53 protein-coding genes (2 of these 53 running past the window's edge) are annotated in these 57,671 nt (G+C 44.4%); 42 read left to right on the top strand and 11 right to left on the bottom strand.

The genetic code is table 11. The features are described 5' to 3' along the window. The 3 genes in view from J0654_RS07745 to J0654_RS07735 are tightly spaced (at most 42 nt apart) and all read left to right on the top strand, a layout consistent with a single transcriptional unit that may run on beyond the window. A protein-coding gene (locus J0654_RS07745) for an efflux RND transporter periplasmic adaptor subunit (RefSeq protein WP_207027373.1) crosses the window boundary here: on the top strand, positions 1 to 59 show its final stretch. It extends 1,141 nt beyond the left edge of the window; 59 of the gene's 1,200 nt are visible here — the last part of the coding sequence; its start codon lies off the left edge, out of view; its stop codon occupies positions 57 to 59. A gap of 15 nt (positions 60 to 74) precedes the next feature. Next, complete coding sequence (locus tag J0654_RS07740) at positions 75 to 491, top strand: Fur family transcriptional regulator (RefSeq protein ID WP_108246765.1); 417 nt, start codon at positions 75 to 77, stop codon at positions 489 to 491. A 42-nt stretch (positions 492 to 533) separates the two neighbouring features. Continuing rightward, the gene (locus J0654_RS07735) at positions 534 to 2,501 is read left to right on the top strand and encodes a heavy metal translocating P-type ATPase (protein WP_207027372.1); all 1,968 of its coding nucleotides are present in this window, start codon (positions 534 to 536) and stop codon (positions 2,499 to 2,501) included. A gap of 444 nt (positions 2,502 to 2,945) precedes the next feature. Here J0654_RS07735 and J0654_RS07730 read toward each other — a convergent pair whose 3' ends face one another. Then, positions 2,946 to 3,146: a hypothetical protein gene (locus J0654_RS07730; RefSeq protein WP_207027370.1), complete on the bottom strand. Its 201-nt coding sequence runs from the start codon at positions 3,144 to 3,146 to the stop codon at positions 2,946 to 2,948. Positions 3,147 to 3,383: 237 nt separating this feature from the next. Between J0654_RS07730 and J0654_RS07725 the strand changes: the two genes are divergently transcribed. From J0654_RS07725 to J0654_RS07690, 8 genes are all read left to right on the top strand, one after another. After that, positions 3,384 to 3,737 (top strand): single-stranded DNA-binding protein, encoded by a 354-nt coding sequence (locus J0654_RS07725; RefSeq protein ID WP_207027368.1) that lies wholly within the window; start codon positions 3,384 to 3,386, stop codon positions 3,735 to 3,737. A 63-nt stretch (positions 3,738 to 3,800) separates the two neighbouring features. Beyond that, entirely contained in the window at positions 3,801 to 4,250 is a 450-nt protein-coding gene (locus J0654_RS07720) for a JAB domain-containing protein (protein ID WP_067036194.1), read from the top strand. Positions 4,251 to 4,400: 150 nt separating this feature from the next. Continuing rightward, positions 4,401 to 4,598 carry a hypothetical protein gene (locus tag J0654_RS07715; RefSeq protein ID WP_207027366.1) on the top strand — a complete coding sequence of 66 codons (198 nt, stop codon included), beginning with the start codon at positions 4,401 to 4,403 and terminating at the stop codon, positions 4,596 to 4,598. A 306-nt stretch (positions 4,599 to 4,904) separates the two neighbouring features. Then, positions 4,905 to 5,084, top strand: a complete 180-nt coding sequence (locus J0654_RS07710; protein WP_067036202.1) for a hypothetical protein — start codon at positions 4,905 to 4,907, stop codon at positions 5,082 to 5,084. A 471-nt stretch (positions 5,085 to 5,555) separates the two neighbouring features. Next, on the top strand, positions 5,556 to 6,143 hold the full coding sequence (locus J0654_RS07705; RefSeq protein ID WP_108246684.1) for a BfmA/BtgA family mobilization protein: 588 nt from the start codon (positions 5,556 to 5,558) through the stop codon (positions 6,141 to 6,143). A 2-nt stretch (positions 6,144 to 6,145) separates the two neighbouring features. Then, positions 6,146 to 7,165: a MobB family relaxase gene (gene mobB, locus J0654_RS07700; protein WP_207027364.1), complete on the top strand. Its 1,020-nt coding sequence runs from the start codon at positions 6,146 to 6,148 to the stop codon at positions 7,163 to 7,165. 10 nt (positions 7,166 to 7,175) lie between these two features. After that, positions 7,176 to 8,759 carry a type IV secretory system conjugative DNA transfer family protein gene (locus J0654_RS07695; protein WP_207027362.1) on the top strand — a complete coding sequence of 528 codons (1,584 nt, stop codon included), beginning with the start codon at positions 7,176 to 7,178 and terminating at the stop codon, positions 8,757 to 8,759. A gap of 140 nt (positions 8,760 to 8,899) precedes the next feature. Next, on the top strand, positions 8,900 to 10,795 hold the full coding sequence (locus tag J0654_RS07690) for a hypothetical protein (protein ID WP_207027360.1): 1,896 nt from the start codon (positions 8,900 to 8,902) through the stop codon (positions 10,793 to 10,795). Between the two features lie 60 nt (positions 10,796 to 10,855). On the opposite strand, the gene J0654_RS07685 is transcribed toward J0654_RS07690, so the two are convergent. The 6 genes from J0654_RS07685 to J0654_RS07660 all read right to left on the bottom strand — a co-directional run bounded on the left by J0654_RS07685 (position 10,856) and on the right by J0654_RS07660 (position 20,841). Further along, entirely contained in the window at positions 10,856 to 12,574 is a 1,719-nt protein-coding gene (locus tag J0654_RS07685; protein ID WP_207027358.1) for a UvrD-helicase domain-containing protein, read from the bottom strand. A gap of 3 nt (positions 12,575 to 12,577) precedes the next feature. Next, a complete protein-coding gene (locus J0654_RS07680) occupies positions 12,578 to 14,383 on the bottom strand; it encodes an ATP-dependent nuclease (RefSeq protein WP_207027356.1) in 1,806 nt (601 codons plus the stop codon). A 159-nt stretch (positions 14,384 to 14,542) separates the two neighbouring features. Next, on the bottom strand, positions 14,543 to 18,784 hold the full coding sequence (locus J0654_RS07675; protein WP_207027354.1) for an NACHT domain-containing protein: 4,242 nt from the start codon (positions 18,782 to 18,784) through the stop codon (positions 14,543 to 14,545). 22 nt (positions 18,785 to 18,806) lie between these two features. Next, positions 18,807 to 19,415: a hypothetical protein gene (locus tag J0654_RS07670; RefSeq protein WP_207027352.1), complete on the bottom strand. Its 609-nt coding sequence runs from the start codon at positions 19,413 to 19,415 to the stop codon at positions 18,807 to 18,809. Between the two features lie 281 nt (positions 19,416 to 19,696). Beyond that, a complete protein-coding gene (locus J0654_RS07665; RefSeq protein WP_207027351.1) occupies positions 19,697 to 20,185 on the bottom strand; it encodes a hypothetical protein in 489 nt (162 codons plus the stop codon). A 224-nt stretch (positions 20,186 to 20,409) separates the two neighbouring features. Continuing rightward, positions 20,410 to 20,841, bottom strand: a complete 432-nt coding sequence (locus J0654_RS07660; RefSeq protein WP_051947125.1) for a helix-turn-helix domain-containing protein — start codon at positions 20,839 to 20,841, stop codon at positions 20,410 to 20,412. A 735-nt stretch (positions 20,842 to 21,576) separates the two neighbouring features. Here J0654_RS07660 and J0654_RS07655 point away from each other — a divergent pair. From J0654_RS07655 to J0654_RS07645, 3 genes are read left to right on the top strand one after another with little or no spacing between them, the layout of a single operon-like run. Next, complete coding sequence (locus tag J0654_RS07655; RefSeq protein ID WP_207027349.1) at positions 21,577 to 24,609, top strand: SusC/RagA family TonB-linked outer membrane protein; 3,033 nt, start codon at positions 21,577 to 21,579, stop codon at positions 24,607 to 24,609. A gap of 15 nt (positions 24,610 to 24,624) precedes the next feature. After that, positions 24,625 to 26,058, top strand: a complete 1,434-nt coding sequence (locus J0654_RS07650; RefSeq protein WP_207027347.1) for a RagB/SusD family nutrient uptake outer membrane protein — start codon at positions 24,625 to 24,627, stop codon at positions 26,056 to 26,058. 36 nt (positions 26,059 to 26,094) lie between these two features. Then, the gene (locus J0654_RS07645) at positions 26,095 to 28,410 is read left to right on the top strand and encodes a zinc-dependent metalloprotease (protein ID WP_207027345.1); all 2,316 of its coding nucleotides are present in this window, start codon (positions 26,095 to 26,097) and stop codon (positions 28,408 to 28,410) included. A gap of 112 nt (positions 28,411 to 28,522) precedes the next feature. Here the strand turns inward: J0654_RS07645 and J0654_RS07640 are convergent, their stop codons facing one another. The 4 genes from J0654_RS07640 to J0654_RS07625 form a co-directional block, all read right to left on the bottom strand. Then, on the bottom strand, positions 28,523 to 28,768 hold the full coding sequence (locus J0654_RS07640; RefSeq protein WP_207027343.1) for a DUF6520 family protein: 246 nt from the start codon (positions 28,766 to 28,768) through the stop codon (positions 28,523 to 28,525). A gap of 60 nt (positions 28,769 to 28,828) precedes the next feature. After that, complete coding sequence (locus J0654_RS07635; RefSeq protein ID WP_207027342.1) at positions 28,829 to 29,278, bottom strand: MauE/DoxX family redox-associated membrane protein; 450 nt, start codon at positions 29,276 to 29,278, stop codon at positions 28,829 to 28,831. Positions 29,279 to 29,374: 96 nt separating this feature from the next. Beyond that, positions 29,375 to 30,301: a helix-turn-helix domain-containing protein gene (locus tag J0654_RS07630; protein ID WP_207027340.1), complete on the bottom strand. Its 927-nt coding sequence runs from the start codon at positions 30,299 to 30,301 to the stop codon at positions 29,375 to 29,377. A 57-nt stretch (positions 30,302 to 30,358) separates the two neighbouring features. Then, complete coding sequence (locus J0654_RS07625) at positions 30,359 to 30,733, bottom strand: DUF7793 family protein (RefSeq protein ID WP_207027339.1); 375 nt, start codon at positions 30,731 to 30,733, stop codon at positions 30,359 to 30,361. Positions 30,734 to 30,931: 198 nt separating this feature from the next. Between J0654_RS07625 and J0654_RS07620 the strand changes: the two genes are divergently transcribed. The 28 genes from J0654_RS07620 to J0654_RS07490 all read left to right on the top strand — a co-directional run. Continuing rightward, a complete protein-coding gene (locus J0654_RS07620; protein ID WP_207027337.1) occupies positions 30,932 to 33,337 on the top strand; it encodes an aminotransferase class I/II-fold pyridoxal phosphate-dependent enzyme in 2,406 nt (801 codons plus the stop codon). A 12-nt stretch (positions 33,338 to 33,349) separates the two neighbouring features. Continuing rightward, positions 33,350 to 34,189 carry an RteC domain-containing protein gene (locus J0654_RS07615; RefSeq protein WP_119618892.1) on the top strand — a complete coding sequence of 280 codons (840 nt, stop codon included), beginning with the start codon at positions 33,350 to 33,352 and terminating at the stop codon, positions 34,187 to 34,189. Between the two features lie 284 nt (positions 34,190 to 34,473). Then, positions 34,474 to 34,752: a helix-turn-helix domain-containing protein gene (locus J0654_RS07610; protein ID WP_036379020.1), complete on the top strand. Its 279-nt coding sequence runs from the start codon at positions 34,474 to 34,476 to the stop codon at positions 34,750 to 34,752. Beyond that, on the top strand, positions 34,703 to 35,293 hold the full coding sequence (locus J0654_RS07605; protein WP_237685905.1) for a hypothetical protein: 591 nt from the start codon (positions 34,703 to 34,705) through the stop codon (positions 35,291 to 35,293). Before J0654_RS07610 ends, J0654_RS07605 begins: the two co-directional genes overlap by 50 nt. Then, positions 35,290 to 35,952 carry an ATPase gene (locus J0654_RS07600; protein ID WP_207027335.1) on the top strand — a complete coding sequence of 221 codons (663 nt, stop codon included), beginning with the start codon at positions 35,290 to 35,292 and terminating at the stop codon, positions 35,950 to 35,952. The genes J0654_RS07605 and J0654_RS07600 overlap by 4 nt, the downstream gene beginning before the upstream one ends. A 292-nt stretch (positions 35,953 to 36,244) precedes the next feature. After that, complete coding sequence (locus J0654_RS07595; protein ID WP_207027315.1) at positions 36,245 to 36,532, top strand: hypothetical protein; 288 nt, start codon at positions 36,245 to 36,247, stop codon at positions 36,530 to 36,532. After that, positions 36,532 to 36,810, top strand: a complete 279-nt coding sequence (locus tag J0654_RS07590; RefSeq protein WP_207027313.1) for a hypothetical protein — start codon at positions 36,532 to 36,534, stop codon at positions 36,808 to 36,810. Before J0654_RS07595 ends, J0654_RS07590 begins: the two co-directional genes overlap by 1 nt. Next, positions 36,803 to 39,208, top strand: a complete 2,406-nt coding sequence (locus J0654_RS07585) for a TraG family conjugative transposon ATPase (RefSeq protein ID WP_207027311.1) — start codon at positions 36,803 to 36,805, stop codon at positions 39,206 to 39,208. The genes J0654_RS07590 and J0654_RS07585 overlap by 8 nt, the downstream gene beginning before the upstream one ends. A 1-nt stretch (position 39,209) precedes the next feature. Further along, the gene (locus J0654_RS07580) at positions 39,210 to 39,815 is read left to right on the top strand and encodes a conjugal transfer protein (protein ID WP_207027309.1); all 606 of its coding nucleotides are present in this window, start codon (positions 39,210 to 39,212) and stop codon (positions 39,813 to 39,815) included. Beyond that, the gene (locus J0654_RS07575; RefSeq protein WP_207027307.1) at positions 39,815 to 40,654 is read left to right on the top strand and encodes a hypothetical protein; all 840 of its coding nucleotides are present in this window, start codon (positions 39,815 to 39,817) and stop codon (positions 40,652 to 40,654) included. Before J0654_RS07580 ends, J0654_RS07575 begins: the two co-directional genes overlap by 1 nt. A 10-nt stretch (positions 40,655 to 40,664) precedes the next feature. Beyond that, positions 40,665 to 41,291, top strand: a complete 627-nt coding sequence (locus J0654_RS07570) for a conjugal transfer protein TraK (protein WP_207027305.1) — start codon at positions 40,665 to 40,667, stop codon at positions 41,289 to 41,291. Further along, positions 41,272 to 42,189, top strand: a complete 918-nt coding sequence (traM, locus tag J0654_RS07565; RefSeq protein WP_207027303.1) for a conjugative transposon protein TraM — start codon at positions 41,272 to 41,274, stop codon at positions 42,187 to 42,189. The genes J0654_RS07570 and traM overlap by 20 nt, the downstream gene beginning before the upstream one ends. Next, positions 42,186 to 42,974, top strand: a complete 789-nt coding sequence (locus tag J0654_RS07560; protein ID WP_207027301.1) for a DUF4138 domain-containing protein — start codon at positions 42,186 to 42,188, stop codon at positions 42,972 to 42,974. Before traM ends, J0654_RS07560 begins: the two co-directional genes overlap by 4 nt. A gap of 60 nt (positions 42,975 to 43,034) precedes the next feature. Continuing rightward, positions 43,035 to 43,163, top strand: a complete 129-nt coding sequence (locus tag J0654_RS18360; RefSeq protein ID WP_262897157.1) for a hypothetical protein — start codon at positions 43,035 to 43,037, stop codon at positions 43,161 to 43,163. Between the two features lie 40 nt (positions 43,164 to 43,203). Further along, the gene (locus J0654_RS07555) at positions 43,204 to 43,434 is read left to right on the top strand and encodes a hypothetical protein (protein ID WP_207027299.1); all 231 of its coding nucleotides are present in this window, start codon (positions 43,204 to 43,206) and stop codon (positions 43,432 to 43,434) included. Positions 43,435 to 43,443: 9 nt separating this feature from the next. Beyond that, positions 43,444 to 44,118, top strand: a complete 675-nt coding sequence (locus J0654_RS07550; protein ID WP_207027297.1) for a response regulator transcription factor — start codon at positions 43,444 to 43,446, stop codon at positions 44,116 to 44,118. A 3-nt stretch (positions 44,119 to 44,121) separates the two neighbouring features. After that, positions 44,122 to 45,387: a sensor histidine kinase gene (locus tag J0654_RS07545; RefSeq protein WP_207027295.1), complete on the top strand. Its 1,266-nt coding sequence runs from the start codon at positions 44,122 to 44,124 to the stop codon at positions 45,385 to 45,387. 76 nt (positions 45,388 to 45,463) lie between these two features. Further along, positions 45,464 to 47,881: a TonB-dependent receptor gene (locus tag J0654_RS07540; RefSeq protein WP_207027294.1), complete on the top strand. Its 2,418-nt coding sequence runs from the start codon at positions 45,464 to 45,466 to the stop codon at positions 47,879 to 47,881. Positions 47,882 to 47,978: 97 nt separating this feature from the next. After that, positions 47,979 to 48,452: a PepSY-like domain-containing protein gene (locus tag J0654_RS07535; protein ID WP_207027292.1), complete on the top strand. Its 474-nt coding sequence runs from the start codon at positions 47,979 to 47,981 to the stop codon at positions 48,450 to 48,452. Between the two features lie 155 nt (positions 48,453 to 48,607). Beyond that, the gene (locus J0654_RS07530; protein ID WP_207027284.1) at positions 48,608 to 49,126 is read left to right on the top strand and encodes a hypothetical protein; all 519 of its coding nucleotides are present in this window, start codon (positions 48,608 to 48,610) and stop codon (positions 49,124 to 49,126) included. A 73-nt stretch (positions 49,127 to 49,199) separates the two neighbouring features. Beyond that, entirely contained in the window at positions 49,200 to 51,176 is a 1,977-nt protein-coding gene (locus J0654_RS07525; protein WP_207027282.1) for an LTA synthase family protein, read from the top strand. Next, positions 51,176 to 52,078, top strand: coding sequence for a diacylglycerol/lipid kinase family protein (locus J0654_RS07520; RefSeq protein WP_207027280.1), 903 nt, complete (start codon positions 51,176 to 51,178; stop codon positions 52,076 to 52,078). Before J0654_RS07525 ends, J0654_RS07520 begins: the two co-directional genes overlap by 1 nt. 113 nt (positions 52,079 to 52,191) lie before the next feature. Next, positions 52,192 to 52,767 (top strand): phosphatase PAP2 family protein, encoded by a 576-nt coding sequence (locus J0654_RS07515; protein ID WP_207027278.1) that lies wholly within the window; start codon positions 52,192 to 52,194, stop codon positions 52,765 to 52,767. Between the two features lie 47 nt (positions 52,768 to 52,814). After that, the gene (locus J0654_RS07510; protein ID WP_207027276.1) at positions 52,815 to 53,450 is read left to right on the top strand and encodes an HD domain-containing protein; all 636 of its coding nucleotides are present in this window, start codon (positions 52,815 to 52,817) and stop codon (positions 53,448 to 53,450) included. A 12-nt stretch (positions 53,451 to 53,462) separates the two neighbouring features. Next, complete coding sequence (locus J0654_RS07505; protein ID WP_207027273.1) at positions 53,463 to 54,035, top strand: phosphatase PAP2 family protein; 573 nt, start codon at positions 53,463 to 53,465, stop codon at positions 54,033 to 54,035. Positions 54,036 to 54,131: 96 nt separating this feature from the next. Beyond that, positions 54,132 to 55,409 carry a TolC family protein gene (locus tag J0654_RS07500; protein WP_207027271.1) on the top strand — a complete coding sequence of 426 codons (1,278 nt, stop codon included), beginning with the start codon at positions 54,132 to 54,134 and terminating at the stop codon, positions 55,407 to 55,409. Between the two features lies 1 nt (position 55,410). Then, positions 55,411 to 56,328, top strand: a complete 918-nt coding sequence (locus J0654_RS07495; RefSeq protein WP_207027269.1) for an efflux RND transporter periplasmic adaptor subunit — start codon at positions 55,411 to 55,413, stop codon at positions 56,326 to 56,328. After that, positions 56,328 to 57,671, top strand: partial view of an efflux RND transporter permease subunit gene (locus tag J0654_RS07490; protein ID WP_207027267.1) — the 5' portion only. Its footprint extends 1,656 nt past the window's final position; the window shows 1,344 of its 3,000 coding nt (coding positions 1-1,344); it begins with the start codon at positions 56,328 to 56,330; its stop codon lies beyond the right edge, outside the window. The genes J0654_RS07495 and J0654_RS07490 overlap by 1 nt, the downstream gene beginning before the upstream one ends.

Here is a 57,671-nt window from a genome sequence, read left to right as displayed (position 1 = left end):
ACAATGCCTACTATTTAATGGCCCAAATGAAAAAAGGGGATGCGGGACATAGCCATTGATAAAATTACAATATGATGACAGACATTGAAAAAACATTGGAAAATAAAGGTGTACGCCCAACGGCGATGCGTATTTTGATCTATAAATATTTGGCTGAAAAGGAAGTGGCCATTGCCCTGACCGATATGGAGAACGCTTTCTCAAAAGCGGACAGAACCACATTGTACCGGACCCTGAAGACCTTTGAGGAAAAACGCATTGTGCACCAAATAGATGATGGCACCAATATTTCAAAGTATGCCCTGTGCGAACCAGGTTGCAATTGTGAAATGGAACAAGATCTGCACCTGCACTTTCATTGCGATAACTGTGATGAAACGGTCTGTCTCACTGAGCATAAGATTCCCCATATCAATCTACCTGATGGGTATGTGGCAGAAAATGCCAATTTGGTCATTAAGGGAATCTGCGACAAGTGCAGCGGGCAATAATTGCACTTCCGTTGCATGAAACAAATAACGACCTTACCGTCTATGAAAAAGAAAAAAGTAAAACTACGTGATCTAGGTTCAAAGGAACGCCAGGGCGAATACGGACACGAAAGTGGCCATAACCATGACGGTCCTGAAGGTGTATCTAAATTCAAGACCTATTTACCAGCCATTTTCAGTTTTGTAATGCTCATCATCGGCATAGCAGTGGACTATTTTGATGCTTTCCCGTTTTTCAAGGGCTGGATAAGGATCGCATGGTACACCCTTGCCTATTTGCCTGTTGGTTTCCCTGTCATCAGAGAAGGTTGGAACAGTATAAAGCATGGTGATTTCTTTACTGAATTTTTCCTGATGTCCATTGCCACTCTAGGGGCCTTTGCCATAGGCGAATACCCAGAGGGCGTGGCCGTAATGTTGTTTTACGCCGTGGGCGAACTGTTCCAAAATGCAGCAGTCAATCGGGCAAAGGGAAATATTAAGGCCCTTTTGGATGCGCGACCGGACGAAGCTTTGGTGCTTCGTAACGGGAATTTCGTTACCGTAAATCCCCAAACCGTCGAGATTGGCGAAAGGATACAAGTACGTGTGGGTGAGAAAATCCCCTTGGACGGCATTCTCTTATCCGAAAGAGCTTCCCTCAATACGGCGGCAATTACTGGCGAAAGTAAGCCCGATACGATAAATAGAGACGAAAAAGTCTATGCCGGAAGTATTAATCTCGAGGGTGTTATCGATGTAGAAACCTCCAAAGAATTCAAGGACAGTTCCATCACTCGAATCTTGGATATGGTACAAAACGCTACAGCCAGAAAATCAAAGACAGAACTGTTCATTAGAAGATTTGCAAGAATTTATACGCCCATTGTGGTTTTCCTTGCCATTGGATTAACGTTCTTGCCCTACTTTTTTCTAAATGACTATGTATTTAGGGATTGGCTCTATCGCGCATTAATATTCCTAGTGGTTTCCTGTCCCTGTGCCTTGGTCATTTCCATTCCGCTCGGCTATTTTGGTGGTCTGGGAGCGGCATCCCGAAATGGGATTCTTTTCAAAGGTGCATCTTTTTTGGAAGCAATCACCAAAGTGAACACGGTAGTGATGGACAAAACGGGAACCGTTACCAAAGGGGTTTTTAAAATCAAGGAGATCAAGACTGCCCAATTTGAGGAAGCCAAGTTTATGAAATACTTGATGGCCATGGAGGAACAATCTACCCATCCCATAGCAAAAGCAATTTTGGAATACAAAGCCGAAGGCACGGATATAAAGGCAACCGATGTATCGGAAGTTGCAGGAAAGGGATTAAGGGGAACGGTCAATGAGAAAACAGTGCTGGTGGGCAATAAAGCCCTAATGGCCTCAAACAACATTGATGTACCTTCAGAAACCGATGATATTGTGGATTCTATTGTAATGTTGGCCATTGATGAAAAATTTGCAGGCTATGTTACCATTGCAGATGAACTCAAGGAAGATGCCCATCTAGCCATCCAACAAATCAGGGATGCCGGGATTTCGAAAATCATAATGCTTTCGGGTGACAAAGATTCCATAACGCAACAAGTCTCGAAAAAGTTGAACTTTGATTGGGCAAAGGGCGGCCTATTACCAGAAGATAAGCTCGGCGAAGTCGAAGAACTCAAAAAACAATCAGACACCAAAGTGGCCTTTATGGGCGATGGTATTAATGATGCGCCCGTTCTGGCCATCAGCGATGTGGGCATTGCCATGGGAGGCTTGGGTAGTGATGTGGCCATTGAAACAGCAGATGTCATCATTCAGACCGACCAACCGAGCAAGATGGCACGGGCCATTAAAATAGGACGCTCCACCCGAAAGATAGTTTGGCAAAATATTGGGCTCGCCTTTGGCGTGAAGGCATTTGTGCTCATCCTTGGAGCGGGAGGCGTAGCCACGATGTGGGAAGCAGTTTTTGCTGATGTGGGGGTTGCCTTATTGGCAATATTGAATGCTGTTCGACTTCAGCGGATGAAGTGGAACACTTAGTTTCAAAGAGGAACCATTTTTGGGCTAACTTATATTTCAGCCGTTGTTGGCAGCCCCATGGTTGGCCAAGACCTTCAATAAAATTGTACATGAGAGGCTTCGCAGGTTGTGTCACCCAAACAACTGTCCGTGTATTGGAGGGGACTTCAGGAAGGTTAGGGGTCTGGATCTATGAGAAACGGAGACAGGACTTATGAGACAATATGGAAGCTTCCGGGCATAAAGAATCTTATCCGAACAATCACGAAATGCTTATCACTGTAGATGAAAAATAATCCGGTCGTAGGGTAACTCCAATACTTTTGTTCCCTTATTGTCGTAATGTTTGATGAAACTTCATTTGGTCAAAACGGAAGTCGTCCAAACGGATTTTTTGTGCGCCCTTCCTTTGCAAACCCTTCTTGGGGCTTTGCGGGAAGAGACGCAAATCCGTCCGTCCGCCCATCAAATTTTAAGGGGGCCGTAATAAAAGAAGCCCTGGTTGTTTTTCGGGGCATCGAAAAACAGGGCAGTGCCCAAGGACTTCCAATCAGGACACCATCGCCTGCACTCGCTTAACTTCCCGTACGCTCCCTTGCCAATGGGTCGGATGGAATTCCTAGGGCCCTCATCGAACCTGTCAAGGCCAAGGCAGGTTTTGTCCATAAATAGGGTTTCCACTTCCTTGAAAATCCTTGGATTTTACTACGTCGCGGAGCCTCCCGATTTCTGTCCAAAAGCCTTGACAGAACCCCCTTCTTTTATTGTGCTACGCACGTAAGAAGCAAACAAACGCCCCTTAAAATTTGGGAAACAATGACCAAAAAAAGAGGGGGGAAATTTTTAACCCTGTTTGCTGATTTATCCGTACTGGAAGACGGCAGGCCTTTAAAACTTTTTATCATGAGTACATTGAGAAACAAAGTGCAACTTATTGGAAACGTGGGGCAAGACCCTACCATCACAGACCTTGACAAAGGCAAACGTGTGGCACGGTTCACCATGGCCACCAACGAACATTACAAGAACTCCGAAGGGGAACGGGTGACCAATACCGAATGGCACACCATCATCGCATGGGGGAAATTGGCCGACATCATCGAAGGCTTCGTGACTAAAGGAAAAGAAGTTGCCATCGAAGGGAAATTGACCTCCCGATCCTATGAGGACAAAGAGGGTACTAAAAAGTATGTGACCGAAGTGGTGGCCAGTGAGATCCTGCTCTTGGGTGGTGGTGATAAGAATAGCACCGAGTAAAATGGATAGGGGGTGTCCAGTCTTTGGGCATCCCTTTCTTTTTTCATCCTAAACACATTTGAAATGGAACACCGTGTCAATGAAATACAGATCAGTTATCGGGAAAAGCTCAGTACCCTGAAATCCCTGTCCGTGACGAACTCCAATGAGGTGGCGAATCTATTGTTCAAAAATTGGGACAACAAGACCATAGGACTGCACGAAACCTTTAAGATCGTGCTGCTCAACCAGTCCAACAAGGTAAAGGGTATCTATCCACTATCCCATGGGGGCATCACAGGTACCTTGGTAGATCTGCGCATCCTTTTTGCCATTACCCTAAAGACCCTTTCCGTGGGGATCATCCTCGCCCATAACCATCCTTCTGGACAACTCAAGGCCAGTTATCAGGACAAACAATTGACCCAAAAGATCAAAGAGGCGGCACAGCTTTTTGACGTTAAGATTTTGGATCATCTTATCCTAGCGCCCGATGGTAGGTATTACAGTTTTGCCGATAATGGAATTCTTTAATCCAATGGTCATGGAAGCGAATACAGCGAATACAGAAATGACGGAATTTGAAAAATGGTTGGAAGAACAATATGACCCAAGGTATTACCCCGATGGGTTCGATCCAAGCCTATATGATCTGTGAGCAATGAACTATCAAAGTTTTGAATAATGGTCTATTTGAACTTTACCAACCTTGATAGCGAGACCCAGGAACGTTTGCTTTCCGATTCCAAAGAAGATGTGGAAAGCCGTTCCGGGACCGAATTGCTCCAATTTGCAGAAACGCATGATAAGGACTATGATACCCTCTTGGAAGAAGAGGCAATGCGAAATCTCTACAGTTATGATTTCGTATTCAATATGTGAATGCCAAAACACACCATCGAAGCCCATCCATCACGATGGGCTTTTTTTATGGGTTCATGGTTGGTTTTTAGGTGGGTCGAACACCCAAAAACCAATTTGGGAAATTCTTGTTTGAAAAGTGCTGGGCAACCCAAAAGTACACCTATCCCTTATTTGACCGCAAGTTCGCCCTTCAAAAATGTTCCCATCAAAAGACTACGGCATAAACCGTTCGTACCTCACTCCTTATTCCGTTTCCTTTTGAGCTGAAATTTTTCGGAAGTGCGGGAATGCCCTCAAATAATTGATAATCTAAAATCATGTATTATGAAAGCAATTGTAAAAAAGTCATTGGAGATTCCAGCGAAGAAACATCCAAAGAAAAGCGTTGTCAAAAAGACAGCCGATGCCACTGTGGACAAAACCTACTCCCTGGTGGTCAATCTCTGGATATTCAGGTATGAGTATTACAGGGAACAGACCAATACTGTCCCATCGGAAGACTGACAGGAACAAGACCCTTGAAAAAGGGTCTTTTTTTTGGCGTTCCCGAGGAACTCCGGACGTTGTGGAAACCCAAAAATGGACGTTTCATATTTGCTGCGGGCAAATGATGCCATTTGCCCGCAAAACGCATTTTTGTGCCTGAAGGAATGTGGGTATATTTAAGATGCTACTTCCTAGCAAAGTTTGCACGGCATCCAAACTTGATCTGACTTTCCAAAAGTCCGTGCTCCATAGGGTAAAATATGATAAGGGACGGCTGTCTTTTTAAGATGGTTTGTGCGATGCTTTTTGGCCCCCTGGCGCAAAAAGGAGAAGCAAGAGGATAGCGTGCTGGCGCAGCGCTACCAATCATGGTTGCTTCGCAAGGCCCTGTTTATAGGGGTTTTGGGTATTTTATAAAATTTTGAGCTTTTGGTTTTTGTTGAAAAAATGGGCCGGGGCCAGTAAAACCAAGGAATTTTTGTTGAAAAAATGGATAAAGGATACGAAAAAGAGACGTTTGCGGGACTGAGGATCAAAATCTCGGTGGCCCTGAAATTTCGGAGCTTTTCCAAACGGCAAGGAAAGTCCCATTCCATGACCTTGTTGGCCATGGTGGAGTTCTTTGACCATAATGGCATATCGCCCGATGAACGGATGCACGAGACCATTGCAAGTCTTAAATATTTGATCAAACGGCGATTCAATGCCATGGTGGCCATTATGCGCAGTATCGAAAAAGAGCAGACCCTGCCCACGGTCAGTATGATACAGGCCCTTTTCCAGCAGGAACTGGAGTCTGAAGAAGGCGAGGAATGGGAAGGGGACTTTGAGTTTTTTGAAAAACAACTCACCGAGATCAATTCCCCTACCAACCCAGAACTCTTGGACAAGGAGACCACGGTCCCCAAGATCGTGCATGAACGACTGAAGGAACAGTTGGAAGAAGTGAAAGCTGATTTTAACCATGTGCTGGACCATGTGTCCCTGACCAAGAACCGCTTTGGAAAGGACCACCTCAAAGTGGACCTCAAACCCGGGGCCATTGAACAGTACCGCACCAAACTCAAAAATCTATAATCATGTACATCGCCATCACAAGACAACATTTGGGAGATAACTATCGCGGCAGTGCCAGTGATTTTATCAAGTATCTCGAAAAGGAGAACGAAGGTAAGGCCTTGGAAGAGCAAGAACTTTTTTTCAACCAAACGGAAAATGACATCGATGCCCAAAGGGTCATTGCCGAGATCGATGCCAATACGGCCAAACTTTCGAAACGGGATCCCAAGTTCTATTCCATCATGGTCAGTCCATCCCAAGCGGAGCTCAAGCATATCGGGAACAACCCCGAAAAGCTGAAAGAGTACACCCGGGAGATCATGAAGACCTATGCAGCTTACTTTTACCGGGACAAGGAGGTTTTAGTGAAGGATGTGTTGTATTTCGCGAAACTGGAAAGGGAACGTACCTATTCCGAAAAGGACAAGAAAGTCAAGGAGAACCAGGCCTATGCCAGTAAGATCCTGGAACTGCAACACCAGATCAGGGCCATCAAAGAGGGTAGGGAGCAAGGGGACATGGCCAAACTTCAGAAAAAAATCAATGCCTTGGAAATGGAGGCACCCCATAAACAGAATGGAAAACGTATCGGTCCAGGCATGGCTAAGGAAGGCCACCAGAGCCATATCCATATCATTGTAAGCCGAAAGGACGTGACCAATTCCCATAGCCTCTCCCCAGGCTCCAAGTTCCGCACCTCGGAAACTACCCTTAATGGGGAAAAGGTCAAACAGGGCTTTGATCGGGACAAGTTCTATCGGACGGCTGAAAAGACCTTTGACAAACAATTCGGGTACCGCAGGAACTTTGTGGAGACCTACCATGCCCGAAATCTTCTCGACAAGGACCCCAAACAATTTTTTTCGGCCCTCTTGGGATTGCCGGCCAATGAAAGGCAGGCTGCCCGGCAATTGTTGTTCAAGGCAGGGGTAAAGGTGCCCAGTATTCCTGTCAACAAGGTACAGTTGGCCTATAAAGCGATGATGCAACTTAAAAAAGGCATCGGAAAGGCCATGGAATCAGGGTCTATTGGAATTTAAAACTAGCTATATGGAAAATTTAGGATGGATTGAAATAGTATCTGGTATGGTGATCGGGGGAGAAATCTCCTATTTGGCCAATCGGTATCTCAAATTCGGGTTTGTGATATGGTTTTTGGGCATTGTTCTTTTGGCTGTGGCCAATGGTTTACTTTGGGGATGGGATGTTTTTATTAAGGGGTCATTGACCCTTTGGTTGCCGCTGTTTTTTATCCATGTGGTAATTTATGGCCTTGTAGATCACTATAAAAACGATAAGAAACCCTCCAAAGTTTTTGAGGTGAAAATGAAGGTAAAGGGGAGGCCCCTGGTGTTGGGAAACATCCGACGGGGCGTTTCGGTAATGGCCTCTGCAGGGAGTGGAAAGACGGAGAGTGTCATCTATAGTTTTTTAAAGCATTTTCAGAAGGAGCATTTCTCAGGGGTCATCCATGATTACAAGGATTTTGAGATCACCGAAATGGCCTATCCCTTGTGGAATGGTGAACAGATACCCTTTAAGATTGTTTCCTTTGGACCGATATATAATAGGGTCAATCCCATTGCCCCTCGATATTTGCCGGATGAAGAAAGTGTCCATGAGGTGTCCCGGGTGCTGTTGGAGAACTTGATGGAGCATAGGGACTCCGATGAGAACAGTACTTCCCGTTTTTTTAAGGATGCAGCCGAGGGCTTGATCAGTGGATTGATTTGGCGATTGAAGACCAATTATCCGCACTATTGTACCCTCCCGCATCTCATGGCTGTTTTTCAACAATTGGGTACCAAGAGTCTGATTAAATTCTTAAAAGGAAATATAACCTCCCGGGCCATGGCGGATGCCTTTATCAGTGGTATCGGGTCCGAACGGCAAACGGCAGGGGTACTCAGTACCCTGGCCAATGGGTTCAAAAAGATCAGTACGCGAAAGATCTTTATGGTGCTTTCCAAGGATGAGATTTCCTTGGATGTTAATAATGAAGACCACCCTTCCGTCATTGCCCTGGTGAACAACCCCCAAAAGGATGCTTCCCTTTCCCCGGTGATTGCTACCATTATCCATGCCATTTCCAAGCAGATGAGCCAACGCAACCGGAAGCCCTCCTTTATGTTGTTGGAGGAAGCCTCGACTTTGCGATTGTTGAACATGCATCGAATACCGGCCACCTTGCGGAGTTATGATATTGTGAGTGTGTATGTGCTGCAGGACAAGATCCAAAATGATATGATGTACGGTGAGAAGGCTAGTAAGGCGATACTCTCCAATCTGTCTTATCAGTTCTTTGGAAAGGTGAACGACCCGGATACGGCCCGATATTACGAACGCTTTTTTGAGTTGGTCAAGATACCGACCAGGAGTGTGAGCAAAAGTTCAGGGTTGAACCTGGAACGACGTATCACCGAAGGGGAGAAGGAAGTGTCCAAAAGGAGGGCCGAGGTGTTCTTTCGGTTGAAACAAGGGGAGTTTGTAGTGTTTGCTGATGGTAAGGATAGAAAGGTGCAGTTTCAAAGGCCAGAAATTGAAAGGGGATTGCCCAAGCCATTGCTGGTTTCAGAATTGGAATTGGAGCAGCATTATCTGAAGGTACACCACGATATTGGGATGATTTTTTAATGATCAAAATTGTTTTAAATTGTTCTTATTATTTCTCCCATCCTATTATTGCACAAATTTGAGTAATTTACTTAATATAGACGTAAGGCATTGCTAAGAAGGTTATACCGATATCAAAATTATCCCAAATAAATATAATTATGAAAATGAACAATGGGGTTGGACCTGTAAAAAGAGTGGACTTGAATTTGAGAACGCTGTTTCCCGAATTGGCAACAACCATTTATAAAATTGAGCTAAATAAATATCTCATCTATGTGACCAACTTTAGTGGGGATTTTAAAGTTCTAACAGAACGATTCGAAAATGAAATAAGGCCTTTGCTCACTCCAGTAAAACTTGTCAATACAAAGCCAGAACATTTTCAGGAGATTATCCCGGGATTATCGGATTTAGAAATCTCCAAGGGATTTCAAGGAATGCTCATGAACAAGGTAGAATGGATTTTTCTTCTAGCCGCTAAATTTCCAAAAATCAATTTTTACAAGATTTCCGATGACGACGGGGTCGTTGACATACATATCGCCAATTATAAAATAAAAAGTGGAAAGGAGACCAAGTATGTGTATGCAGATATATTTTCTATTGCAGAATTGGAAGCTTTTATATCAAGTCACCAAAGTCCTATCCCATTCAACATTATAATTGATGAGTTTGAGGAAAAACCGGAATTGACCCAAGGATTTGATGAACGTGGTGGCACCTTTACCTATGTGAGAGAAAAAAACCAGAAACCTCTGTTTGTTCAAAGGGACGAATCCTTGTGGTTCGACAACATCGACGCCATTTTTGAATCAAAGTACACCAAGGAACATCTTTATTTCTATGACAAAGAAGAGTATTCCTGTTATGCTGATTTTAGTGCTTTTCCCAATATTGACTTGCGATATTTTTTAATGCTTTATCAAACGATGTATTTGTCACCTCCCTTGGATACGAAGATTTCTGAATGGTTAAAGGGTTTTGATGTAACAGTACGGGAATTACTGACCTTGATTGAAAGAGGGCGCGTAAAGCTGATTCTTATAAATGATACTTCAAGATATGACCTGGGTTTCTTAAATGAGGTTTATGAATTGAGACCCAACGCCATAATCTCTAAAAGGGGTGTTTCTTGTCTGCAACAATGTGATATCGTAGAAATGTCAAATCGATACATCTTTAATGAAATGAAATTGGTCCAAGAACTGAAACTAATAAGTGAATTCTTGGCCAAAGAATTAAAAAAGGATACAAAGATGCTCTATAATGCATTAGTTTGGCCTATCAAGGCCCGGCGTAAAAGCTTTGAGGTCTTACACCGGGGAGGTGTTCTCAGTGCTTCCCTCTACGGGGTGGACCAAATTATAGATAATCCTCCTAGCAGTGATATTAGTGAAGATACAAGCTTTTTATTGAAGATGTTTTCTTATGCCACCCATCTGTCACATTCTTTAAATGCTACCTATTTTCCAGTCAGGGGAGAAGAAGGGTATACTGATGAAAGTTATGCAGAAGTTATGGGGAAGCTTCTGAATTTTTATAGGAATGCAACAATAAGTAACCTTAAGGATTTTACGGATTGTGAGTCCTTTTTGGCCAATGGAAATACTTTTGTTTTACCCATTGAGCTGATTAAAATCAATCCCTACCCTTCCATTCTCGAATTCGAAGAGGTCTTGAGCAAGGAAATTGTATTTCCCAATAGCGAACGTTTAATCAAGACCCTTTCCCATCTCTCATTGGATGAGCAAAAGAAGAAAATTGCCTTCTATAATCGGGAGGTAACCAGATATCTTGGTAAAACACAAAAAACGGAACGCTTATTGGATTTAGGGGTCCAAACGTTATTTGAGATTATAGGGAGTCCCATGGGAGTTCCAATAGGTTCGATTTTCAACTTTTCACAGTGGGCTACGAACAAGTGCATGAAAAAAATTTCGCCAGCACAAAGAATCCAGGAAAAGATTGACCTTGCCCTAAATCAAAGTACCGATAGGAAGAATATTCATTTTTTATCGAAAATCAACCGAGTTGCGATGTTAAGAGAGGCATAACCTTTCTGGTAAAATCAAAAAGTTCGGACAGCAGCTAACACCATTTCATTGCAATTATTTTCACAACCCATCCAAATTGAACATATCCAACAACTTTGAACGGAAACCGGCCTGTCTTAAAATAAGGACATGGTGTCTTGCCCTTGTCACCCCTACCAACAATAGTCTTCTAGACCTGTCCATTCCAGCATTGTCATCCCGCAATTCGATAGGGGAAATGTGTTCATTTTGAAAAATGATGACACCATCAAATTCCTTCCCTTTGGACTTATAGGTGGTCATAACGTGTATGCCCTCCTCTTTGACCACATCTGATGACATTTGGGATTCCAAAACTGCCCTGTGTAGGATTCCACGTGCATCCACATATCCAGAATGTTCCAACCATGCATTTCCCAAGTCTCTCATGATGATTCTCCCTCGGTTGTATGCTACTAAAAATTCCGATTGTCGTGCGAATTTTTGTATTGGCCCCATTTCACAAGTAAACAGAAGTTCTTGTACATATTTCCAATCCTGTGCTGGATTGCCTGAAAATTGATGTTGACTAATTTTCTCAATCACTCCTTGAAAATAGGGTATGGTCTTACCTCTAACTTTTCCGTCCTCCATTACTTTAGCTATCCAACCATCATATTTTGTACTTTCCTTTCTGTTTCCTTTTGCACTTTGGTAGTCCCTTAGGATTACCAAAACCCAAACCAAATGTTGCTTTTTGTCCAAAATGGGTTCCATCAGGCAGGCTACCAATCTACTGGAAAAGTTTGTGGCGGTCTCATCAAATTGAACCCTATGTGGTATTTTTCGGGCCTTAAGTGCACTTGAAACCATTTTAACTCCTTTCCACCAGGGGGTAAGGATGGCAATGTTCTTTGGTTTTTCTCCAGTTGCTTCTTCGATTTTGGAATTTAATATACCTACGCTTTGGCAAATACTACGGTCACGATATTTCGCAATTACAGCATACTTCATGGATGTCATACCTTTATATCCCCTATCTCTGGGACTATTATCGCGTAAATCCCTTGCAAAATCTAGAATCTCTGTATTGGGATTCCGGAAATTATCGGATGCCAATGTTATTTCCAATGGATTGATTTGCTCCTTTATTTCCAAAAGCCGTCTCGGATCAATATCTGGTCTGTAATCAAAAATCTGTTGATCCAAATCGCCTAACAACAACAATTGGGAGATCCCGTGAAAAGCTTGTACAATTTGCCATTGTTCCGTGTCAGTATCTTGAGCTTCATCCACAATGATTAGGGGGAAGGCGCTCCCAATGGAATCCCGAATACGCTCACTCCTGGTGATGAGTTCCAATACAATTGCAGCAAAACGGTCAAAGGTTATCTTTCCTTCTTGATTGAAAAGGTCTTGTTTTTCCACTAGCCAAGCTGGGTCATCGTCCTTACTGTCCCCTTTCAAAGCAGCTTCATCATGGGGTGGTATGATGGATATTTTTTTGGGACAACCCAAAAGATAGCCGTGGGTCTTTATAATTTCCAAAAAAAAGGCATGGAATGTCTGAACATACAACTTGGCACCAAGTTCCTTGAAATCAGGAAAGTTTTCCGCAGATTCTAAAATTCTGGCCCTGGCATTTCTGGAGAAACTGAGAAAAAGGATTTTCTCGCCTCGGTTCAATGATTGTTCCCGAATATAGGAGAATGCTTTGGCCAGGGCAATGGTGGTTTTGCCACACCCCGGGCCTCCTATGACCAACAAGTTTCTTTTACAGTCAAGGATGGCACGTCTATTTTCATCAATCTCAAGTGCCATGGGCTATTCCTCATCTGGTTCTGTGGCTCCATTCCCCTCCTCTTCAAATTCCATGAGTGGCACTTCCTCAGGGTGTTTGAACTTACGGTAGATTTCTTCCAGGAAAGTCTTAATTGTAATGGGGAGTTCTTCCATGGTACACTTTTCCACTAAAGAAGCCGAGCGCCTTTCCCCTTTCTTTTGTCTCAATGCCTCATCCAATAACTTTCCCACTGTGACATCATCCGGTTGCATTTCAGGGAGATGTGGTCCATTTGCAATCTCTCCATTTTCTTTGAGCTCTTGTAGAAATGCCCATTGAATGCTTACCGGCACCTCGTCCGCTAATAATTTCTCGATGGCCTTATGGTCAATTTCCTTGTAGAAGTCAAAAGCTTCATTCAGTTCTTGGATCTGGTCGGCGGAGCGCTGCATCTTATCAAAAAAAGCAAAGGTTGAAAGTCCTATTGATTTGAAAAACTTCCCCCAATCCGCAATATTTCCATCACCTTCAGCTTCAAAAATGGTCACTCCTGATAAATCGAATGGATAATTGTCCCGATCCTGCTCCAGTATTTTTGCAGCAGCTGACAAGACTTCCAATTCAGTCAGACCTTCACCAACGATGACAGCATTTCCCAAGATTACCTCAGCTATGGAATGCCGTATTTTTCTCCGATAGTTCTTTGGTTTTAAACCGGCATAGGTAATATCCACACCAGTCACCTTGGAGCCTTCTTCCTTTTTCAGTATTTTGATGTTCTCCGGGTCGAACATTTCTATTACATATGGGGAATGGGAGGTCACAAATGCCTGAGTGGTCTGTTCCAATAAGTACTCAATGATTCGTCGTTGTGTATGGGGAGGCACCGCTATTTCCGGTTCTTCCATAGCGAATATGATGTTTTCCTTCTTTAGTTCTGCTATCGCGGAAAGCATTGCAAAGACCATAGTGCTGAGTGTTCCCGTGCCCAATCTCTGGAATGGAACCGGTTTCTGCTCCCCCGAAGATTTCATAAAAAAAGATAGAGTACTTCGAAGATGGTCCCTGGTCAATTGGGAAACATGAAGAGTGGAAGCCTTTTCGTCGTTGGGAAGGGGAATATATTGTCCTATACGCAGCTCCAAGTTATCGAGCACTTTCCTAAGAACTCCGATGCTCTCCTCCAAAGGGGGGTCTAGCTCTTCAAGTCTGGTCCTTGTTTTCTCCCAAAATTTTGGCCGAATTTCACCAATTCGAAGTAGGATATCCAAAAGGGTTCCCCGCTCCAGACTCAACGCCCTTCTTCCAGTTCTTAATGCCCTGAGGTAGAGAAACCCTATTTCTCTTTTTCTGCGTTTTGGGACTTCTCTAAACTCTCCTTCATCTTCATCGGGGGAATGCGAGAAGTAGGTTTTTGCCGAAAACTCGTCCTCATCCCGATCATACTGACCAATGAATTGTAACCGCAGGCACATTTCAACGAATTCTTCATCGGTTGCTTCAATCTCCCCCTGATCAAGGATTTTTTGCCGTTTTTGATGCCAAAATTCCATATGATTTCGAAAGACGCCCTGCATCTCTATTGAAATGTCGGTGAGAATAACCTCTATACGGATTTGTTTTGGAGCTTCACCTTCCTCATAATAATAATCCCCATTGTAGAAATCATATTCATCGATGGCATCCATCCGGTTGAGACGGTCTGGACCCAAAACTAGATCAAGGGCTTCGCATATGGTGGATTTGCCAATATTATTTTTCCCCACCAATAACGTATGGTCCTTAAAGAAAAGGGTGGCCTCCTGGATTCCCCTGAAATGGGTAATCTGCAATTTGCTTATTTTCATTTTGGTCAGTTCAGCTATTAAATGTAGTTCTTAACTTACAAATTTTCCCATAGTATAGCTGGTTTTCACTTTAATTGTAGCGGAATCCTCGAGCAAATACACCTTTTAGGAATTGGAATGCTCGTTTACATCGTCATCAAGCAGGAAAAGCCTCTTGTTCTAAATAAGATATTTGGAGGCATCAATTCTTTCAGCTATTTCAGCAAATGCCATTGGTCTGGACCGCATTTTGAAATAGGCATCCCTGACTTCATTGATAATGTCGTGAATATAAAACAGATCTAATCCTGATATTTGGGCCAATCGGTGTTTGCTGTTTTCCAATCCCGTAAGGAGTTTGGTGAAATCTTTCTGGTTGGCATTTTCATAGAACGATTTCAGGATTTCATACACGGTGCGAATGGGGTCAAAAAAATCATCCCCTTTGATCTCCTTAGACACCGATAGTTCAATTAATTCCAATAGTGCATCGATGGCTCCAGGTGCATAAAAATCGCCAAAGTCCACAGTGCTGAAAAACCGATGTTCCTTGCGATTGTACCTATTGCCAGCTCTAAGCCACTTGTTGAAAAAGGCAAGAGCCTTGGGATGACCTGCCCTAATAAGATACTTTATGGCGGTCAACCCTTCCATGCCCCCCTTATTTTTCTTTAATACCTCCATGGTCTTTTTGTTTACGATTTCCTTCTGGCCTAAATTGATTAAGTGACCAGTGGCATCCCAATAAAGACTGTTATCGTCCTCTACAGGGGCTTCATTTTCCAAAATGTGCCGAAGCAACTGCACATCTCCTGTGGTCTCAACATATGACCCCAGCAATTTCCAACGACGATATCGGTTTTGGCTTTGGTCCAACAGATAGTCCCCAATCAGTGAATAAACTTCGCTCAACCCATGAGATAGCGCGAACTCTGCATGATTGATGAAAACAATGAACTCTTCCAAACCATTATGTAAATTTTTGATAACCCTGGCCTTGATCTTATCGATATCCACTTCCTCCAAAATATAGTCGTACCCTACCACGCCACCTTTTTCCAAATGATAATCGACCCAGAGCATGTCCAAATAGGTAGACTCTTGGTATTTGAAATTATAGCGTCTTCCAAAGAACCACAGGTACTCACAGATTAGGTAATTTTTGGATTGGTATCGTCCCAAAGCATGCTCGAAATCTCCATTTTTCTCATTCTTTAGGCACCACTTCTTAAGGTACGCAATATGCTCAGGTCGTTCAACAATATTCTTTTTTGATTGATTGGTCAATTCCCTTTTTATCTTGAACAGGATATAAAGCTCGTCATCGACGTATTTATGCACATCTGCTAATGTTATACTTTTACCTATCTGTCGCCTGGCATCATTGACAATTTCCAAGAAGGTGGGTAAGAACCGTTTTTGCAATTCTAGATCATCCCAGAAATTTTCCTTGTGGTCCCTCATGTCCTCCCAATCCAATTTGGACTTGCCAATTAAATCAAAATAGTCTTCTGCAAGTCTTTTGAGCCCTTTTCGATCAAACAAAAGGTCAAAGGAGCGTTGCTCTTTGGTTTCATGGTAATCCGCCCATAGTTTTCTTAGCTCGACATCTATGAAATCCTCCCTCAGTCGATACTCCGTACTTTCCAAAATCCTTTTTTCAAACTTGAGTGCAAGGTCTACATCCACTCGGCTCAAAACGTTTCTGAAAAAATACAATTCATTAGCTTCAAGTGTTCCTTTTTGGTAATCTTCAACGAGGACGGGAAGTGTGTTATCCGAAATCAGATAGGCCAAAAAGTATCTTTTGTTCTCCATGGTCAGAGGGGATTGGTAAATATCCATGAAGGCTTTGTCATTTGTTCCCGTTTTTTTGAAAAATGCTGCCAAATCTTCCTCATTTCTATAAGTTGTCAGCCTATTCTCCAAGGCTTTTGTCAACCACTCCATAGTATAACCATACATTTCCTTGGTATTCGTATAGGATTCAGCCATTTTTTGGGTCAACTTCGCTAAATCGTTATTTTCCAAGCGAATGTCATCCCCATGTTCCAAAAACACCTGCAATGCATATACTTGGTTACGTGCTTGTCCAAGATTTATAAGGGCACTTCTGAAGTACCCTTTTTCGCTCGTCATATAGTTCTCCCTTGTTTGGTGTTTCCGCTGTTTCTCGCCGGCCACAAAAGCAGTGATTGACCTAATATAATCAATGTGCTTGTCAACATCCGATTCCAAAATCAGCTTGAGCAACATACTGGTAATACGTTCATGATCAATGTGGGAAACTGTGGAAATCAATTTGGAAAGATATTCCTCTGACCTGTGGTAGCCCTTTTCATGGATAAGATGGAGGATTTCCGCTTTGAAGTCAATATCAACCTCTTCTAATGAAGCTTGCAGACAACAAAACAGAACCTTTTTGAATTGCTCATCCATTAGGGCAGTATCCATTTGAGAGAGCAGAAACATTGCTGAAATACGAGTTCGCCTATGATTGTCTTTATCACTAAGTTCCTTTATTAGAAAATTCCTGTTAACATCGGAATCTGCGAACCTGGCCACGTCTTTGGTTTCTTGGTCATATTTTCTCACCCAAAGCGTCTGTTCCTTGCAACGCTTGATAAAGTAATCTTGAAATACCTCTTTGCGTATACCATCATTGATCCTTGAACGGTCCGCTTGGAACAAAACAATGGCATCATTTTCCTGCAACCACTTGACCAGGCTGGCCATTTTATCTGATTTAGAGTCTAAAAGGTTGAGCAAAAAGGAAATCGAATTCAACCAGGAAGGATGAGTCTTTGGTTTGGCATCGTCCAAGGCTATGAATTCTATTATCTTGTCCACTTCAAAATTACTGAGCGTTTTCGCCACAAAAAACTCTTGGAGATTGCGGTGTTCAAACTCCCATTTGTCCGCATTGACCACCCTTTGTGCAAATCCTGAGTTGACGAAAATGGGTTTGGTCTCCTGTAATAAAATGGTTAATTGCTCCCCCGAAATATTACGGGTTTGCATGGCTTCCAATGAAAAAGCCACCTTTTTACATGCTCGTAGTATTTTCCCTGGATCAAAATCTTGTGTCTTTCCCTTGGATTTTTCATCATCATGTAGCCTTTTCGCTATATAACGTTCCATTAACTCCGACTTGTTGCTGGGCAACTTTTGGCTTTCTTGGTAATAATCCCCCAATAGGTTCAGATAGTAGGGGTTTTCGAAAAATTCATTTTGTACACGTGCAATTTCGTGGTAATAATCGCTCTCTGAGGGCATTTGATATTTGTCGACCAAATATTTAAGGGCATGCTTAAAATCCAGGCTGTTCAAGGTACAGCATCTAAAATTGGTGATGTCCCTGATTGTTGATTCATATATATTGGTGCGGCAACTGATGACAAATTTGACGATGGTCTCACCGTCATGGTTTTGAATGAAATTTTCAATCATGGTGCGGAAGGTCTGCCCATATGAAATTTCGTCCAGACCGTCCAAAATGACCAACAATTGTGGGATGTCCTTCCAATTCGGTGGTAAATGATTTTCAAGGGTATCTTGTTTCCCGAAACTATTGATGGACCGGTAAAATGGAATCCACAGGTTTTCTTCCCTATGTTCCCAATAATCCATGGCCAGTTCCTTGAGTTCAATGGACTTTCCCATACCTGGATTGCCCAATAATACCAATCCTGGACAAACCGCATCGGTTAAAATGTTGTGTAGCACATCGTTTATTCCAAACAGTGCGACTTCTTTGTTAAGGATATTGAATAGGTGTCTGTCATCAGTCTCAGGATCTTGGATAAGCGTAACCCCTCTCTGGATGTAGTGTGCCTCCTTGACCAGATGGGTAATGAATCTGGTTTTTCTGATAGCAGCTATCGTGAATTCTTCATTGGTCTTATAAAAAAGGAGTGTTTTGAACCTGTCCAGTTCTTTTTCTTCGTCAATTTCAAAAGACAGAGAATGGCCATACACGGCTTCATAGATTTCAGGTTCCAATGCAAAAAGCTTATCAATACCATGGGCCTTTTCGAACAAACAAACCCTGAAGGGATACTTGCTCCGATTAAAGGTGCGCTCTGATTTTTCTGGATTTCTGTGATTCCCAAAATTGGATCTTGGACTAATGAATATTGCAATATCATTTTCTTTGAGCAAATAGCCCGAGGTCTCCAAGTCATGGAGCTTTGCATAGATATTCCCGAAAGCTGGGTCGGTAGTGTAATCCTTGCATTCCACATAGATATTGCGCACGGTCATACCATCTGTGACCATAAACTGTATGTCGAACCCATCCTGTGTACCACTAAATTGAGGGCGTTCTTTTAATATGGTGTATCCCAATCGCTGGAAAATCCTTGAAAAGAACACTTTGGCCTGTTCCTCAAATAATTTTCCACCGTTGCCTCCTTTCGTCATTTTCTGTACACCAAATGAAGGCTTAATCCTCCACTTCCCGAGTCATATAGTCCAACACTTTTATTCCACCTACAATCGCCAAGCCATTTCGCACCATTCTCCAAAAGGATTTCTGGTCTTCGGTTTCCTTGGCTTTCCGTATCTGCTCAACGGCATTCTTTAATAATTGGCTGATTTGGTGCCCTTGCTCTTGAAGGTTTCTGACAGTACCATCCAAGGTGATGTATTGTGTGACATTGGGCAAAAAACTACCTACGGCCGTCCCTTGCTTGACAAAAACAACAACAGGTTTGCCCAACATATAGGCCATTCCCGCCTCCACATGGATCATTTCGGAGAGTCCATATAGGGATTTTGAGCTATTGGCCATGTCCCTTTGTACATATCGTGGGGTGGCTACCACAACGAGAAAATCCGCCAGTGGAATGTTTTTCTTCATTTGTTCCACGATAGGAACTGGTGCAATGGAGTGACGCCCCACAGTGCCCATGGGCTTTATCTGGCAATGCAGTAATATTCGTTCCACAAATTCAACAAACGGCTCGTCCTCTTTTCGCAGACTACAACTGACAAAAGCTTTAGCTGCGTATTGAGCATCCTCTAAATGAGGATTTTGATACTTGGCATCCATAGGGTTATTATACAATTACTTAAAGAACAACTAAAATACTTCTTTTGACTTTGGAGCCGTAAAATTGTTAATATTTATTCAAAACTCATGCCTAAATAGTTGACTGATAGATGTATACTAAATTTTTCCTTTATCATGTAAGTTTTAGAAGAGAACCAACTAAAGCAAAGTGTTATTTTGAAAGTAATTTGTGTGGATGATCTTTCAGGATAGACCCTTATAATTTTCCTTCCATTTTGGAACATGTAACACATCCAAAGCAGTTTCTTATTTTTTAAAAATTAGGCACCATAGTACTTTTTCATTTCGTTTTTGACTTTAGTCATGTCTATTCCTTTTTTTTCGGAATACTCAATTAAATCGAGCTCAATTGAAACTTGCAATTTGTGAGCTTTTATTGTTGTCGCTTTTATTCTTTCATAAAGTTTTTCAAAGTATGAATCTGATTTTAAATCATCTTTATTCTCTGTAGAGCTCTTATGAATAAGCCAGTTTCTTTCTGTTAAAAGTTTTGACAACTCCAACTCCAAGGGTTTAGAGAATAGAGATTCTTTTTTGATAATGTTTATCGCCATGCCAAGTGTATACTTCTGTTGTTTTTTTAAAAGATCGTCTGCTTCTTTCCTTTGGTCTGGCTCTGTTTTTTTTAAGACAATGGAGTGACTTAGAGCATCCTCCAATCTTTGAACGGCACACAAAGATTCACCCAAAAGGGTGTAGAGAGTTATTTCTCTTTTCGAGGCTTCTTTAAATTTAATGTTTTCAATCATTGGTATTTTGAGGAAGAACTAAATATTAATTATTAAAGGCAAAACTATGATACGCAGAATTCGATTATATTTAACTTTTTTGGCTATATTTATTAGTTTGGCTGCTTGTAAAACTTTACCAATTTTATGCAGACATTTCCCCTTTCAAATTCTCAATCAAACATTGTTCGATTAAGTTGCCATCTTATTTCCATTTTTTTTGTGACCAAAAAAGTAATTTAGATTTATTCTTCAATTATAGTCATGTATTCTAATTCACCGTTTTCCCATTGAAGAATTTCATGGTTGGTTAAACTTTTGATTGAGAGAACTTCAAAGCGTTTTTTTACATTTCCGTTTTCATCAACCTCATGTTTTTTGGTGTCCATTTTAAGCAATTTAAGTCTGATTTTTACTAAATCGTTTTTTAAAATCTCCTTTGGAAAAATATCTTGATATGACCTTAAATTCAGCGCTTTTGCAGCTCTAGCCATCATTCTCATATTGTATTTAGCTCTGCTCTTCGGGTTTTCTATTTGCCCAACATAACCTTCAGATACCCCTATGCGTTGTGCCAGTTCTACTTGATCTATATATGGGTTTGATTTTACCCTCAATTCTCTTATACTTTCAATCACATGGAAGTCTATATGTGACATTATGATTTCTATTCTCATTTTGCATATATATAAGTATGTGAATCACGGGACTTGAAAAACATTATTCACATATACATGACTATGTGAACATTTTTTTATATATTAGCCTTGATTATTTATTTTTGCGATTCTTCGTATTGATAATATTTGAAGCTATCGCTTTGAATCTCTCGCTAGAAAACTGGTAACTTTTTGCAGAAGGGATGATAAGTAGATTTGCTCACGACCCGGGCGTGAGCTCACTTATCTCTGCAAGGTATACCAGTACCACTAGCGGTTAAGTTGAGTTTTCACGCCCAACTTTTTCTTAGCGTTTGGTTTCTTTAAATTTTCGAAGCATCGCCCAACCTTCTAGGTTATGGGAAACACTTGGCAACTTTTTTATGTTGGGTTCACTTTGGGTGATTGTCCTGTTTTTGGGACATCGCACTCAGTGTTCGATATCCTGTTTAAAAAGAAGCCAAAGAATCCCGTTTAATCCCAAGATTAGAGTTGTGGGATACCAGTTAGATTGATTTTTCGGTTCACGATATCCTTTAGTCCCACAACTTACGACTACACTTTTTGGGGAACCGACCCAGCACGAAATCATGGTCTTTTTTTGGTTAAGGAATCCATTTCCACGGACTTTTTCCCTTTGGACAGGATGGCCTTTGTCCGAACCTTGATGCCCTTCTGGAAGTTACGACTTTCCCGTGGCTTTTTTGGGTAGTGTGATGAACAACTAACAAAGAAATCAAACGAACTCAATTTATGAAAAAATCAATATCACGCATGTACAGGGTTTTCCTGTTCATGCCCCTATATGTCTTTTTAATGCCCTTTTTCGCAAGCACAATGCAGGCGGGCACAGTCTTGGAACCACCACAAGCCACTGTTTCTGGCACCGTGACCGATACTTCGGGGAATCCCTTGGCCGGGGTGAACCTTGTGGTGGAATCCAAGAATATCGGGACTATTTCCGATTTAAATGGTTCCTTTTCCATTAATGCGGGTCCTACTGATGTGCTCATCTTTTCCATGGTGGGCTTTAAATCCCATACTGTACCCATTGCGGGTCGAGGGGAAGTTATTGTTCAATTGGAAGAGGATGTCACCGTTTTGGGGGAAGTCGTGCTCAATGCGGGTTATTACTCCGTGTCCGAGCGCGAACGTACGGGAAACATCGCCACCATCAAGGCCGATGTGATGGAAAAACAACCCGTGGCCAATCCCCTGGCGGCCATGCAGGGACATCTGTCCGGAGTGAACATTGTACAAAGTACCGGGGTTCCCGGAGGAGGATATTCCATTGAGGTCAGAGGGAGGAATTTCATCAATGGGGTTTCCGATCCCCTGTTTATTGTTGACGGAGTGCCTTTTGGATCCCAATCGTTGGGAGCTTTAAGGGTCTCATCTGAAATACTCGGTGCAAACATCAGTCCACTCAATGCCATCAACCCCAATGACATTGAGAGCATAGAAGTGTTGAAGGATGCGGATGCCACGGCCATCTATGGCTCCCGTGGTGCCAATGGCGTTGTTTTGATCACCACCAAAAAGGGAAAGGCCGGGAAGACCCGTTTCGATGCCCATGTGAGCTCCTCTCTAGGCAAGGTTTCCCACTTTTTGGACCTGATGAATACTCAGCAGTATCTGGAAGTGAGGGAGGAAGCGGTCATCAATGATGGGTACGGTTCCTTTTTGGAGAACCCAGCCTTCGACTATGTTTGGCCGGACCTCAAATCTTGGGACAATGACCGATATACTGATTGGCAAAAGGAGCTTATAGGAGGTACGGCTTATCGCAACAATGCCCAACTCTCGGTTTCCGGTGGGGCACAGAACACGCATTTTTTGGTCAGTGGGGCCTATCAAAAGGAAACCACCGTTTTTCCAGGGGATGCCAACTATAAAAGAGGGAGCCTTCGCAGCCAAGTGGACCATAGTTCGGATAATGGTAAGTTCGGGGTCAACCTATCCATAAACTATTCCAGTGAAAGAAACCGATTGCCAGGGGTTGACTTCACTTCCAAGGCCTATTCCTTGGAACCAAATGCCCCGGCCTTATTTGATGGGGAGGGAAACATCAATTGGGAAAACAATACTTGGGATAATCCCATTGCGGCCTTGGAGGAAACTTATGTGGCAAAATCCAATACTTTAATTGCCAATTCTGTTATCTCCTATTCCATACTACAAGATCTTGAACTTCGGTCCAGTTTTGGGTTCACCAATTATCGATTGGACAGTTATCGGACGATGCCCAGTTCAGCCAGAAACCCAAGATTGGGCCTAACTCCCCAAAGCTATTCAAATCTGATCACAAATGATTCCCAACGGCAGTCTTGGATTTTGGAACCACAACTTCATTGGAAAAAAGGGCTGGGTCCAATTGCCTTGGATATGCTTGTGGGGACCACCTTTCAAAAGGAATCCACCGACCAAACGGTCATAAGGGGGGAGGGGTTTCCAAGCAATGGATTGATACGCAATTTAGCCGCGGCCAGAACGCTGGAGGTTATTTCCGATAGGGATGTGGAATACAGGTATAATGCCATTTTTGGGCGTGTAAACCTAAAACTATTGGAGCGCTATATTCTCAACCTGACCGGGCGTAGGGATGGATCTTCCCGTTTTGGACCCGGGAAACAGTTTGGGAATTTTGGAGCCGTGGGTCTGGCCTGGATTTTTTCCAAGGAAAATATTTTTGGTGAGAATTCCCCCTTGAGCTATGGTAAATTACGTACTAGCTATGGCACCACAGGTAGTGACAATGTTGGGGATTATCGATATCTGGATGCCTATTCCGTAAACGGTAATGATTATAATGGGGTCATAGTCTTGGAACCAACAGGAATTTTCAATCCACAGTTCGGTTGGGAGGAAAACCGAAAATTGGAAACTGCCTTGGAATTGGGATTCTTCCATGACCGATTGCTACTCAATACAGCATGGTACCGGAACCGTTCCTCCAATCAATTGGTCGGGATTCCCTTGGCCGCAACTACGGGTTTCACCGAATTGACGGGAAATTTTGATGCCCTGGTCGAAAACACCGGTTTTGAAGTAGAGCTGCGAACCAACAATATCAAATCCCGGAACCTAAGTTGGACCACGACGTTCAACTTGACCGTACCTAAAAATAAATTGGTGGCGTTTGACGGTTTGGAAACATCCACCTTTGCCAACCGATACGTTATAGGGGAACCCTTGACCATTGTCAAGGTCTTTAACGCTCTAGGTGTTGATCCAGAGACAGGTTTATATCAGTTTGAGGATTTCAATGGGGATGATGTCATCAGTAGTTCTGGGGACCGTCAAGGGATCGAAGATCTGGCCCCAAAGTTTTACGGTGGTTTGGGAAATACCATACGGCTTGGAAACTTTACTTTGGATGCCTTTTTCCAGTTCAAGAAACAAAAGGCCTACAATACCACGAGATTTCGGGCTACCGCTGGGTTCAAGGGCAATGCCCCTGTGGAGCTTTATGATCGTTGGCAGAATCCCGGTGATATGGTGTCCGTCCAAAGGGCTTTCAGCGGTTTGGCCCCAACAGGTGGACTTGATGGGTTCCGAATGGAGAGCAATGCGGCCATCTCCGATGGTTCCTTCATCCGTTTGAGGAATGTGTCCTTAAACTATAATGTCCCTTCCTTCAGGGATGGGCTGGATATCACTGTCTATCTGCAAGGACAGAACCTTTGGACCATCACCGACTATAATGGGCCTGACCCCGAACAATCTTCCGGTCTCCGACTGCCACCATTGAGGCAGATTTCACTAGGTATTCAAGTCAGTTATTAATTTAAAAATAGAAGTATGAAAATCGTAATAAATTATTCAAATAAACCAAGGAGGTCAATAGGTTCGGTAACACATCCGGTCATTATGGCTTCTGGCTTTGTTCTAGTGCTGTTTGGATTGCTGTTGTCCGGCTGTTCGGAATTTGTGGAGGTAGATCCACCAAGGAACACATTGGTCTCGGAAACCGTTTTTGAAGATCCGCTCACCCTGGAGTCGGCATTGGCCGATCTGTATTATAGTATGAGGGAACAGCAGGGTTTGGTGTCCGGTACATTTGGATTGACCCCAGCGATGGGGATTTACAGTGATGAATTGGAGTATTATGGATTCAATGCCGATTTCCTCCAATTGTATAACCATAATGTGGTGGCGGCAAACGATCTGATCATGGCTTGGTGGAGACAAGCGTACGATTTGGTCTATGGAGCCAATGCTATAATTGCCGGTGTAGAGAATTCATCCGACCTTTCCACCATGGAAAAGAACAGGGCTATGGGACAGGCCTTGTTTGTTAGGGCATATATACACAGTGTATTGGTTTCACTTTATGGTGATGTACCCTATATCACCAAAACCGATTATTTGGAGAATAATCGGATATCACGTATGCCCGAAGCCGAAGTGTATGGGAAAATCATTGCTGACCTTAAGGAGGCAATTGTGCTTTTGGATGGATTTGAACCGGTTGCCCATGAGCGGGTAGTACCCGATCGGTATGTGGCCTTGGCCTTATTGTCCCGTATTTATCTATATGTTGAAAATTGGGAGATGGCTGAAGAAATGGCCACGGAACTTATCTCTGCTTTCCCATTGGAATTTGATTTGGATCGAACTTTTCTTAAAGATTCCCCTGAAACCATTTGGCAGCTCAAACCAGAGGTGGGCAATAATACCAAGGAGGCGGCACAGTTGATCATTCTTACCGTACCCGGTCAAAATTACGCCTTGACAGATGCCTTGTTTGGGGCCTTTGAAGCCGATGATTTAAGATTGGAACATTGGGTTGCCAGTGCCTCGGATGCCGATGAAACCTTAACCTTGTATTACGCACATAAATATAAGGCCGATGGCAATGAAACCACCTCATTGGAATACTCCATTTTATTCCGATCGGCGGAACAACACTTGATCCGTGCAGAAGCAAGGGCCCATTTGGAAAATATTGTTGGGGCACAGACAGACCTCAATTCCATTCGAAACCGTGCGGGTTTATCGGAAACCTCGGCAAGTACAACAAATGAGCTTTTGGAAGCCATTATGCAGGAACGGCGGGTTGAACTCTTTACGGAGCAAGGGCATAGATGGTTTGATCTGAAAAGGACCGAAAGGGCAAATGCTGTCATGGGATCCCAAAAGACCAATTGGAAAGCTACGGATGTATTGCTTCCCATACCAGAAGCTGAACTGGATATAAACCCCAACTTGTTGCCTCAAAATACGGGATACTAGACCATTGAAAAATCCATTTAATTCAGAATTAATACCATGCGAAAATTCATAGTGCTCATCCTGTTGTTCCTTCACTTTTCGGTAAAGATGGCCGCTAAGATGCCTGGGTCACCAAAAGATAATTTTACCCATGTCAAGCATGGGGGCGATCCATTTTTGACCTCCTTTATGGAAGGAAATCAATTATTTCTGACCATTCCGGATGCACTTTTGGACCATCCTATGTTGTTCGTTTGCTATGATAGGATGCGACGCAGTTATATGCAGGTGGTCTGGTCATTGCACAAGGATAAAATTCTTTTCAAACAACAAAGTATTGCATCCGATGCGGGTATTAACCTGCCCATAGCGAAACGAATTACGCTCAAGGACAATGTCCTGGCCATTCTGCCCATTGCGAAGACCCATGGGGAAGAAGGGGGGCATTCGGTCAATATCACGGACCTTATATTGCGTCAGGACATCGAATGGCCCCAAAAGTTTGGAGTCTCCATTGGAAGTGCCATTGCGGACATGTCAATCATATTGGATTCCAACAATAGGGAAGATGAAGTCCTTATCAAGGTCCGAAGAGGTATGGTCAAGTCCGAAGCCAAGGTGTCGGTTCCCCTGTTCTATGGGTTTAGTGTCTTAGGAAGCCCGATGACGGGAAGACGGTTTGATTATCGCATGGGATTTTTTAATGAGCAGCAAGATGGTGGCTTTCATTTTGCGTTGAAGAATCGACCGGCCAATATCCTCCGATGGCGACTTGAAAAAAAATTCAAGGACCAACAAATAAGTGTCCCGAACAAACCTATTAGATTTTTGATTTCTCCGGAAGTGCCCAAGAAATGGCGACCCTATATCAAGGCCGGAATTGAAGAATGGTTGCCCGCCTTTGAATCGGCAGGTTTTAAAGATGCCTTGGTGGTCAAAGAGACGGACAGCCTGGATGAATGGCAGGCCCATAGCATCCATTCCAATGTGGTGTATTGGAATCAAAGTAAATACACCAGAGGGATGGAAGATGAGGATTTTGGTGGGACCATTGGATATATCGTTGATGAAAGGTCGGGGCAAATTTTGAGAGGGGATATCTTTATGGGTGCTTCCGTGCAAAGCGTTTCGGAGAAATATTTTGTAAGGGCCGCTCCATTGGACAAGAGGGCACAACGGTTCCCATTCCCGGATAAACTAGTGGGGTCCCTGTTCCAAGAGATCGCTGCCCATGAAGCTGGCCATGTCTTTGGGATGTTGGACGGTAATTTTGGGGAATCCACCTATCCTTGGGACAAAATGAACGATAGTCTTTGGTTGCGGCACATGGGCTATACCCCCAGTGTGATGAACTATACGAGGGTCAACAACCTTCCCCAGCCAAAAGATGGTATCCCGCCATCCCAATTGATCCAGAGGGTGGGTCCTGCCGATCATTATCATATACAATGGGCCTACACGGAATTTCCTGAAACAATGGCACCAGAGCAGTCGGAAGCCCTGTTGGAACAAATGGTCCTTTGGCAGGATTCGGTACCATGGTACCGGTTCAACATCAATCAATTGGAGGACGTGGGACCAGCCTTCACCAATGAGGTGGTAGAAACCGATAACCCTGTTCGAAGTACGGAAATGGCCTTGAATAACATGCAAAGGGTCATGGAACTTATACCCAAAGCTACCCAGGGTCAAAAGGATAACTCTAGGTTGGAAGGGCTTTACCAAAGAACCATTGAGTTGTGGAACAATCAAATGAAGTACGTTCTTAGTCTTATAGGTGGTTATAAGGTACAGTACCAATCTGTCAACCAACTGGGAAACCCTTATGAACCCATTCCATGGGAAACCCAGATGGAAGCTTTGGATTTCTTGATAACCCAAGTCCTTGATCCTCCTCGTTGGTTGACCCATCCTAATTTTCATGATGGTCTAAAATACTCTACAAACTCCGATCTGGTAATGCGGTATCAACAATCCTTGGTGATGAAATTGATTATGGCACACCGCTTGAAACGATTGGAACAACTTGAGATCAGTCTGGGTAGGCAAGGATTGGTCGGCACCTATCTTTCTAAAGTACAATCGGAACTGTTCAGGGAGGCTTATCACGACATGGGCCTCGTGGATTTAAGAAGGCAAGAGATACAAATGACCTTTATTGACGGGGTGATCGGGTACTTGGAAAGAAAGAGGATAGGGTTGACCCCGAGCGAAAAGTTTCTGGTCCCCACGGATTATTCGAAGGGTCTTCTGTTCCAACAGTTATTGGATTTAAAAGCAGTTCTTGAAAAAGGATTAAAAAGGAATGGGAATGTAGCCAATATTGGCCATTGGAAATTGTGCCTGAAAAATATCGATGAGGTGTTGCAGTGACCTTGAAAATATGCCATGGATGTTTACATCTCAAGCCATGGCTGGTATTTGAATTAGTCAAAAAGGTGCCTTGAAAAAGGCACCTTTCTTTTACATTGATAGGTTCAACAAATCAATTTTTGGCCAATGGGAAACTGCTTGTTGATTTCTCAGCGTACAATTGATGCCCATCGGAGGTACATGCAATTTGACCGCCGTTAAAGCATTCAGGCTCTACAGTCACCGTAATCCAATTACCGAAATCATCTAAGTAATAGCCTTCATTGGCAATTGTGTTGTCCTCAGTGGCAAAGGCAAGGCCAACCGCCAATAGAATGGCGAAGGCCGGTAAAACAAGTTTTAAAAAATTAGATCTCATAATACATCATATTAATTCTTGAATGCCTACTCTTTTCTAGGTTTTCGGCTTCCCCTTTCCCTACGTAGTATTTTGATGTGTTTGTATAATGTTGTCATTGTGATACCAAATGATTCCTAACAATGCCATGATCATAAAAGTGGTATTGAACAAAATATGGGCCCTCCATCCCAAGGTCGAAATGATCCCGCCACAACTGCAGGGAATGGAATCACTATAGTTTAAAACAACGAGGATATAGATTGTGAAAACTCCCAAAAGGACCAGACTACCATATAAAGCCACTTTTCTGTATTTCTGGAACCAAAGGAGGCCGGCGATCACCAATTCGAGAAAGGGCACAATCCATGAGATTAAAGTGGCATAGGATGAAATGTAGGGCATTCGTTCCAATCTTGTTTGGAAGGTGTCCAAGTGAATCAATTTGCTTGTAGCTGTATATACGAACAGCAAAGTCAACAAAAGGCTGAATAGGTTAATAAGCTTCGGGTATATTCCTCGGTTTGGCATATCTTTTGGATTGATATGACAAAGTTCGGGAGTCGGATTTACTTGAAACGGAGCATTCCTTGACGCAAACGGAGTAATTTGCCCATTTTGAGGGTGTTACCCCCTCAAATCACTGGGTGATTTACCATACTTGTCCCTAAATGCCCTGGAGAAATGGGCCGCACTCTTGAAGCCGGTCAAATGCGCGATTTCTTTCAAGGATAAGTTGCTGTGCTGGATCAATGTCTTCGTCTTTCTTAAACGTTCATGGGTCAGGAACCGAAATATGGTAGTGCCATAGAGTTGCTTGAACCCATACTTCAATTTGTATTCGTTGGTGCCCATTTGTAGGGCAAGATCTTTTAGCAAGGGTAGATCCCTGTCCAAGTTGTTGATGATCATATCATGGACATCCCGGATCATTTCAATATCCTCAGGGGTCAACGTGACTTTGGGCTCTTTTATGCCCTTGGTCACTTTAAGCGTCTTTTTGGGCAACTCCGTCCCAAAGGGCTCTCCCTTGGAGAAGAAAACCGTGTCCAATAGTATTTTCTGCCCACTCCCGTCCAAAGATCGGAATACTGATATATGGCAGTCCTTACCTAACAATAGCCCGTCTTTGGATATAAACTCCAAAAACTGGACAGTTTCAGAACGTTCCCTTTTCAAATGTTTGACCATCTTCTTCGCCCATACTTTTTGGGAACCCTCGGTCATAAAATCGGTAATTGGTTTTCCAATGATCTCTTTTGGTAATGTGGACAATAGCGAGCAGGTACTATTGGTGACCATTTCTATAGTACCATAGGTATCCATCAGAAAGGAAAGTTGGATGATGCATTGTGGGGTGTTGTGTGCGTTGGCAAACCCTTGATGGATAAAGGAGGCCCTGATCTCCTCGTTGACCATATTGAGCATCACGACCAAGGATGCGACATTGTCATTTTTATGGGTGGGTTCCAAACTGTAGAAGAAATTGCCACGGGCCATTTCCAGTAACATCCGTTGGATGCGTTTTACCCTAAAATCGTCATTGTTCGGCATGGTTGTCAGGTTTAGTAGTTAATAACTGGAGTCTCTTTAAATGATTAGAAGCATCGTTTATTTTATGGATTTTAAAAATGCCAAGGCCTCTGATTTTTTGGCAAAGGAACGGGTGGGGACCGATTGGGCATGGGTCCATAGATAAATGGAGCTGATCACATCGGTTACCGGGGGATCGATCAGGAAGGCCAAGGCCTTAACCCATTGTGAACCCTCCAAGGCCAAATAGTCCCGGGCCGGTTTATTGACCCTTCTTACTTCACGAATATCACAGAGCACGGGCATTTCCCGGCCATTCTGAAGCGTCATCCGGTCCCTCACGATAAGTTGCGCAGCCTTTAGATCGATACAATGGTCTTTTTTGTAAATGATGTGCAGCAACTCATCGGTCAGTAAATAAATGGCGTATTTGTTTTCATGTGATTTTTTCATGTGGTGAAAACTGGTAAAACCTTGAATTTACAAAATTAATGGAACTCGATTCGGTCAATAGATTCATTACCCTTAAATAAAGGTATTTGACTTGACTTAAACGGAATAATGCTTGATTGAAACGGAGTATATCAGTATAGAATAGCATCTAATCTTACAAATGACATTACTTTTTAGTACAATTTAAATCAAACAAAAATGGCAAAGATCAAGCACCACAACTTTTTGAACACCGTACATGAGGTATTTACCGATGCCAAGAACGCAGGGGTACTGCACCTCTATGCAGGGGGAGCATCCTTTTCGGGTAGGACCATTGAGGTAGAAGGGAAGGAACTGTACCACTTTGGTACTACGGGTTACTTGGGATTGGAACAGGATCCCAGATTAAAAAAGGCCGCCAAAGAGGCCATTGATAGATATGGGACACAATTTCCCTTATCCAAATCTTATATCTCCAATCCGTTGTATGAGGAACTGGAAAACTCGATTTCCGAAATGTATGGCTATCCCATTGTCATTACCAAAAACAGTACCCTTGGGCACTTAGGGGTTATTCCCAGTGCAGTGGACGATGAAGACGTAATCATTCTGGACCATCAGGTCCATTGGAGTGTACAGAATGCGGCCAAAATACTAAAGACCCGGAGTGTGCCCATCGAGATGATACGACATAACCATATGGAAATGTTGGAGGACAAGATCAAAAAATACCGGCATTCCAAAGGCAGGATCTGGTATATGGCCGATGGCATTTATTCTATGTATGGGGACTATGCCCCAGTCAATGAACTGATGCGGCTAGCTGAGAGATATCCCCAGCTCCATTTTTACTTTGATGATGTACATGGCATGAGTTGGGTGGGAAGGAATGGTACGGGATATGTGCTCGACCAACTGGGGGATTTGCCCGAAAATGTATTGCTGTTCGGGACACTGAGCAAAACCTTTGGGGCCAGTGGGGCTGTTCTGGCCTGTTCCAATGCTTCGATGTACGATAAGATCAAGACCTTTGGTGGGCCCTTGACCTTCTCGGCCCAATTGGAACCAGCCTCGGTAGCTGCTGCTATGGCCTCGGCACAAATCCATCTATCCCCGGAGATTTATGTGCTTCAACAAGAATTGAGGGAACGTATCGATTATTTCAACGATTGCCTTTCGATAACGGAACTTCCTTTGATCGATCGGAATGAATCCCCGGTGTTCTATATCGGGACCGGTATGCCCAAAACCGGGTACAATTTTGTGAACCGTTTGATGGGGGAGGGCTTCTTTGTCAACCTCGGTATCTTTCCTGCGGTGCCTGTAAAGAATACAGGTGTAAGGATTACGATTTCAAGGCATAACCAAAAAATGGAAATCCAAGCATTGGTGGAAGCCATGGAATATCATTTTCCAAAGGCATTGGAAGATACCCAGACTGATGTCCAAAGGGTATTCCACGCCTTTAATATGGAACCAAAGCCCCTAAATGGACCGAAAATATCCTCTGAGCTTACCGTTGAAGTATTCGATACCATTGATCAAGTTGAAAAGGAGGCATGGAACCAAAGTTTAGGTGGGCAGGGGGTTTACGATTGGGAGGGGCTGAAGTTTTTGGAAGAGGTATTCCAAGGAAATCCAAGAAAGGAACATAATTGGTTGTTCCGATATGTGGTCATCATGGATGCTGATGGGATACCCGTATTGATGGCGTTTGTGACCCTTTCCCTTTGGAAGGATGATATGTTGGCACAGGCACAAATTTCTGCTGCCATTGAGGAGGAAAGGAAAAGCGATCCCTACCATTTGTCATCCATGGTTCTGTCCCTCGGTTGTCTGTTCACGGAAGGAGGTCACCTGTATTGGAATGCATCACATACCTTGGGCAAGGAGGCAAGGAACATCCTATTGGAAGCCATGGAAAAACTGGAGCGGCAGTTTGGAGCCAAAATGACCGTGTTACGTGACTTTGGTGAACATACACCATGGAACGAACCGCTTTACGGACAGGGATTTTTAAGGGTGCAGATGCCCAACGCCTGTTATGTTGTCTTGAACGAGGTGGATTCCATAGAAGATTATTTGCAAAGATTGTCCTCCAGAAACAGAAGACATTTCCGAAAGGACGTCCAACCCTATCTCGATAGGGCAAAGACCTTAGTTTTTCCTAAGCTATCCAAATCTGAACTTGAACAGGTCAAATCCTTGTTCGGGGAAGTGCAGTCCAGAAATTTGGGGCTCAATACCTTTTCCTTTCCAGACTCCCTGTTTGAAAAGATGAACGAAAACCATTTGTGGGAGTTTATTGTCCTTTGTTCATTGGATAAACCTGAAAAGATAGTGGGCGTGATGTTCTGCTATACCAATTTGGACCAGGTCTATGTCCCTGCCTTTGTGGGTATGGATTATGACGGTCTGGAAGAGTTTGCCATTTATCGGCAATTGCTCTACCGGACCATTGAACGGGCCATTGGATTGGGCATTCCCAAAATCGATTTTGGGTTGACCGCTGCCTTTGAGAAACGGAAACTCGGTGCAACGGTAGAGAAAAAATATGCCTATCTCCAGACCAATGACAATTTCATCCTGGAATTGCTGGGGATCATGGAAGGCCAGCATTAATGGAAAATCGTCATGAAATACCAAAAGCTGCTATCGGAATTTGAAGGCCAATTGGATTCGTTGGAAAGCGGGAACGGGGATATCCTTTTCAAAGCGGAAAAGGGAATCGTACTTGTGGAGAAGAGCATCCGAAAACTACAAAAACAGATTACGGGCAAGACCTTTGATACCCAAGCAGACGAAATCTACTTCTTTAAGCATGTCAAACCCCAAATTTTTAGTAAGCTGATCTATTATGTAAAATTGTTCAATATCGAGAGCAAGCGGCCTAGGGGAAATGATACGGCACAGATCAAGTACCTACAACTTCAGATCGACAAGTTCCAGACCTTTTTTAACGATAATCTGGAGTTTTATAATTATTACCGTCGTGGGGCGATGTCCCTGGACGAACAATATTTTGTTAGGGGGAACCGAGATCTAAGGCTTCCCCTTGAATCCTTCCACTTTTTGATCGATGACCAGTTTTCCACCTGTCAGGATGGTACCGTGGCCACGATCATGGCCTATGACATGCTCATCGTGTACCTGAGAAAGGAGGTGGATGACCTACAAAACAATTTAGAACCCCAAAAGAACATGACCATGGAAAAACCTTCAAAACTCTTCTGGACCGGAAACAAGACCGATCTGATCGAACTTTTATATGCACTCCAATCCAGCAAATGCATCAATAGCGGTACCACGGACATCAAGGAGTTGGCCTCGCATTTTGAACATTTTTACAATGTGGACCTCGGTAACTACTACCACACTTTTATTGATATCCGGTCCCGAAAGACCAGTAAGACCCGCTTTTTGGACAAGCTCATTGAGATGCTCAACCAACGGATGGATTCCCTGGATGAATGAGTTTTAGTTTTTCCCAAGTTGGTACCAACTTGGGAATTTGCATTTTGATGGGCCATAGTGCCAGGATTATGGGTTTTCTGAGGTTTCCAATAGGTTTACAAAGGTCAAATTCAACCAAATACCATCAAATCCTATGCATTGAAAAAAACACCCACCTTGGTACCAACTTGGGAAGTTTTTTCAATTTTGTTTTTGAGTTTTGTCCCAGAAAGTCAAATCAGTGGATGGGTCACCAAATGACATAAAAATCATGCAGTGGCCCTTCCTATTAAAACACAAAACACATGGGAGCGACCATCATTACCACCGAAGATTTAAGGGAGTTCAAGATCGAACTGTTGGAGGACATCAAGGACCTTTTGCAGAACGAAAAGGGACAACGCAACAAAAAATGGCTCAAATCAAATGAGGTGCGGGACCTCTTGGGCATATCCCCGGGCACCCTTCAAAACCTAAGGATCAATGGGACCCTGCCCTATACAAAGATAGGAGGGGTGCTCTACTATGAATACCATGAGATCATGGAAGTACTGGAGCAGAACAAGGTCCATAACCGCATCTAAGATGGTGGACATTAATTATATCAAACACCTGAACGGGGTGTTTGCCCAGTTTGCCAAGGACAACCGTTTGAACCCGACCCATATCAGCCTGTATATCGGACTCTTCCAATTGTGGAACCAAAACTATTTTGTGGCCGAGTTCTATATCAGTCGGGAAGAGGCCATGGCTTATGCCAAAATAGGATCCAAATCGACCTATCACCGCTGCATCCGAGAGCTCAGCCATTGGAACTATATCCTGTACTCTCCATCCCACAATCCCTACAAGGGCAGCCGGATCAAGATGTTCGATTTTGGGACAAGTACTGGACAAGCCCTGGACCAGTACCGTACCAAATTCGGGACAAGCAGTGGACAAGCGTTGGTACCTATAAACAAACTTATACAAACAACTAAAAACATTACTAACGGGAAGAAACGGAAAAAAATTAAAAAGAAAGTTTTTGAGATCGAAGAAAACAATGCCAAACGCACCCCCACTGTCCCATATCTGGACAACTTGCGGACTAGCAAGGACAAGGACTACAACGAACCGCTATGAATTTTAAGGCCCCACATATCATCACCGAAGGTGCCATAAGTTATGAACTGGGCTCCTTGAAGGGCAGGGAAATCAAATATGATTTCGATAAGATCCTGGTCTACCTCGATGCCAAGGGAAAACTCCTGTTCGGCAAGAAGTTCAGGATCCATAGGGAGGACCGGGAGATGCTGTACAAGCTCAGTCTCTACTTTATCCGGGATCGGGAACGGTGTAAACAGCTAAATATCGATGTGGATAAAGGACTTCTTCTCTCAGGTCCGATAGGGTGCGGCAAGACCAGCCTGATGAAACTGTTCAAGTTCATGGTGCCCCACCAAAGGCCTTACAAGGTCATTCCCTCCAGGAACATTGTCTTTGGCTTCAACCATTTGGGCTTTAAGATCATTGGGGACTATGGGAATTCCCAATCCTTTTGTTTTGATGATCTGGGCGTGGAACCCGATGGGATCCATTTTGGAAAGGAATGCAATGTCATGGGGGAGATCTTGCTGTCACGCTATGAACTGTTCACGGATCATAAGATCAAGACCCACGCCACCACCAATCTCAATGCTCAAGAACTGGAAGCTAGGTATGGGAACCGGGTAAGGTCAAGAATGCGGAAACTTTTTAACCTGGTGGGATTCGATAAGGACTGTAAGGACAAAAGAAAATAAAGTTTTGTGGCTGGTGTAGCATGTAGCCTTGAATTTGGGTGAATTGCAGCACTTTTTGATGGGCCGATCAGCCGCATTTGACGTTTTTGGGCCGGAGGGATTGGAACCAGATGGCACTTATCAACAGGGAGTGTTCGCTTTTTCATTAAATCTGAATGGATTCCAGACCAATTGAGCCTGTTTTGATACAGTTATAATGTTATTCACAAATAACTGATATTCAGTTATGTGTGATGTGTATTCTACTAATTTTCATATATCAACAATCGTCTAACCCTTAAACGTTTACGATATGCGAAAATCTTACTTTATTACCTTGTTTTTACTATTTGTTTCCGGTTCCATTTTGGCCCAAATCGGGGGCATCGAGGATTCGGTCAACGATATTTCCGATACCATTCGGGCCATCTTTCCCATAATCCTGGGAGTTATCTTTTTGGTGGGTTTCCTGTTTAATGCCGGACATTTCTTTGGGGAAAATGCTGACCTAAAAAGGGGCATTACTCGGGTCTTGGTCTTTGTTTTGATCGCCGGGGCCGTGGTGGGCATCTTTACCTATCTCATCGGAATCGTGGTCTGATGAAACGGATCGAGGTCTATAGAAATATACGAAAGCAAGCCATGATCATGGGACTGCCCATTTCCCTGTTTGCCCTGATGATGGTGTCGGTCATCGGTTCGCTTTTGATTATCATTTTTTCGTTTCATTTTGTTGTCATCGTGGGCCTGCTGTTCTTCAATGCCCTGCTCTATGGGGCATTGTTGCAGTGGGTGAAGAAACCTTTCCAATTGAAGGTGATGCAAACCTTTCCCAAGACCATAAGCCTAAAACAGTTGAATCCCTTTGACTATGTCTAAATTAAATTTCAATGCATTTCACCCAATCCTGGATATCCAAAACCATGTGGTCTTTGGGAGCAATGGCAATGTGGTATTGTGTTATCAGGTGGAACTGCCGGAGATATACTCTCTTTCTGAAACGGATTTTGAGAAGCTACATGGGATGTGGTTCCAAGCCTTTAAATCCTTGCCTGTGGGTACGATTATCCATAAGCAGGATATATATCAAAAGAAGGGTTATGATGCTAGGAACCTTCCAAGGGATACCTTTCTGGCAAAGGCTACCCATGATTATTTTGTAGGTCGTGAACATTTGGACCATCGGAGTTATCTCTTCTTTGTACTTCCACTTGACAAGGCATTCAATGCCACCAAATATGTCAATCCCTTTCGAAAAGTGGAGAAAGGGTTGCACCGTAAACTGGATGTGCAGGTATCGGAATTTGTGACCGCCGTCAACGATTCTGTATCCTATGTCAACAACTCCAAAAGTGTGTCAATGGTTCCCATGGAACCTGAAGCCATATTGAAGCATACCCATAATTATTTCAATGGGTTCAATCTTGATTATGATACGGATATCCAGCTAGGGAAAGGCCCATTGGAAATTGGTGACCATTATTTTGATGTGATGGCCATCAACAATGAAGGATGTTTCGGAGAAACGGTTCAGAGCAGTGTGCCCAACGGGAAATTCAGTTCGGACGGGTTCCGTTTTCATAAAGGTTTTTTGGACGGTTTGGGACTGGAATTGGGGGAAAACCATATCATCAACCAAATCCTATATCTGGATGATACCCATCATTGGCGTAAACGATTGGATAAAAAAATTGAGGAACTCTCCAAGAGCTCCAATTTTGGTTCCCAGAACAAAGTGGTTCGCAACAAGGTCCAACATATCTTGGACAGGATCATTGGGGATGATACCGCACGGATCGTTCGTGGCCATGTGAACATTGTTTTTTGGCATACAGAAGCTGGGGTGTTGAAGCGCATTGCTTCTGGCATCAAGGCGCAATTGAAGGAATTGGATATTCGACCCTATCATCCCAACGGGGAGGAGCGCAAACATTATTTTTTGAACTCCTATCCCAGTTATGCCTCCAACTTTTCCAATGAAGATCTTTTTGTGATGGACCTGAAGGCGGCCCTTTGTCTGTACATCAACAATACCAATTATCGCTCTGATGAAACAGGAATCGTTTTTAACGACAGACAGTACAATATTCCTGTGGTCAAGGATGTATGGGACGAGGGGAAACGGCGTATCAAGGCCCGGAACTTTGCCATTTTTGCCCCGACAGGGGAAGGGAAATCCTTTTTGGCCAATAACATTCTTCGTCAATACTTTGAGGCGGATGTACGACTGGTCATTATCGATCTAGGGGGTTCCTATGCCAAATTTGCCCAATTGTATCCCGATGATCACGTGGTCCTTCGCTATGAACAAGGCAAGAACTTGGGCATTAATCCCTTTTATATCGCCGATCCGTCCGATTTGACCCCTGAACGCTTGGAAGATCTGGCCCTATTTCTTTTGGAGCTCTTGGCTGAAAACCAGGTGACCAAATCCAAGGAAGTGGCCTTGAAAAAAGTGTTGTTGCGCTATTATGATGCTGTCAGGGAGGGGCATTCCTTGGCTTCCCTATATCAGTTCGTTGATAAGCACAAGGATACCCTGATACAGGATACAAAGGTTCAGGAATCCGATTTCAATGTCTATGGTTTTTTGCACATCCTTTCCGAATATGTGGATGGAGGACTGTATAGTTTTCTGTTCCATGTGGCAGAAGACCAGACCTATAAAATAGAGGACAAGCGCCTGATTGTCTTTGAGCTGGACGAGGTTCGTGACAATAAGGAAATCCTGTCCGTAATGCTCAAATTGATCAAGTCGGCCATCCAACGCACCATTTGGCGAAACCGTTCGGAAAGGGGCATTATCCTGTTCGATGAGTTTGCCAAGCAGCTCAAGTTTCCCCATGTATTGGAGAGTGTGGAGTTCTATTACCAGGCCATCCGAAAACAGAACGGGGCCATTGGGATCATTTTGCAATCCATCAACCAGTTACCTGAAAATGCCACTTCGGCAAGTATCCTGGAGAATACGCAGGTCGTGTACAGTTTACGGAACGAGAAGGGCTATAAAGAACTGGTAAGGCGGTTGAACCTGTCCAACCATGATCTAAATCAATTGAAGTCCCTTAGAAACAATCTTACTGGGGGACGCAAATACACCGAAATCTTTATCAAGATCGGGAAGGAAAGCAATGTCTTTCGCTTGGAGGTGCCTCCAGAGGTCTATGCCGCCTATCTCACCGATGGGGTGGAACATGGTCAGATCATGGAACTCTTTGAACAGTTTGGGAATATGGAACGGGCCATTACGGAATTTATAAGTAAAAAAAGAAAATGATATGAATATAGAATGGAAACAAAACCTATGGAACAATCCCCGATTGTGGATTTTGGCGCTGTCCTTGGCCCTGTTATTGCCTGCAGGCGCTGCCTGCCAGGGGATGCCGGTGTACGACAATACGAACTTTATCAGTATGACCAAGTCCTTGTTGGAATCTGCAAAGCAGACCTCTGAACTGCTAAAGACCGTGGAGTTTTTAAAGGAACAGAAGGATAATATTGTCAAGGTCAACAATACCATCAAGCAATTGAAGGCGGTCCGGGAATTGGCACGTAACAACGAGATTTTGTTTCGAACGGTACAGAACGATCTTCGTGATATTCTGAACTCCCCCTATATCAAGGCAGGGGAGGTGGAACAGGTGTCGGAGGCCTTTGAGCAGATTATGGATACGGCCATTGATGATTTGGATTTTGTGAACCAGATCTTGTCCAGTGATTTTTTGAAGATGACCGATGCGGAGCGTACCTCCATTTTGATGGAAAAAAAGGTGCAGTCCCAAGAAATGGTGGCCGAGCTGGAAGTCAAAACAAGACGTTATCGAGAGATCATCTCCTTTCGGAGGATGCAGGATATCATCAATAACCGGGAAACGGAATACTGATGGCAGGATTCTTTTTGGGCATAGGATTGGAATATGTGGACGCGGTCTTCCAGACCATCAAGGACAGTGATTTCTCCCAATACACGATAGTCGGGATGAAGACCTTGGCCGTCCTGTTCTTTTTGGTCAACATATTGAAGAAATACAATGAGGGAATAGCCTCCACCGATGGCCATACCTGGGGATTGACCCCAACGGAACTGGCCAAGAATTTTTTGGTGGTGCTCCTGGTCATCTTTTCAACTGAGGTATTGGGAGTTTTTGATGGCATTTTGGTGGCCATTGAGACCCAATACCGGGACACGGCTCCGGCACTCCTCCCATTACAGTTGCAGGATGTGGACCTGGAACGGGATGTGGGTGCCTTGGAAGCCGCCAAGAAAGCCATGGCACTGTTGTATGAGGCCTTGGTCACTCCTTTGTATGGATTAAAGGTCTTGGCCTTTATCATCGGGGTCATTCTTTGGTTGATGGACCTGTTCATCTATCCTTTGTTCCTTGCAGAGCGGTATTTCCTATTGGGGATCCTACAGGCCTTTTTTCCCTTGGTCATCAGCTTGGCCGTCTTTGAAAAGTTTCGTCCCCTGGCCTATCAGTTTTTTAAGTTGTACGCAGCGGTGTATATGCTGGTGCCCGCCTTCTTTTTGGTCAATGTTTTCGTAAACAATCTTTATACGGAGATCAGTACCAACTTTTGGGGGAACCTCTTTGGTTTTGATTTTGGGAGTGAATTCTTTGCCTCCATCATTGAACTCGGTACAATTGGCTTTATCGTGCTGCTTAAGTTCAAATTGTATCGAAGGGCGACCAGTTTTACCCTTCGATTGTTCACCGGTTAAATTGAAGTCTATGAAAACGCCTTTTAAAAATATAGAACAGGTATTGCGGTTGAACCGCTGGGTGGTCCTTTCCGTGGTCATCGTCTCGGGGTTGGTATGTTCGGTCTCCATTATGGTGGTGGTCAAAATACACCAGAATGGTTTGGACCATGCCTTTGTGGTCAATGGGGAAGGGGAGGTGATTCCGTTGCAATGGGTGGCCCAACGTCAACACTTGGAAGTCGAGGCACTGGCCCATTTGGAACAGTTCCATAGCTGGTTTTATGGGGTGGATGCCGGAAGTTATGAAGGCAATATGGAAAGAGCCCTATGGTTGGGGAATGCGTCCGTGGCCGAGGTATACCAACAAAAGAAGGCAGATGGTTTCTATAATCGGTTGCTGCAATATTCCCTGGTCCAAAAAGTAGAGCGTATCGAATCCAAGATCGAGATGGAAGGCGGGATGATGGCTTTCCAAACTCGCATGGTACTACAGATCCACAGAGGTTCCGTAACCGATACCTACGAACTGGTCACTTCGGGCCATTTGATACAGGTGGAACGGAACTTTCCGCACAATCCGCATGGATTGTTGATCACTGATTTTTTTGAAAACTCACTTCGTAAACTGGAAGCCTATGAAAGCCCAAAAGAATAAAATTGTATTTGTCCTGGTAATGGTATGTGTGGTACTGTTCTTGACCATCTATGGCATCATGACCTTTGGAAAGGACAAGGAACCGGAATTGGATCCCGAACGGATTCCCATTCCCGATCTGGAAGAAAAACAGGTCGAGTATGATAGCAAACTAAGGGCCTTGGAAGCCCTTAAAGAGGAACGCGAGCTTACCGCTCCTCCCATCTATCCAGACCATATGATCGATGACAAGGGCTATTTCAACCCCGACTATATGGAATATGAAAAGCAACGTGTCATCGACAGTGTGTATGCCTCCAGTGCCTTTTCAACAAATAGGGAGGAATCACCAGAGCCGATGGAGGTCATCGAGAGAAAAACGAGTCATGACGATATATTGGAAGCCTTGGAACCTGAACCGGTTTCGGCCCCGACCGCTGCGGACCTGTCCTTGTCCCATCAACTTTTTTATGCATCAAGTCCCCTTGATCCTGCCTTGGACCATCTTGAGATCAAGGCCTATGTGGATGGCGATCAAACCCTAAGGGATGGACAACGTCTGGACCTGCGGTTGTCCGAATCTGTTGATCTCGATGGGATAAAGGTTCCAAGGGGAACCCGGCTCTTTGGGTTTGTGAAGATCAGGCCCAACCGTGTCTTGGTGGAGCTGACCATTTCTGGGGAACTTCCTTTGAAACTGAAGGCCCATGATGCCCAGGACGGAAGGGAGGGTATCTATGTGAGGAACCGACTCAAGGGCGAAGTGTTGGACCGGACCTTGGATGAAGGTTTGGATGAAATCAATGTGCCCGGCCTTCCCCGCCTCAATGGGATCAAACGCATCTTTCAACGTGACCATCGGGCCGTTAAGGTGAAGATTACAGACCATTATCAATTCCTATTAAAATCGCGATCATGAAAATCAAGAGTATACTTATTAGTCTTATGGCCTTTGTTTTGGGCCCATTCGTATGGGGCCAAGAAGCCTTGGATACCCTTTACGCCAATGCACAAATGAATGTGGCCCTATTTTTTCCCAGCCCTATAAAGCAGGCCATAACCGGCAATGAAAATGCGGTCTTCTCCTATGATCGGGAAGAAGCACACTATTTTGGACTGTTGCAGGCCATCAAAGGGACAACGACCAATTTATGGGTGATGACCCTGGACGGATATGCCTATGAGTTTAAAGTGGCCTATAAAGATCGGTTACCGCGAACGCATCTTTTTCTCAATGAACAACACAGTTTGGGGGGGGTACGTCCTTTACCGGCCCGGAAATTGGATACCTTGTTCGAAGATGGTACACGCTTGGCCCTGATGGAACAACTGCTCCAGCAACAAAATGGGGAAAACTTGGGAACGGTCAGAAGTAAGGGTATGCAATTGCGACTTGAAAAAAAGGTATATCAAGGTGGAGAAATGTTCTTGGTTTTCGAGCTGCGAAACAAATCAGGAATCGATTATGACCTTGAAACCTTGGATATCCTTCGGATAAATGGCAGTCCAAAAAGTAAGACATCGTATCAAGAGACCCCATTGGAGCCACAGCTTAGGTTCCAACAACCGGAAACCATTAAAAGTGGTTCCACCTATCGGTTTGTCCATGTATATCCCAAATATGTGACCGGTGCCCATGAACGGCTTAAAATGGTCCTACTGGAAAGGCAAGGCGGTAGGCGACTGGAACTTTTTATCAAATAAGACTTTTGGATCTATATGTATTCGACGGCCTATTGGTCTCATTTAAAAATGTTCCATTTTTTGAAGTATAAGACCAATACCCTGCATATGGTAAAGTCGTTGGCATCGATTGATATGAAGGCCATGGACGGGGAGAGTAGGGCGAAGTTGGTTGTCAAGATCAACCTTCAAGATCAACCTCATTTTTAAGGTTTTAATTCCTTGTAAATGTGTGCTGTAACATTAAAACATGATCTCAGTACAACATAAAACTATAATATTGGCCCTGAAAAGTAAACCATTCTATAAGTGGCAACTTCTCATAAAAAATGAAGATATTGAACCTTTCTTAAAGTTAATGGAATGGTTGGTCCATGAAGGATTGAATGCGAGGTCGGTGGCAAAAGTTGAAACATTTTTAGCCCCACTTGATCAGGGCTTTAGAATTCCTAAAGATTTGGAATCTATTTTTATACCTTAATTTTAAGGTATGAAGATCCTTATTGCAGAAGACGAGACCGAACTCCAGAAATCCATTGCCACTTATTTGGAAAGGGATGGCAATGTCTGTGAAATGGCTTCAGACTACCACGAGGCCCTCTATAAGATCGACCTCTATGAATACGATCTGTTGGTCCTGGACATCAACCTGATCACCGGTAGTGGATTGGATATCCTAAAACTGTTGAAGCGCAACCGTTCGGAGACCCCGACCATCATCATCTCCGCCAACAATTCCTTGGACGATAAACTGGAAGGATTGGATCTGGGTGCCGATGACTATTTGACCAAACCCTTTCATTTGGCCGAACTCAATTCGAGGATAAAGGCGGTTTTGAGAAGGGGCAAGTTTGGGGGCAATGACCGTTTGGAGTTCCACGAGATTTCCATTGATACGCGCTCTAGGACCGCTTATGTAAATGAGCACGCCCTTTCCTTGACCCGTAAGGAATTCGATCTCTTGCTTTTTTTTGTCACCAATAAGGGACGGGTGCTTTCCAAAGAGATCATCGCCGAACATTTATGGGGGGACCATAGCGATCTTGCGGATAATTTTGATTTTATTTATGTCCATATCAACAACCTGCGCAAAAAATTGACCGAAGCAGGGGCAAAGTATATCAAAACGGCCTACGGAAGTGGGTATAAGTTCGTGGAAGCGTGATCTATGGGGGATACCTTGAAAAAAATACGATTGATCAGAAAGACCTCCAAAACTTTTTTGGGGATCAGTGCCCTGTTGATGTTGGTCAGTACGGTGGCCCTTTATTTCTATCTGAGGAACCTGCTCCGGTCTGAAGTGGAGGAAGAGCTCCGTTCGACAGAGGCACGGATCGAAAGTTCCCTGATCGAAAATCCGGAGCCTTTTCAATTGTCCCCGGTGGTCGAGATCCAAAAGGTATCCCGGTTGGGCAATGAGGTGCTAAAGGATACCATCATCTATGATCCCTCGCAGGATGAAATGGAAGAGTTCAGGGAACTGTCCACCTTCTCCGCCATCAATGGTGAAAATTATAGGATCACGGTCCGCGCACTTGTGGTGGAATCGGAGAATATCCTGATCGCCGTGGTCATTTCCTATTTGGTGATCATCCTTTTAGTGTTCCTGTTCCTGTTTTATGTGAATCGTTCGAGGAACCAAAAACTGTGGACCCCTTTTTTCCACAACCTGGAGCAAATGAAACGGTTTTCGCTCAGCTCCGATGCTCCCATCGCCCTGATGGACAGTGAAATCCTGGAGTTCTCCGAATTGAATTCAGAGATCAAGATCTTGACCAATAAGGTCCGTTCGGATTATCGGAACCTGAAACAATATACGGAGGATGTATCCCATGAGATGCAGACCCCCTTGGCCATCATACAGGCAAAGATCGAGAACGTGATCAATATGGAGGAACCATTGGACGACCAGCAGTTCGAACAACTCACTTCCATCCAAAGGGATATACAGCGACTCTCCCAAATGACCAAGCGCTTGACCTTGTTGACCAAGATCGAGAACAACCAGTTCGCCAATATCGAGCAATTGGATATCACGAGGCTCATGGCGGAAACGGTCCAGGACTTTTGTGAGATTTCCAACAATGTTATCAAGGTCGATTTCGAACATCCCATTAAGGCGGATATGGATCCCTATCTGGCATCGGTGCTCTGTAACAATTTGGTCTCCAATGCCATCAAATACAATGTTGCCCAACAAGATATTGTCGTGGGCTCGACGGTGGATGATATTTCCATTTCAAATGCGGGTACAACACCCCTGAAACACCCCGACAGTCTTTATAACCGATTTTATAGGGAGTCCGATGGGGTCAAGGCAACTGGGCTCGGCCTGGCCATTGTAAAACGGATCTGTGACCTTTATGGTTTTGGGATCGATTATCGATTTTCAGGGGACAGGCATGTGTTCACCATCCATTTTGGGAAGAAATAAATCAGGGAAAATGTAAAACTTTAAATTCCCTTAAGGTTTCGATCCTAGATTTGGCATTTAACTTAAAACGTTTTCCATGCGAAGCCTATATGCCCTGTTATTTTCCTTTATCTTTTCTTGCCCCTTGTTTTCCCAAGAGACCATTACCATTTCCGGTCAGATCTTGGATGCAGAATCCAAGGAACCCTTGGCCTTTGCCAATGTGGCCGTGCACGAGTTGGATACCAATGCCCTGGTGACCGGGGCGATCAGTGATGAACAGGGGAGGTTTACAATCGATGGCGTGGCATTGGGGGAATATGCACTCTATTTTTCCTTTATCGGATTTGCCACCTCGGAGCGGACCGTGGTAGCAGGGGGATTGAACAACGTGTTCGACCTCGGTAAAGTGGAATTGCTGCCCAGTGCCCAAAGTTTGGGAGAAGTGGAGGTAGTGGGCCAACAGGCCACCACCAATGCCGATCTCAACACAAAGACCTTTAGCCTTGAGGACAATATAGCCCAATCAGGAGGGTCGGTCATGGATGCCATGAAAACCCTGCCAGGGGTCACCTTTGACCAAGAGGGGAAGGTCGTCCTCAGGGGCAGTGACAAGGTGGTGGTCCTTATCGAAGGGAAACAGAGCAGCCTTACGGGGTTTGGGAACCAAAAAGGGCTGGCAAATATCCCCGCGTCCAATATTGAAAAGATCGAGATCATCAACAACCCTTCGGCAAAATATGATGCCAATGGGTTTGCGGGTATCGTGAACATCATCTATAAAAAGGAACGACAGGCCGGGCTCAACGGGGACGTGGGGCTATCGTTTGGTCTCGGTGCCCTGGGCAAACGACGGGCCGATACCCCAACGGATCTGGGCAGCTACTCGGTCAATCCCAAATTGATCCCGAGCCTAAATCTCAACTATAAAAAAGGAAAACTGAATTATTTCCTGCAATCGGAGTTTATCCTTCAGGAAGCCCTGCCGAACAATGAGTTCACCACGAGGAATTATGATGACGGCCGCAATATCCTTTCCCAGGTGCCCGAAAACCGGAGACAATTTCGATCCATTGTCAACGGAGGGGTCGATTATGATTGGGATGACCGCAACAGTTTAACCTTTTCCGGTCTATATGATCGCGAAAAACACATTGATACCGCCCAGGTGGCCTTTGTGGACATGGATGCCAACCAACGGAACCGATTTTATGGTTGGCAGGAAGAGGAGATCACCCGCTTCATCAACGCCACGGTGAACTATAGGCATTCCTTTGCACAACCGGGACATACCCTCAGTGCCAGTGCCCAATACACCCAGGGGCTGGAGGATGAGACCTATTCCCTGAACGATAGTTCTGCGGTGCGCATCGGTACGGACAAAACCAATATCAGGGCCATTGAGAACACCACCAGTATATCCACGGACTATGTGAGGCCCTTACGGTCGGGCCGGATGGAACTGGGGGCCAAGCTGCGGATAAGGCGATTGCCCGTGGACTATACCATCACACCGGGGAACCAGTCCATCATCTATCCCGGTCTGGGCAGCTTTTCGGATTGGGGGGAGAACCTTTATGCCGGGTACGCCAACTATGTCCTTGAAAAGGAAACGTTCGATATCGAGACGGGGCTCCGTGCCGAACAGACCGATGTTTTCTACGACCTGGACCCAGTCAATAGTTATTACCCCAATAATGACAAATACGATTATTTCGAACTGTTCCCCAGTGCACGGTTTACCTATAAATTGGGGGGGCACAACAAATTGTCGGTGTTCTACAACCGCAGGGTCGACCGTCCGGGGGAACCGGAACTTCGGATTTTTCCAAAGTACGACGATCCCGAACTGCTCAAAGTGGGCAATCCCTATTTGCGGCCACAGTTCACCAATGCCGTGGAGTTGGCCCATAAATATAGCTGGTCCACAGGATCCATTTTTACGGCAGTGTACCACAGGATGATCAAGGACCAGTATATGAGGGTCTACAGCATTGATGCTTCCAATCCGGACTATGACATTGTCAACCGCATTTACCAGAACACGGGAAGGGCCACCAACACAGGGGTCGAACTGTTGTTGGCCCAGGATATTTCCAACAAGGTAAAGGTATCGGGTACTTTTAATTGGTACTCCAATGCCATTGATGCCTATCAGGGGACTTTGCTATTCCCCTATGAAAGGACTTTTACGGTGGAGGAATCCACAGCAGATGCCTGGAATGCCAAGTTGAATGCGGAGCTTCAATTGGAACATGATCTGGCCATCCAATTGACAGGTATCTATTATTCGGACAAGAACATCCCCCAAGGCAAGGAACTCTCAAGATCTTCAGTGGACCTAGGCCTCAAAAAGGGTTTTTGGGACAAAAAGGCGGAACTGACCTTCTCCGCCACCGATATCTTCAATCGGTTCGGTATCCGCCAAGAAGTAACGGACCAAGGATTTACGGCCCTGTACCAAAACTATTTCGAGACCCAGATTTTTAGGTTGGGGCTTCGGTACAAGCTATAGGGAGGTAAATGAACGGCGATGGGGCCATCTTTAGATTTGCTTTAAACCATCTTTAGAATTGGAGTGTAGTTTTAGGTCAGATATAAAAATTGGAACCATGAAGAACAAAAAAATTATTATCGGATTACCCCTCGCTGCCCTTTTGGGACTTGCACTCTTTGCCTTTGCAAGTAACCGTTCCGTGCCCCTTCGGGTAAAGGCAGCCTTTGTTAAAAAGTTTCCCCAAGTGAAGAAAGTGAAATGGGACAAGGAATCGGATGCTGAATGGGAAGCTGAATTCAAAATGAACGGGATGGAATATTCCGCGAATTTCCTGGAAGATGGGACTTGGAAGGAAACGGAACATGAAATTGAACAAAAGGATATTCCAGACGCCGTCAGGGCCACTTTGGACACGGAATTATCCGGGTATGAAATCGAAGAGGCGGAAATTTCCGAGACCGTTGATGGCCTGACCTATGAAATTGAAGTGGAAAAAGGCGAACAAGAACTGGAAGTAAGTATCGATGTCCATGGAAAATTGATCCATAAACAGGTCGTCGATGAAGAAGGGGAAAAGGATAAAGACTAAAGTTTAGGTTTGAGTTTGAGTTGGTTTTTGATGGAGGTCGGGAGTTCATGCTTCCCGACCTTTTTCAACTAGTGGAATCCCATGGGTACTGTCGGTTTTCCTAAAATACGTTGAAGACCATGGAGTGGAAGATTAAATTTTATAAAAAGTAAGGAATGAGGATTTTATGGATTACAGGGGCAAGAGGTAAGCGTTGGCTTGACCAAGTGAATTTGAGTTCGGGAAGGCTTCTGGGATGTTTGCTGCTGCTGGCAGTGGCCTGTACCAGAAAAGTACCTGATACCATCGATAGGGCCTTTACCTCCAAGTTCTTGAACGCAAGGGATATCGAATGGCGTTATACTCCTGATGGCCATTGGCAGGTAAATTTCTATATGGAAAAATTCGACTATATGACCGCGAGCTATACCTTGGATGGCCTGTTGGAATATTTTGAGCTGGAGCTGCATGGGGAGGAAGTTCCCAAGCAGCTGATGGATAGGGTCAAAAAGGCCTATCCTGAAGGTGACGTATACGAGGTCTATGAGCGGAACCGGGGAAATTCGGCAGAGTACATCTTTGAACTTGTGGATCACGGAAGCCTTTTTGGGGTCGATTTTTTTGAGGATGGCCACAGCCAGATCATTCCCTCCGATGACTATCGCTTTACTTCTAGGATTTTGGTCGGGGACTGATCTCGATTTTACAAGGGGATAACTTTAAGTTTCCTTAAGAATTGGATCCTACCTTCGATTTTCAAAAAGTACCATGTTGACCAAAATCTTTCCGGCCCGGTATGCATTGTTGAGGGCTTTCGTTCTTATTTTTTTGTCCATTTCCCTTGTGGTTCGGGGCATATTGTTGGTTTGGGATTTTCAGGAGACCGATACCGGTCCCTTGTCCCTTGTTTGGACGTTTGTGGTCGGTTTTGTGTTCGACTTGGCGACACTATCCTTTTTTGTGATCCCCTATTTGGTCTATCTTGTGTTGGTGCCCTCCAAATGGTCCGGTTCCCTCTTGGATCGCGTCCTGACCTTCTTTGGGTTCTTTTTGGGCATCTTTATCCTATATTTTTCGTTTCTGGGGGAATTTACCTTTTGGGATGAGTTCCATAGAAGGTACAATTTTATAGCAGTGGATTATTTGATCTATACCTATGAGGTCGTGCAGAACATCAATGAATCCTACCCCTTGCCCTTGTTGATCGGGACCCTTCTGGGACTGGTGGCGGTGACCTTTTGGTTGTTGTTCAGGTTTGGGGTCTTTCAAAGGACCTTTTCCACCGGCACCCATTTCGCACAACGGTCCTTATCCGCTGTACCATGGCTGTTGGTCATGGTGCTCTCGGTATTTTTATTGACCAATGAACAGGCGGAATGGTCAAGCAATCGCTATAACAACGAAATTTCCAAAGCGGGCATCTATTCCTTTTTTGCTGCCTTTCGGAACAATGAACTTTCGTTCCCGGATTTCTATATGACCGTTGAGAATAAAGAGGCCTTTGCCCGTGTGAAAAGTGAACTGGCCATGGATGGGACAACTTTTGTTCACCCTGATGCGGATGAAATCCTTCGGACCGTAACACCCACGGACAGTATTGTGTTGGACGTCAGGCCCAATGTGGTCTTTATCTGTGTGGAAAGCCTTAGTGGAAAGTTCCTGAAATCGTTCGGGAACGAACTGGATCTGACCCCAAATCTGGATTCCTTGGCAGGGGAAAGCCTCTTCTTTACCCAACTGTATGCCACGGGTACACGCACCGTAAGGGGCATGGAGGCCATCACCTTGAGCATTCCCCCCACACCGGGGAGAAGTATTGTCAAACGGGTGGACAATGCAGGGCTGTTCACCATCGGGGAGGTGTTCGAACAAAAAGGGTATGAACGGAACTTTTTTTATGGAGGGGACGGTTATTTTGATAATATGAACTCCTTTTTTGGGGGCAATGGTTTCAACATTGTGGACCGTGGCCGTGGATTTCTAATGGATAAGAGCATCCTGACCAAAAGGACGAATATCGATGATGACGAGGTCACCTTTGAAAATGCATGGGGTGTTTGTGATGAGGACATCTACAATAAAGTTTTGAAAGAAGCGGACCGGGCCTACGGTGCAGGGCAGCCTTTTTTTGATTTTGTGATGACCACTTCCAATCACAAACCCTATACCTATCCCGAGGGCAAAATAGACATTCCCTCAGGAACGGGACGGAACGGGGCGGTAAAATATACGGATTATGCCATCGGGGAGTTCCTTCGCAAGGCCAAGGGGAAACCATGGTTTGCCAATACGGTCTTTTTGATCATGGCCGATCATTGTGCCAGTAGTGCCGGCCGGTGGGAATTGGATGTGCAGAATTACCAGATACCTGCTCTGATCTATAACCTGCCCCAAAAAAATACAGGAAAGATCAATAACCTCTGTTCACAGATCGATATGTTTCCGACCCTGTTCGGCTTATTGGGTTGGGACTATACCTCCAACCTTTTTGGAAAGGATGTATTACAGATGACACCAGAAGAAGAAAGGGCCTTCATCGGTAACTACAGAAAGTTGGGGTTGTTGAAAGGGAACCAGGTCATGGTGCTTGGAGATCAAAAGAATGCCAATTTCTATGATTGGGATCCTTCCGACAACAGTCTGAAAAGTATCCCCACGGACCGGGCTTTTCTCGATGAGGCCATTTCGTGGTACCAGGTGGCTGATTTTCTCTATTCCAGCGGAGGACTTAAACTTCGGTATTGATGGGGCATCAGAGAATTCATTTTATTGTCAATCCCATTGCGGGCAAGGGGGAAAGGGTGCTCAATGAGGCCTATTTAGATCAGTTTTTTATCAAGAGCTTTCATAGGTTGACCGTAAAATATTCCCAATACAAGACCCATGCCACCAGTCTGACCAATGAATCGGTAGCTGAGGGTGCGGATATCATCGTGGCCTGTGGCGGGGACGGTACCATCAATGAAGTGGCCTCCTGTCTCGTGGGTACCGGCATCCCCTTGGGCATCATCCCGTTTGGCTCCGGAAATGGCTTGGCCTCCAACCTCCATATCCCCAAAAACCTGCGTGAGGCCCTGGGACTTTTGCGGAATGTACATACTATCCGCATTGATGCTGGGCGGATGAACGATTGCTATTTTTTCAGTAACACCGGGGTAGGTTTTGATGCCAGTGTCATCAAGAATTATGAATCTTCCAATAGGCGCACTTTATCCGGATATCTGGGGGCATGTATGACTTCCTTTAAGGAATTGAAGAAACCCCAAGAAATCGGGATCAAGGCCAATGGGAAGCAATGGAGGACAAACCCCTTTCTGGTGTTTGTTTCCAATACCAATGTGATGGGGTATCACCTGAGCCTTACGCCACAGGCATCTTTACAGGATGGGCTTTTGGATGTATTGGTCATTACCAAGATCAACAGGTTCAAAATGTTGGTATTGGGTGTTCTGCTCTTGATGAACAAGCCGCATTTACTCAAGGAAGCAACACATTTTCAAACCACAGGCCTTGATCTATCAGGACTGCCCGGTGCCCATTTCGATTCCCAGATAGATGGGGAGTTCCATCCCATGGAGGACAATACGATTTCCATCGGTATTGAAAAGAAAGCCTTGACCGTAATTGTGCCCAGAACAAAAGGATGATGGATAGTACTTCGGACGCAACTTAAAATTGTCTTTAGATTTCAGTACTACTTTCGTTCCATAATGTTAGGGGAGGATCTTTTATCCCCATACCACAAACGAAGTATACCATCATGGAAGTACGGTTTTTTGGAGCCATTGGAATCAAGAAAAGCATATCGACCATAGGGTTGTTTCTGCTTTTGGCCTGTACGGTTTGGGACACCCATGCCCAGGACAAGACACTACAAACTGCAGGGGATGTATTGCTGGTTTCCCTTCCGATGGCCAGTCTTACCGGGACACTGCTCATCGGGGACCAGGAGGGGAGTTGGCAGTTTGCCAAAGGGTTTGCGTTGAACCAAGCCGTGACCCTTGGGATGAAATACGCCATCAACAAACCAAGGCCCTATGATAATGGATACCGTGCCTTTCCATCTGCCCATACCTCCACGACCTTTCAAAGTGCCGCCTTTTTACAAAAACGTTACGGTTGGAAATTCGGGGCGCCTGCCTATGCCTTGGCGGCATTCACGGGCTATAGCCGTATCCAGGCCCACAAACACGATGGTTGGGATGTCCTTGCGGGAGCCGTGGTGGGCATCGGAAGTTCCTATCTGTTCACAAGGCCCTATAAGGAAGATCGCATGGAGCTCACTTTTTCAAGCGATGGACAAGGGGTCGTCATTGGATTTAATTATACCTTTTAGATGATGCGGACTTTTTATAGAACCAAAGCAAAGCCTTGGAAAAAGGGATGAAACATCAGGATCGAACCCATAACTCAGGAGATATCCTTTCCTTGGCCAGGCAATTCTGCGTGTCATTCTTGAAAGGAGGCCGATGTGGGTCACTACCGTTCCACAATGCGCAACATACCTTGGAAGTGTTTGACCATGTCCGGGTGATCGGGAGGGATGAAGGGCTATCGGAAAAGGCATTGGAGCCGGCGCTATTGGCAGCCTTGTTCCATGATGTGGGAAATGCATCCGGTTTTGAGGGGCATGAGGCCCAAAGCAATGCCATGGCAACAAAGTTCCTGGAACCATGGAAGTATCCAAAAGAAACATTACAAACGGTACAGGCCTGTATCATGGCCACTAGAATGCCACAATCCCCCAATACCTTATTGGAAAAGATCCTTTGTGACGCCGATCTGTTCCATTTGGGAACCGTATCCTTTTTTTCAAAGAACGCGTTGTTACGGGAAGAGTGGCAGCATTTTCATGGGTGGTCCTATACCGAACGCGATTGGGTCTTGCTCAATATTTCCTTCTTGGAGGAACACCGGTATTTCACCGCCTTTGGACAAAGGGAGCTTGAACCAGTAAAACAGCAACACCTGGCCACTTTACGGGGCCGACTTGATACGGAAATTATAAATGAACCATAAAATTGATACGTCATGGTAAAGTATGCCATTTTATTGTGTTTTTTGTTGGCCCTGAACAACTTGCAGGGGCAACAATCGGAAGTTGCAGAAGAGATTGCAATGGAAACTTCCATTGAAAAGATCGGGGATTATGCACAATTCGCCCCAACGGCCTTTTCGTTGATCACCGTTTTGGCCAAAGGGGACAAGGAAGGGTTTTGGCAATTGGGAAAGTCGGCAACCGCCAATTTGACGGCCACATGGATCTTGAAATATGCCATCAATAAACCTAGGCCCGAAGGTAGGCTCGATGGGCATGCTTTTCCGTCAGGGCATACCTCCTTTGCTTTTCAGGGTGCTTCCTTTTTACAACGGAGGTACGGTTGGAAATATGGAATCCCTGCCTATGCCGTAGCCGCCTACGTTGCCTACAGTAGGATCGAGGGGGTGAACGATAGACACGATGGATGGGATATTTTGGGCGGGGCCTTGACAGGAATTGCCTCGACCTATCTGTTTACCACCCCCTACATGAAGGAACATTTTGATGTGAGCTTCCAAAGTGGGGACGGTTCCTATGCCCTTGGGGTGGTCTATAAGTTCTAAAAGGGAAGACAACTTGGATCGGGCTTTTCTCGATTTGTGATTATCCATGGATTTTGAAATAGAATGATATATTTGAAAAACAGTAATGGTTTGGTAATGAGGTATTTTGTGTGTATGGTGGTTTTGTTCGGATTGGTACATCACAGCTGTGCACAGGAAAGATCCCTTGGATTCTTTGTGACCAATGCCGAAGAAAATGCCCCTGGACTTTTGGAAAATGCCAACCTTCAAAATGTAGGGGAACTGCAGAACGAAATCATCAGGGCACGGAACAATGCCTTTCAGATCAATGCCACCTCCGAAGTTTTGGTGGCACCTTATTTCAACAGTAATGGCAAGTTTTTGGATGTGACCACAAACCCTTCCGTCAATGCCCTGGGGTATGATGTGGGCATTACCAATGGGGGACTCTATTCTGCACAAGTGAACATTACCAAAAACATTTTTAATAAGACGATTGTGGACAATCTGTTGCTCCAAAACCAATTGTACAATGCGTCCCTGGCCTTGGGACAGGAGGAAATGACCAGAAATCTGGTCAAGAACATCACGGACCTCTATATCTTCACTTACCAATTGCAACTCCAAAAGGACTTTACCCTTGGTATCATTGAAGATCTCAATAATCGGTTAAAGGTCATGGAGTTGTTGGTAAAGCGGGGCATTTTGGCCGAAAGTGATTATTTGGCCATCCAATCGGATATAGGGACGAAACAATTGGAATTGGATCAGATCGATATCAACTTCAAGAACCTTTATACCCAAATGGGAAACTTGTCAGGGGTATCCCTTACAAACTTCGATCCCTTGGCCGAACCCCAAATTGAAACAACGTCCCAAAAGGACACCTTGCTCTTCGAAAAAAGATTTGCCCTGGATAGCCTTCAGATATCCGCCGATCAAAATGTATTTGAGAACCAATACCGGCCACAGGTTTCAGTGTACGGCAACTCTGGATTGAATGCAGTGGACCTGAACAACCTTCAACGTAGGTTCGGACTCAGTGCAGGGCTCCGGTTGACCATACCGATTTACGATGGTCACCAGAAAAAATATAATGAGCTCCAAAATAAACTGAAATTGGACAACCTGGATTATTACAAGAAGTACAATGAGACCCAGGCCCAAAATACCCTTGAAAGCCTTCAGATGCAGATGGAGGGACAAACGGCATATTTGAAACAGATGGAACAACAACTGCAACTGCAGTCGAACATACTGGAAATCTATAAACAAAAAATGGTTCAGGGACTTGCTTCCGTAATCGATTATTTGAACCTGGTCCAAACCTATAAATTGACGGCCTATGCCAAACTGCAGGCTCAGACCAACCTCTGGTTGTTGCGTAACCAATATAACTATACAAACTGGTGATATGATGAAAAAATTAGGGTACACCTTTCTTTGCATATGGGTCTTGACCTCCGTAGGGTCCTGTAAGGGCGACCCCCAAACCACAACCACATCGGAAGTGCCCATTCAGGTAAAGACCGCTGCGGTTCAACAAGGTGACATCAAGGAATATATCACCTTCAATGGAGTGACCCTGTACCAGAAAAAGGAGAACGTGCGTTCCAATGTTACGGGATATGTCTCTTGGTTGCCCCATAAATTGGGATCCCATATCCGTGCCGGACAGACCTTTGCCACGGTCAGGACCAAGGAACAGGATGCGCTGGCCGAAGCCGTAAAGATAGATAGTACCTTGGCCAAGCTTTCAGGGCCTATTTCAGTCATCAGTAATGGTACTGGGGTCATAGCCCAACTCAATGTGCAGCGTAATGATTATGTGGCGGAAGGGGATGTGCTGGCCATAATTTCAGAACCAAGTTCCCTCGTGGTCCAAGTCAACGTGCCCTATGAATATGGGGATCATATCGATATCGGGACCCTTTGCGAGATCATGCTGCAGAACGGAACGGTCATCCAGGCCAAAATATCGGCCATCCTTCCAGTGATCGACCCTATTCCCCAATCCCAACAATTTTTGATCGAACTCCCAGGGCAGGAACTCCCCGAAAATCTGAACGTGCAGGTCAAGACGGTCTACAAGGAAAAAAAGAATGCCATGACCATACCACACTCCGCCCTTCAATCCAATGAATTGTTGACCGATTTTTGGGTCATGAGGGTCTTGGGTGACACCCTGGCGGTCAGACAAGATGTCGAGACCGGCCTCAAAAACGATTCCTTGATCGAGGTCATATCAAAAAACCTAGGAATCCATGACAAGGTGGTGACCGAAGGCAGTTATCAAATGCAGGATTCCACCAAAGTCAGTATCGAAAAATAATGAAGCTATCCTACTCCAAATACAAATATCCACTTTTGGCCATAGCCCTGATGTTATTGATCGGGGGTGTTTTTTCCTATCGGGGACTGAAGACGGGACTGTTTCCTGACATCACCTTTCCGAAGATCAAAGTGATCGCGGATGCCGGTCAGCAACCTGTGGACAAAATGATGACCACGGTGACCATTCCTTTGGAAAATATCATCCGAAGAACGGAAGGGTTACAATATATCCGTAGTACCACCTCAAGGGGCAGTTGTGAGATTTCTGTCTTTTTGGATTGGAGTACCGATATCAATACGGCCAAATCGCAGATTGAATCCTTTATCAACCAGTCCCAAGGGGATATTTTGCCCAATACGACCACATCCGTAGAGAAAATGAACCCCTCCATTCTGCCAGTAATGGGGTATTCCCTGGAAGGGGAGGGGCTCTCCCAAGTGGATTTGAAGAAAATAGCGAAATATCAGATAAAGCCCTATTTGGCCGCAACGCCGGGGGTGTCGGACATTGCGGTGATAGGGGGCAAGGACAAGGAATACCAAATTGAATTGAAACCCTATGTCATCCATACCCTTGGTATTTCGATTGCTGCGGTTACCAGTGCCGTGGTCAATTCCAATATTTTGCAATCCAATGGATATGCCTCGGACTATAATCGGTTGTATCTTACCTTGACCGACAATGCCATCGATGATCTGGATGATCTTCGCAACCTGGTCATCATCAACTCCCCAAATCGATTGATCCGGTTGAAGGATATTGCCGAGGTCAAAGTGACCGAGGCCAAATCCTATACCAAGATCCTGGCCAATGGTAAAAATGTTCCCCTGATCGCTGTCATCAAACAGCCCAATTCCAATCTTGTGGAGGTCAACAACACTATTGAAAAAAAGGTAAGGGAACTGGAGTCCATTCTCCCAAAGGGTGTAAAACTCTTACCCTATTACAAGCAAGCGGATTTTGTCAATACCAGTATCAGCAGTATCAAGGATGTACTTTGGATAGGTCTGGTACTGGCCCTATTGGTGGTCATCCTGTTCCTACGGTCTTTTTCGGCCAGTATGGTGGTACTTTTTACCATTCCCCTTTCCCTTTCCTTGACCCTTATTGTTTTGGATGCCATTGGATACACTTTCAATATCATGACCCTTGGTGCCATTGCCGCTGCCATTGGCCTGATGATAGACGATGTGGTCATCATCGTGGAACAGGTGCATAAGATCAAAGAGGAGCATCCGGACCAGAACGCTGCATGGTGGTCCAAGGAGGCCATTGCCCATTTATTTCCGGCCATGGTAGGGTCGTCCTTGAGCACATTGGTGATTTTTATTCCCTTTGTG

The sequence above is a fragment of the Flagellimonas profundi genome, from assembly GCF_017313275.1.
GTDB classification, from domain to species: Bacteria; Bacteroidota; Bacteroidia; order Flavobacteriales; family Flavobacteriaceae; genus Flagellimonas; species Flagellimonas profundi.
The sequence above is the reverse complement of the archived record's forward strand: the minus strand, read 5'-3'. Positions and strand labels throughout refer to the sequence as shown.

What these genes read in the sequence shown, in the direction of transcription:
- J0654_RS07520 (WP_207027280.1), top strand. Translation starts at nt 51,176, where the DNA reads ATGGGGCATCAGAGAATTCATTTTATTGTCAATCCCATTGCGGGCAAG.
- traM (WP_207027303.1), top strand. Translation starts at nt 41,272, where the DNA reads ATGAAAGCCCAAAAGAATAAAATTGTATTTGTCCTGGTAATGGTATGT.
- J0654_RS07735 (WP_207027372.1), top strand. Translation starts at nt 534, where the DNA reads ATGAAAAAGAAAAAAGTAAAACTACGTGATCTAGGTTCAAAGGAACGC.
- J0654_RS07560 (WP_207027301.1), top strand. Translation starts at nt 42,186, where the DNA reads ATGAAAATCAAGAGTATACTTATTAGTCTTATGGCCTTTGTTTTGGGC.
- J0654_RS07530 (WP_207027284.1), top strand. Translation starts at nt 48,608, where the DNA reads ATGAGGATTTTATGGATTACAGGGGCAAGAGGTAAGCGTTGGCTTGAC.
- J0654_RS07550 (WP_207027297.1), top strand. Translation starts at nt 43,444, where the DNA reads ATGAAGATCCTTATTGCAGAAGACGAGACCGAACTCCAGAAATCCATT.
- J0654_RS07685 (WP_207027358.1), bottom strand. Translation starts at nt 12,574, where the DNA reads ATGGCACTTGAGATTGATGAAAATAGACGTGCCATCCTTGACTGTAAA.
- J0654_RS07595 (WP_207027315.1), top strand. Translation starts at nt 36,245, where the DNA reads ATGCGAAAATCTTACTTTATTACCTTGTTTTTACTATTTGTTTCCGGT.
- J0654_RS07670 (WP_207027352.1), bottom strand. Translation starts at nt 19,415, where the DNA reads ATGGATGCCAAGTATCAAAATCCTCATTTAGAGGATGCTCAATACGCA.
- J0654_RS07695 (WP_207027362.1), top strand. Translation starts at nt 7,176, where the DNA reads ATGGAAAATTTAGGATGGATTGAAATAGTATCTGGTATGGTGATCGGG.
- J0654_RS07665 (WP_207027351.1), bottom strand. Translation starts at nt 20,185, where the DNA reads ATGATTGAAAACATTAAATTTAAAGAAGCCTCGAAAAGAGAAATAACT.
- J0654_RS07500 (WP_207027271.1), top strand. Translation starts at nt 54,132, where the DNA reads ATGAGGTATTTTGTGTGTATGGTGGTTTTGTTCGGATTGGTACATCAC.
- J0654_RS07525 (WP_207027282.1), top strand. Translation starts at nt 49,200, where the DNA reads ATGTTGACCAAAATCTTTCCGGCCCGGTATGCATTGTTGAGGGCTTTC.
- J0654_RS07515 (WP_207027278.1), top strand. Translation starts at nt 52,192, where the DNA reads ATGGAAGTACGGTTTTTTGGAGCCATTGGAATCAAGAAAAGCATATCG.
- J0654_RS07730 (WP_207027370.1), bottom strand. Translation starts at nt 3,146, where the DNA reads ATGGACAAAACCTGCCTTGGCCTTGACAGGTTCGATGAGGGCCCTAGG.
- J0654_RS07610 (WP_036379020.1), top strand. Translation starts at nt 34,474, where the DNA reads ATGGGAGCGACCATCATTACCACCGAAGATTTAAGGGAGTTCAAGATC.
- J0654_RS07605 (WP_237685905.1), top strand. Translation starts at nt 34,703, where the DNA reads ATGAGATCATGGAAGTACTGGAGCAGAACAAGGTCCATAACCGCATCT.
- J0654_RS07495 (WP_207027269.1), top strand. Translation starts at nt 55,411, where the DNA reads ATGATGAAAAAATTAGGGTACACCTTTCTTTGCATATGGGTCTTGACC.
- J0654_RS07620 (WP_207027337.1), top strand. Translation starts at nt 30,932, where the DNA reads ATGGCAAAGATCAAGCACCACAACTTTTTGAACACCGTACATGAGGTA.
- J0654_RS07555 (WP_207027299.1), top strand. Translation starts at nt 43,204, where the DNA reads ATGATCTCAGTACAACATAAAACTATAATATTGGCCCTGAAAAGTAAA.
- J0654_RS07635 (WP_207027342.1), bottom strand. Translation starts at nt 29,278, where the DNA reads ATGCCAAACCGAGGAATATACCCGAAGCTTATTAACCTATTCAGCCTT.
- mobB (WP_207027364.1), top strand. Translation starts at nt 6,146, where the DNA reads ATGTACATCGCCATCACAAGACAACATTTGGGAGATAACTATCGCGGC.
- J0654_RS07580 (WP_207027309.1), top strand. Translation starts at nt 39,210, where the DNA reads ATGAATATAGAATGGAAACAAAACCTATGGAACAATCCCCGATTGTGG.
- J0654_RS07585 (WP_207027311.1), top strand. Translation starts at nt 36,803, where the DNA reads ATGTCTAAATTAAATTTCAATGCATTTCACCCAATCCTGGATATCCAA.
- J0654_RS07545 (WP_207027295.1), top strand. Translation starts at nt 44,122, where the DNA reads ATGGGGGATACCTTGAAAAAAATACGATTGATCAGAAAGACCTCCAAA.
- J0654_RS07590 (WP_207027313.1), top strand. Translation starts at nt 36,532, where the DNA reads ATGAAACGGATCGAGGTCTATAGAAATATACGAAAGCAAGCCATGATC.
- J0654_RS07570 (WP_207027305.1), top strand. Translation starts at nt 40,665, where the DNA reads ATGAAAACGCCTTTTAAAAATATAGAACAGGTATTGCGGTTGAACCGC.
- J0654_RS07505 (WP_207027273.1), top strand. Translation starts at nt 53,463, where the DNA reads ATGGTAAAGTATGCCATTTTATTGTGTTTTTTGTTGGCCCTGAACAAC.
- J0654_RS07615 (WP_119618892.1), top strand. Translation starts at nt 33,350, where the DNA reads ATGAAATACCAAAAGCTGCTATCGGAATTTGAAGGCCAATTGGATTCG.
- J0654_RS07640 (WP_207027343.1), bottom strand. Translation starts at nt 28,768, where the DNA reads ATGAGATCTAATTTTTTAAAACTTGTTTTACCGGCCTTCGCCATTCTA.
- J0654_RS07625 (WP_207027339.1), bottom strand. Translation starts at nt 30,733, where the DNA reads ATGAAAAAATCACATGAAAACAAATACGCCATTTATTTACTGACCGAT.
- J0654_RS07705 (WP_108246684.1), top strand. Translation starts at nt 5,556, where the DNA reads ATGGATAAAGGATACGAAAAAGAGACGTTTGCGGGACTGAGGATCAAA.
- J0654_RS07630 (WP_207027340.1), bottom strand. Translation starts at nt 30,301, where the DNA reads ATGCCGAACAATGACGATTTTAGGGTAAAACGCATCCAACGGATGTTA.
- J0654_RS07740 (WP_108246765.1), top strand. Translation starts at nt 75, where the DNA reads ATGACAGACATTGAAAAAACATTGGAAAATAAAGGTGTACGCCCAACG.
- J0654_RS07655 (WP_207027349.1), top strand. Translation starts at nt 21,577, where the DNA reads ATGAAAAAATCAATATCACGCATGTACAGGGTTTTCCTGTTCATGCCC.
- J0654_RS07715 (WP_207027366.1), top strand. Translation starts at nt 4,401, where the DNA reads ATGGTCTATTTGAACTTTACCAACCTTGATAGCGAGACCCAGGAACGT.
- J0654_RS07675 (WP_207027354.1), bottom strand. Translation starts at nt 18,784, where the DNA reads ATGACGAAAGGAGGCAACGGTGGAAAATTATTTGAGGAACAGGCCAAA.
- J0654_RS07660 (WP_051947125.1), bottom strand. Translation starts at nt 20,841, where the DNA reads ATGAGAATAGAAATCATAATGTCACATATAGACTTCCATGTGATTGAA.
- J0654_RS07600 (WP_207027335.1), top strand. Translation starts at nt 35,290, where the DNA reads ATGAATTTTAAGGCCCCACATATCATCACCGAAGGTGCCATAAGTTAT.
- J0654_RS07510 (WP_207027276.1), top strand. Translation starts at nt 52,815, where the DNA reads ATGAAACATCAGGATCGAACCCATAACTCAGGAGATATCCTTTCCTTG.
- J0654_RS07710 (WP_067036202.1), top strand. Translation starts at nt 4,905, where the DNA reads ATGAAAGCAATTGTAAAAAAGTCATTGGAGATTCCAGCGAAGAAACAT.
- J0654_RS07575 (WP_207027307.1), top strand. Translation starts at nt 39,815, where the DNA reads ATGGCAGGATTCTTTTTGGGCATAGGATTGGAATATGTGGACGCGGTC.
- J0654_RS07690 (WP_207027360.1), top strand. Translation starts at nt 8,900, where the DNA reads ATGAAAATGAACAATGGGGTTGGACCTGTAAAAAGAGTGGACTTGAAT.
- J0654_RS07650 (WP_207027347.1), top strand. Translation starts at nt 24,625, where the DNA reads ATGAAAATCGTAATAAATTATTCAAATAAACCAAGGAGGTCAATAGGT.
- J0654_RS07540 (WP_207027294.1), top strand. Translation starts at nt 45,464, where the DNA reads ATGCGAAGCCTATATGCCCTGTTATTTTCCTTTATCTTTTCTTGCCCC.
- J0654_RS07535 (WP_207027292.1), top strand. Translation starts at nt 47,979, where the DNA reads ATGAAGAACAAAAAAATTATTATCGGATTACCCCTCGCTGCCCTTTTG.
- J0654_RS07645 (WP_207027345.1), top strand. Translation starts at nt 26,095, where the DNA reads ATGCGAAAATTCATAGTGCTCATCCTGTTGTTCCTTCACTTTTCGGTA.
- J0654_RS07720 (WP_067036194.1), top strand. Translation starts at nt 3,801, where the DNA reads ATGGAACACCGTGTCAATGAAATACAGATCAGTTATCGGGAAAAGCTC.
- J0654_RS07680 (WP_207027356.1), bottom strand. Translation starts at nt 14,383, where the DNA reads ATGAAAATAAGCAAATTGCAGATTACCCATTTCAGGGGAATCCAGGAG.
- J0654_RS07725 (WP_207027368.1), top strand. Translation starts at nt 3,384, where the DNA reads ATGAGTACATTGAGAAACAAAGTGCAACTTATTGGAAACGTGGGGCAA.